Origin of the sequence: Marinobacter sp. SS13-12 (assembly GCF_030227115.1) — a bacterium.
Lineage (GTDB): Bacteria > Pseudomonadota > Gammaproteobacteria > Pseudomonadales > Oleiphilaceae > Marinobacter.
On sequence record NZ_JASSUA010000003.1, the window covers coordinates 113,575 to 171,245 of the forward strand.

Here is a 57,671-nt window from a genome sequence, read left to right on the forward strand (position 1 = left end):
ATGGTCGGTGACATGGAGCTCAGCATGCGTTTGCCGGGCTCGACCTTATTGGCTTCGCCACCGATCAGTCCGTAGGCGTTGGGTTCGCCCGGTTTGGCGCTGAAATCGTCCATCTCATTATTCAGCAGGAATCCTGCACCGCTAACGGTGATGCCGGAGCCGTAGCTGAAGTTGATGGTGTAGGTATTGGAAACGGCATTGCCCCAGCGGTCGACAATGGAAAAGTGAGTGGTTTCCGGGCTTTCATGGGCGCCCGGGTTGCCGGCGCGGATGTCGGATGACGGCCGCGCCTTGTCCGGGTCGATGGTTTTGCGTAAAGCCTCACCATAGTCCTTGCTGGTCAGGCCCTTCAGGGGCACATCCACGAAGTCGGTATCGCCCAGGAACTCGGCACGGTCTGCATAGGCCAGCTTCATGGCTTCGGCCATATGGTGAATGCTGGCGGCGGAATTGTGACCAAAATCAGCGAGGGGATAGCCCTCGAGGATATTGAGAATCTGTACGATGTGGGTGCCGCCGGAGGAGGGCGGTGACATGGAATAGATGTCGTGCCCCCGATAGCTGCCATGAACGGGCTCGCGGATTTTCGGCTGGTAGTTTTTCAGGTCGTCCAGGGTGATCAGGCCGTCGTGGCGTTGCATTTCCTCCACGATCAGTTGCGCGGTCTGGCCTTCGTAGAATCCTTCAATGCCCTGGTCGGCAATCCGCTGGAGTGTGTCGGCCAGTTCCGGTTGCCGGAAGCGTTCGCCGGGTTGCCACGCGGAACCGTCTTCTTTATAGAAGGTTTCCAGGGTTGCAGGCCAGCGCTGTAGCCGGTCCCGGGCCTCCTCCAGGCCTTCGGTAAAGCGGCCTGGTACGATAAAGCCTTCCCGCGCCAGCTTTATCGCCGGCGCCAGTGCCTCTTTCAGGGGCAGGGTGCCGTGCCGCTTCAGCGCCAGGGCAAGACCAGCCACGGTACCGGGTACCCCGGCGGCCTTATGGGTGAACCGGCTGCGGTTCTGTACCACGTTGCCTTCCTCATCCTGGAACATCGTTTCCGTGGCTGCGGCCGGCGCTTTCTCCCGGTAATCGATGGCTTCCACGGCTTCACCGCTGCCGGGCGCATAAAGCATGAAACCACCCCCGCCAATATTGCCCGAGCGGGGCTGGGTGACTGCCAGGGCAAACCCGGCTGTGACCGCTGCATCCATGGCGTTGCCGCCGTTTTCCAGAACCTTCAGCGCCACTTCGGTTGCCAGTGTATGGCTGGTGGCGACCATCCCGTTCATCGCCTTGACCGGGTGGTGGCGTTCGCCCTCGAGAATAGCGTCGGGCATAGCCGGTTGCAGTGGCAGGAGTAATGCGATGGTAATGATCAGTTTTGTGGCCAGTGAGTGGCCCGGCACGGCTTTTTTGTTACGTACCTGTAGGGGGTGTCTATCCATGTCAGTGCGCCTCGTTTCTGATGCTCAGATAGGCTATCATAGTCGGTCATTTTTAAGGGTGTGAACCTGCACACCCGCTTTCCCGGATCAAATTAAGGAAAGGCTTCCATGGAGCATACCTATCGTCTTGTGATTTCCTGCCCCGACCGGGTGGGAATCGTTGCCAAGGTCAGTAACTTTCTGTCGACCTACAATGGCTGGATTACCGAGGCGAGCCACCACTCGGATACCCAGGCAGGCAGGTTCTTCATGCGGCACGAAATCAAGGCCGACTCGATTCCGTTCGGCCTTGAGCAGTTCCGCATTGCCTTTGAGCCCATTGCCCGCGAGTTTGATATGGACTGGCATATTGCTGATTCGGCCCGGCCCAAGAAAGTCATCCTCATGTGCAGCAAGGAATCCCATTGCGTGGCAGACCTGCTTCACCGCTGGCACAGCAAGGAAATCAACGCCGAGATCGTTGCCGTTATCTCCAACCATGAGGACCTCAGGCGCATGGTTGAATGGCACGAAATACCCTACCACTACATCCCGGTGAACAAGAACAACCGCGACGAAGCCTTCGGTGAAGTGGACGGCCTGATCGAAGGGTACGAGGCCGATGTGGTTGTTCTGGCCCGGTATATGCAAATTCTGCCCGGCAGCCTTTGTGAAAAATACTCGGGCAAGGTGATCAACATCCATCACAGCTTCCTGCCGTCCTTTGCCGGCGCGCGGCCTTACCATCAGGCGTATAGCCGGGGTGTAAAGCTTATCGGCGCCACCTGCCACTACGTGACGCAGGATCTGGATGAAGGTCCCATTATCGAGCAGGATGTGATCCGCATCAGCCACAGTGACTCGATCGAGGACATGGTGCGACTGGGTAAGGATGTGGAGAAAAATGCCCTGTCCCGTGGGTTGAGGGCACACATTGAAGACCGTGTGATCACCTACGAAAACAAGACCGTGGTTTTTGACTGACGGGCACTGCCAATTGCCCCGCTAAAGGGTTGAATGTGGTAGTATTGGCCGCTTGTTAAAGAATAACTATGGGGCGCTCTGAAAGGCCCTGAAACGACTTCCAGCAAATGCAAAGGAACCTTTCTCGATGGGTGAGTTAGCCAAAGAGATCCTGCCGGTAAATATTGAAGACGAGCTGAAACAGTCCTACCTCGATTACGCCATGAGCGTTATCGTTGGTCGTGCACTTCCGGACGTGCGGGACGGCCTCAAGCCGGTGCATCGCCGCGTATTGTTCGCCATGTCCGAGCTGAACAACGACTGGAACAAGTCTTACAAGAAATCCGCCCGTGTGGTGGGTGACGTTATCGGTAAATACCATCCCCATGGTGATTCCGCTGTTTACGACACCATTGTCCGTATGGCCCAGCCGTTTTCTCTGCGGTATCCGCTGGTGGATGGCCAGGGTAACTTCGGTTCCATCGATGGCGACAACGCGGCTGCCATGCGTTATACCGAAATCCGCATGGAGAAAATTGCCCACTCCCTGCTGGCGGATCTGGAAAAGGAAACGGTGGACTTCGTCCCCAACTACGACGGCACCGAGCAGATCCCGGAAGTGCTGCCCACCCGGGTACCGAACCTGCTGGTCAACGGCTCATCCGGTATTGCCGTGGGTATGGCAACCAATATTCCGCCCCATAACCTCACGGAAATCGTGAACGGCTGCCTGGCGCTGATCGACAACCCGGACATGACCGTTGATGAGCTCATGGAGCATATTCCGGGGCCGGACTTCCCCACCGAGGGTATTATCAACGGCCGCGCCGGCATTGTTGAAGCCTATCGCACCGGGCGTGGACGCATCTATATTCGTGCCCGCCATGAAATCGAGCACGACAAGAAAACCAACCGCGACGCCATCATTATTACCGAGCTGCCTTACCAGCTGAACAAGGCCCGGCTGATTGAAAAGATTGCGGAACTGGTTAAAGAGAAGCGCCTGGAAGGCATTACCGAGCTGCGGGATGAATCCAACAAGGAAGGCATCCGGGTGGTGATAGAGCTGCGTCGCGGGGAAAACCCGGACGTGATCGTCAACAACCTGTTTACGCATACCCAGCTGCAGACGGTATTCGGCATCAACATGGTTGCCCTGATCAACGGCGAGCCGAAGATCCTCAACCTGAAGCAGATGCTGGATGCATTTGTGCGCCACCGTCGGGAAGTGGTTACCCGCCGAACCATCTTCGAGCTGCGCAAGGCTCGCGAACGTGGCCATATCCTGGAAGGTCTGACGGTTGCGCTGGCAAACATCGATGAGATTATTGCCCTGATCAAGGCATCTCCGGGCTCTGCCGAGGCAAAAGAGAAACTGATGGCACAGGGCTGGGCGCCCGGTGACGTTCTGGCGATGCTCGAGCGGGCAGGTGAAGATGCCTGCCGTCCGGACGACCTGCCGGAGATATTTGGCCTGCGCAATGGTCTGTATCATCTGTCGCCGGAACAGGCCCAGGCTATCCTGGACCTTCGTCTGCATCGCCTGACCGGTCTTGAGACCGAAAAGCTGCAAAACGAGTACAAGGATATTCTGGAGAAAATTGCCGGTCTGCTGGAGATTCTGGCGGATCCGGACCGTTTGATGCAGGTTATCCGCGAAGAGCTGGAAGCCATTGTTACCGAGTTTGGCGACGAGCGTCGTACTGAAATTACCAGCTCCAAGCGTGACCTGACCATTGCCGACCTGATTGACGAGGAAGACCTGGTGGTGACCATCTCCCATGGTGGCTACGCCAAGACCCAGGCGGTCGAAGACTATCAGGCTCAGCGCCGCGGTGGCCGTGGCAAGGCTGCGACGTCCATGAAGGACGAGGATTTTGTCGAGAAGCTGCTGGTTGCCAACTCCCACGACACCATCCTGTGCTTCTCCAACCGTGGCAAGGTGTACTGGTTGCGGGTCTTCGAGATTCCACGTGCCAGCCGCGCCTCCCGCGGCCGTCCAATGGTGAATATCCTGCCACTGGACGAGGGTGAGCGTATCACCACCTTCCTGCCGGTACGTGATTACCCGGAAGACCAGTATGTACTGATGGCAACGTCCGCCGGTGTGGTCAAGAAAACGCCACTACCGAACTTCTCCCGCCCACGCAGCAGTGGCCTGATCGCGCTGTCGCTGGACGAAGGTGACACCCTGATCGGCGCAGCCATCACCAAGGGTGATGCAGAAGTCATGCTGTTCTCCACAGCGGGCAAGGCCGTTCGTTTTAATGAAGAAGCGGTACGCCCGATGAGCCGGACCGCCCGTGGTGTGCGTGGTATCAAGATGCCGGGAGGGCATCATGTGGTGTCGCTGATCATTCCCCAGGAAGGCGCCGTGCTGCTGACAGCCAGTGAAAACGGCTACGGCAAGCGCACCACCTTCGACGAGTTCCCGACATACAGCAGGGGCAGTCAGGGCGTCATCGCCATGCAGTGTTCCGAGCGTAACGGTAACCTGGTCACGGCGTTGCAGCTGTTCGAAGGCGACGAAATGATGCTGATCTCGGACAAGGGCACGCTGGTACGTACCCGCACCGACGAAGTATCGGTTCTGAGCCGTAACACCCAGGGTGTTCGCCTGATCAAGCTGAGCCAGGAAGATGAGCGTCTTGTGGGCGTTGAGCGAATCGCTGAAACCGATGCAGAAGACGAGACCGTTGTCGATGGTGAGGCCAGTGTAGATGGTGAGGACGATGACCAGGGCGTATAACTTTTGTGCAGGCCCGGCAACCCTGCCGGAGCCCGTGCTGCAACAGGCGCGGGAAGAAATGCTGGACTGGCGCGGCACCGGTATGTCGGTGATGGAGATGAGCCATCGCGGTGATGAGTTTGTGGAAATCGCCGAAACAGCGGAGAAAGACCTACGGGAATTGGCCGGTGTTTCAGAGGATTACGCCGTACTCTTCATGCAGGGTGGAGCCTCCAGCCAGTTCGCGACCATTCCGCTGAACCTGCTGGGCGACAAGACCTCTGCGGATTACATCAACACCGGCATCTGGTCGAAGAAGGCCATCGCCGAGGCGAGCCGGTATGCACAGGTCAACGTGGCGGCCAGCAGCGAAGCCGATGGGTTTACCAGCGTTCCCGACCAGGACAACTGGAATACCCGTGCGGACGCGGCCTACCTGCACTACACGCCCAACGAAACCATCGGGGGGCTGGAGTTTGATTTCGTACCCGAGAGCGGTTCCGTGCCACTGGTGGCGGACATGTCGTCCACCCTGCTGTCACGCCCGCTGGATGTATCGAAGTTCGGCCTGATCTACGCCGGTGCCCAGAAGAACATTGGCCCGTCCGGCCTGGTGGTGCTTATGGTCCGCAAGGATCTGCTGGGAAAGGCCCTCAAAGTCACGCCGACGATGATGAACTACCAGGTGATCGCGGATAACGACTCCATGTACAACACGCCGGCGACCTATTCCTGGTACCTGGCCGGCCTGGTGTTCAAGTGGCTGAAAGGGCAGGGCGGCGTTACGGCCATGGGCGAGGTCAACCGTCGCAAGGCCAGTAAGCTCTATGGCTTTATCGACGAGAATGATTTCTACGCCAACCCGATCTCACCGCGCTTTCGCTCCTGGATGAACATACCTTTCACCCTGGCGGATGAGGCGCTAAATGATGCCTTCCTTAAAGGTGCGAACGAGCGTGGCCTGCTGAACCTCAAGGGCCATCGCTCCGTTGGTGGGATGCGGGCCAGCATCTACAACGCGATGCCTGAAGCCGGTGTTGATGCGTTGATTGACTATATGACCGTGTTTGCAAAGGAGCGGGGCTGATCATGAGCAGTGATGAGCAGGCCCGTCTGGGGCAGTTAAGGGACGAGATTGACCGGGTCGACCGGGAAATCATGGACCTGATCAGCAAGCGGGCTGAATGTGCCCAGGAAGTGGCGCGGGTCAAGATGGAAGCCCATCCGGGGGAGGATGTGTTCTTCTACCGCCCGGAGCGGGAAGCCCAGGTGTTGCGGCGTATCAAGGAGAGCAATCCCGGCCCCCTGTCCGGTGAAGAGATGGCGCGGTTGTTCCGGGAAATCATGTCCGCCTGCCTGGCGCTGGAAAAGCCCATGCACATCGCTTTCCTGGGGCCGTTGGGTACCTTTACCCAGGCGGCGGCGCTCAAGCATTTTGGTCACTCCGTGGTCAGCGTTCCACTTCCGGCCATTGATGCGGTTTTCCGTGAAGTGGAATCCGGCGCTGCTCACTACGGCGTGGTACCTGTGGAAAACTCCACCGAGGGTATGATCAATCATACCCTGGACATGTTCATGTCCTCGCCGCTGAAAATCTGTGGTGAGGTTCAGTTGCGGATCCATCATCACCTGATGGTGTCGCCAAAGCACAAGGATGAGGAAATCATCCGCATCTATTCCCACCAGCAGTCGTTTGCCCAGTGTCGGCAATGGCTGGATACCCATCGTTATGGCATTGAGCGGGTCACCGTCAGCAGTAATGCAGAGGCGGCAAGGCGTGCAGCGGAGGAGCCGGGTACGGCCGCCATCGCCGGTGATATGGCGGCGGAGCTCTATGGCCTGGAAGTGCTGGCCACCAGCATTGAAGACCGGCCGGACAACACCACGCGCTTCCTGATCATCGGGCGTGAGGAAGTGCCGGCCAGCGGCAATGACAAATCTTCTATCCTGGTCTCCATGCGCAACAAGCCCGGGGCGCTGTACCAGTTGCTGGAGCCTTTCCACAAGCATGGCCTGAGCCTGACCCGAATCGAGACCCGGCCGTCTCCCAGCGGCACCTGGGCTTACGTGTTCTATATTGATTTTGAAGGCCATGTTGAGGATGAACAGGTCAGCAGGGTGCTCTCCGAGATTGATGAAGAGGCGGTGGAGCTGAAGCGCCTTGGTTCCTACCCCATCGGGGTTCTGTAACGAAATACGAATTGCTGAGGAAGGGTTCAATGTCGATTGATTACCAAAGCCTGGCGGTCAAAGGTGTGCAGGCGTTATCCCCCTACCAGCCGGGCAAGCCCATTGATGAGCTGTCCCGGGAACTGGGTCTCAACCCGGACAGCATCATCAAGCTGGCCAGCAACGAGAACCCGCTTGGGCCCAGTTCCAAAGCGCTGGCGGCGGTCAGGGACGTGCTGGATGAGCTTTGTCGTTACCCGGATGGCAATGGTTTCGATCTCAAGCAGGCGTTGGCTGCACGCTATGGTGTCAAGCCGTCCCAGATTACCCTGGGCAACGGTTCCAATGATGTCCTGGAAGTGATTGCCCGGTGCTTTGCCGACCCGACGTCGGAAGTGGTGTTTTCCCAGTATGCCTTTGCCGTTTATCCGCTGGTCACCCAGGCGATCGGTGCCACTGGCGTGTCGGTTCCTGCCAAGGATTACGGTCATGATCTGGAGGCCATGGCTGGCGCCGTTACCGAGCGTACGAAACTGGTGTTCGTCGCCAACCCGAACAACCCCACGGGTACGGTTCATGGCGCAGAGGCCATCAAGGCATTTCTTGACCGTATCCCGGCACGGGTGCTGGTTGTTCTGGACGAAGCTTACTGCGAGTACCTCCAGGGCGACGGTTATGTGGACGGCCTGTCGCTGCTGGAGCGTTACCCCAATCTGATCGTCACCCGTACCTTCTCCAAGGCCTGGGGGCTGGCATCATTGCGGGCAGGTTACAGCATTAGCTCTCCTGAAATTGCGAATATTCTCAACAGGGTACGGCAGCCTTTTAATGTCGATACTCTGGCGTTGGCCGCTGCTACCGCTGTGTTGAGTGATGAGCAATACCTGCAGCGCTCCCGTGAGGTGAATGCCCAGGGCATGAAGCAGCTTGAGACCGCTTTCAATGAACTGGGGCTGGACTATATCCCTTCTGCCGGTAATTTCATTGCGGTGGATGTAGGCGAGCAGGCAGCCGAAATCAACCAGTTATTGCTTGAGCAGGGCGTGATTGTCAGGCCGATTGCCGGCTACGGCATGCCCGGGCACCTGCGGGTTTCCATCGGCCTGCCCGAGGAGAATGATCGCTTTATTGAATCCCTCGCCCGCGCCCTGGACACTCTGGCAGCCGCCGAACCCGGCAAGGGAGCGTAAGGTGTCTGACGTCCAGCCACTGTTTCAGCGCGTTGCCGTTATTGGTCTGGGCCTGATCGGTGGGTCACTGGCCAGGGCCATCCGTGACAACGGCCTCGCCGTAACGGTTGTTGGTGCCGACAAGCGCGGGGAAGAGTTGGCGCTGGGCAGGGAGCTGGGCATTATTGATGAGGCCGCGGGTTCCATCGCCGAGGCGGTGACCGGTAGCGATCTGGTCGTTCTGGCGGTGCCTGTGAAAGCAACACGAACCGTGTTGGAAGAAATCCGGCCCCATCTGGGTGATGCCACGGTGCTTACCGATGTTGGCAGCACCAAGACCAGTTTCGTGAATGACGTTCGTGAGGTGTTTGGCGAACTGCCCGCCAAGGTCATCCCGGGCCACCCCATTGCCGGATCCGAAAAGAGCGGTATCCGGGCGGCCGACCCTGGATTGTTTGCCAATCACAAGGTAATCCTGACCCCGGCGGACAATGTCAGTACGCCGGACCTGGAGAAGCTTAAGGCCCTCTGGGAAGGTTGCGGCGCCACGGTGCTGACCATGTCCGTGGCCTATCATGACGAAGTGCTGGCAGCCACAAGCCACCTTCCGCACCTGATTGCTTTTTCGCTGGTGGACACCCTGGCGGGCGAAGACGAGAATCTGGATATATTCCGATACGCGGCAGGCGGTTTCAGGGACTTCACCCGAATCGCGGCCAGTGATCCGGTGATGTGGCACGATATTTTTCTCTCCAACCGTGATGCGGTGCTGAGGGTGATTGATCATTTCACCCATGACCTCGACCAGCTCCGGACCGCTATTGCCGATCAGGACAGTGCAACCCTGTTACGGGTTTTCAGTCGTGCCAAAGCGGCGCGGGAACATTTTTCAAAAATGCTTTCAGGAAAGGCTTACGTGACAAATAACAGTCAGAAGCAGGTAACGTTCCGTCTTCAACCCGGTGGCCGGATTTCCGGAGAAATCCGTGTGCCTGGCGACAAATCCGTTTCCCATCGGTCCATCATGCTGGGCGCCCTTGCCGACGGTATCACCGAAGTGAAAGGTTTCCTGGAAGGGGAGGATAGCCTGGCCACCCTTCAGGCCTTCCGCGATATGGGCGTAACCATTGAAGGACCGGAGGACGGTTTTGTCCGCATCCATGGTGTCGGTATCAATGGTCTTCAGGCACCGCGCGGCCCTCTCTATCTGGGCAATTCCGGTACCGCCATGCGTCTGTTTTCGGGTTTGCTGGCGGCGCAGCCGTTTGATTCCGAGCTGACGGGCGACGAGAGCCTTTCCAAGCGCCCCATGGGGCGTGTAGCAGACCCACTGCGGGCCATGGGCGCAGTGATCGATACCGCCGAGGGCGGCCGGCCGCCGCTGAAGATCCGGGGCGGCCACGCTCTGACGGGAATTCATTATGAAATGCCGGTGGCCAGTGCTCAGGTCAAGTCCTGCCTGTTGCTCGCCGGGCTCTATGCCGAAGGGGTTACCTCGGTGACTGAGCCGGCGCCAACCCGGGATCATACCGAGCGCATGCTGGAAGGCTTCGGCTATCACGTCCACCGCGACATGGCCACAGCCAGCGTTACCGGGGGTGGGCGTCTGACTGCCACCGCAATTGACGTGCCGGCGGATATTTCCTCGGCTGCGTTTTTCCTGGTAGCGGCCAGTATTGCACCGGATTCCGACCTGACTATCCGCCACGTTGGAATGAACCCGACCCGGGTCGGCGTGATCAATATCCTGCGCATGATGGGGGCCAATATTGAAGTGCTTGAGGAGCGGGTGATTGGTGGCGAGCCGGTTGCAGACCTGCGTGTTCGTTCTGCCGATCTCAAGGGTATCGACATTCCCGAAGACCAGGTGCCCCTGGCCATCGACGAATTCCCGGTGCTGTTTATCGCCGCCGTATGCGCGGAGGGCAGAACCGTCCTGCGTGGGGCCGAGGAGCTCCGCGTCAAGGAGAGCGACCGCATCCAGGTGATGGCCGATGGCCTGACCGCTCTGGGTGTGGAAACCACGGTCACACCGGATGGCATTATTATCGACGGCGGCCAGACCATGGGTGGCGGGACGATCAACAGTCATGGCGACCACCGTATTGCCATGGCGTTTTCGGTGGCCTCCCTGCGAGCCAGCGGAAACATCGAAGTCACCGATTGCGCCAACGTGGCGACGTCTTTCCCGGACTTTGTCGGGCTGGCGAAGCGCACCGGGATCAATATCTCGGCCGAAGGAGCTGAATAATGGTTGAAGGCAAGGCACCCGTGATCACTGTGGATGGCCCGGGCGGTTCCGGCAAGGGTACTATCACCCAGATGCTGGCCCGCAAACTGGGCTGGCATCTGCTCGATAGCGGCGCGCTTTACCGTCTTACCGCACTGGCCGCCGAGCGCCAGGGTGTTTCGCTGGATGATGAGCCCGCATTGGTGGAGCTTGCCGCTAACCTGGATGTGGCCTTTGAGCCGACACCCCCGGGCGAGCCGGCAAAGGTATTGATGGGCGGCACCGATGTGACCGCAGATATACGTACGGAAACCTGTGGCGACAACGCCTCGAAGGTCGCGGTAATGCAGCCCGTTCGCGATGCACTGCTTCAGCGCCAGCGTGATTTCCGCAAGCCTCCGGGGCTGGTGGCAGACGGTCGCGATATGGGCACGGTGGTGTTTCCGGAGGCGCCGGTGAAGATCTTTTTGACCGCCAGCGCTGAAGAGCGTGCGCAAAGACGTTACAGCCAGTTGAAGGACGCAGGGGTCGATGTTAATATTGACGCCCTTTTAGAGGAGATACGGGTGCGCGATGAGCGGGACATGAACCGCGCCGCCGCCCCGCTCAAGCCTGCGGATGATGCGCAAGTCATTGATTCGACAGGTTTGAGTATAGAAGAGGTGCTAGTCAGGGTTATGGCCGCAGCAGGTCAGGCCTGACTACACCTTTTTGTCGTTGAAATTCCGGGTTCGGCGTTATCGGCCAGCCACTGGCTGAATCCGGATTGAAACTAACAGACCGTGTTGCTGGTAGCACGGAGTAAACTTGCGTTGATCACATAGGACACATAATGAGCGAGAGCTTTGCGGATCTTTTTGAAGAAAGCCTAAAAGAAATTGACATGCAACCGGGGTCCATTGTTCAGGGAACCGTAGTTGATGTTGATAACGACTGGGTCACCGTTAACGCCGGACTGAAGTCCGAAGGCGTTATCCCCGCCTCCCAGTTCCTCAATGAAAAAGGCGAGTTGGAAGTTGCTATTGGCGACGTTGTTGACGTAGCTCTCGACGCTGTTGAAGACGGCTTCGGCGAAACCCGTCTGTCCCGTGAGAAAGCCAAGCGCGCAGAAGCCTGGAAGGTACTCGAGAAGTCCTTCGAAGCCGAGGAAGTGGTTAAGGGTATTATCAATGGCAAGGTCAAAGGCGGTTTTACTGTCGATCTGGCCGGTATCCGTGCCTTCCTGCCGGGTTCTCTGGTAGACGTTCGTCCGGTTCGCGACACCGCGCACCTGGAGAACAAGGAACTCGAATTCAAGGTTATCAAGCTCGACCAGAAGCGTAACAACGTGGTTGTTTCCCGCCGCGCCGTTCTGGAAGCTGAAAACAGCGCCGAGCGTGAAGCTCTGCTCGAAACCCTGACCGAAGGGATGGAAATCAAAGGTATCGTCAAGAACCTGACCGACTACGGCGCGTTCGTGGATCTGGGTGGTGTTGACGGCCTGCTGCACATTACCGATATGGCCTGGAAGCGCATCAAGCATCCAAGCGAAATCGTCAATGTGGGCGATGAGATCAGCGTCAAGGTCCTGAAGTTTGATCGCGAGCGTAACCGCGTATCACTGGGCCTGAAGCAGCTGGGTGAAGATCCCTGGGTTGATATCAAGGGTCGTTATCCGGAAGGCACCAAGGTTACTGCACGTGTAACCAACCTGACTGACTACGGCTGCTTTGCCGAGCTGGAAGAAGGTGTTGAAGGTCTGGTTCACGTTTCCGAAATGGATTGGACCAACAAGAACATCCATCCGTCCAAGGTCGTTCAGGTTGGCGACGAAGTGGGTGTGATGATTCTGGATATCGACGAAGAGCGTCGTCGTATCTCCCTGGGTATCAAGCAGTGTGTTGCCAACCCCTGGGAAGATTTCTCCAGCAGGTTCAACAAGGGCGACCGTATCTCCGGCAAGATCAAGTCAATCACTGACTTCGGTATCTTCATCGGACTGGACGGTGGCATCGATGGTCTGGTTCACCTGTCAGACATCAGCTGGAACGAGACTGGCGAAGAAGCCGTTCGTGAATACAAGAAGGGCGACGAGGTTGAAACCGTTATCCTGTCTGTTGATCCCGAGCGTGAGCGTATCTCCCTGGGTATCAAGCAGCTGGAAAGCGATCCGTTCGCCGAGTTTGTACAGCTGAACGACAAGGGCTCCATTGTTAAGGGCACGGTATCTGCTGTAGACGCCAAAGCAGCGACCATCACCCTGAACGAAGAAGTTGAAGCTGTTCTGAAAGCCTCTGAAATCAGCCGCGACCGTGTTGAAGACGCACGCAACGCGCTGAACGAAGGCGACGAAGTAGAAGCGAAGATCATCAGCATCGACCGTAAGAACCGCGTCATCAACCTGTCTGTGAAGTCGAAGGATGTTGAAGACGACAAGCAGGCTCTGGAAGGTGTGCGTGCGAAGACGGCTGAATCTTCCTCTGGTGCGACCACCATCGGTGATCTCATCAAGGAACAGATGCAGCAGCAAAACGCCAACAAGGAATAACAATTCCGGTTGGTATGAAAAAAAACGGGCCTAAGAGCCCGTTTTTTTTGTGTTTTTTTCTGGTTTGGCTAAACTAGAGGCAAGGAGCTGGTAACCGGCTATCCGATAATAATTTGAAGAGGGATGAGCCCCATGACGAAATCTGAACTGGTAGAGCTGATTGCGTCCAAACAGACGCAGCTTTCAGTGAAGGATGTGGAACTGGCTGTGAAAACCATCATAGAACATATGTCCCAGTCACTGGCCGATGGCCAGCGTATTGAAATCCGTGGTTTCGGCAGTTTTTCACTGCACCATCGGGCGGCCAGAACCGGGCGAAATCCCAAAACCGGCGAAGCTGTACAGTTACCGGCTAAATTTGTTCCGCACTTCAAGCCTGGCAAGGAGTTGCGGGAACAGGTCAATGATAGCCTTAAAAAGGGTTTCTGATTACCCTTACAGGGAAAGTACTTTAACCAGGTCCTGATTCAGACCATCAGGTCCGCTTGGAGCGTTGCGACTATGGCCGGATTACAGAAGGTTCTGCTCATTCTGCTGGTGTTGTTACTGGTTCTGGTGGCGCTTGTATTCTCCCTTAATAATCAGATGGCTGTGTCCCTCAACTTTCTGCTTTTCGAGACCCAGCCTCACGGTGTTGCGGTCTGGATTATTATGTCCTTTGTGATCGGCGCTTTGATCGGAGTTCTGATTACCATGCTTGCTACCGTTCGCACATCGGTTTCCCGCCGTAACCTCGAAAAACGACTTGCTCGCACCGAGCAGGCATTGGAGAAATCCAGGGCCCAGAACGACCGGACGATTTGATGGATATAGTGCTTCAGTGGCTGCTGTTGACGGTTGCGGTGGCTGCAGGTTGGTTTGTCGGGCGCATGGGCAACACCAGGGAGCGCTCCAAAACGCCCATCTCGGACGAAGAATCGGTCAAGGACCGCCTGCAATTCCTGTTCACCAACTATTCCGATCAGGCGGTAGAGAACTTCGTCCAGTCCCTGGCCGTCAACAAGGAAACGGTTGGTCTGCACCTGTCTATTGGTGCCCATTTCCGCCATAAGGGCGAGACTGATCGCGCTATCCTGATTCACCAGAACCTGCTGGCCCGCCCGGAACTTCCGCCACGTTACTCCCAGCAGGTGACCTACGAACTCGCCATCGATTATCTCAATGCAGGTTTGCTGGACCGGGCCGAAGCGCTGCTCCATCAGCTGATGGGAGACAGGGAATATGGCCGCAAGGCGTCACTGCAGCTGATTGAGCTGTACCAGCAGGAGAAAGAGTGGGGCAAGGCCGGCCAGGTCGCCCGAACTCTGACAACGGGCGACCATGATGCTGGTATGTACAAGATGCTGGCCTACATCACCTGCGAGTTGGCGGAAAACGCCCTCAAGCAGGATGATCGCTGGATGGCCCAGAAGCTGGCGAAGGAGGCACTGGAATACGACGGGTCCTGTGTGCGGGCCACCTTTATTATGATGAAGCTCCTTGTGCGCCAGGGTAACTACCGGGATGCGGCCAATCAGAGCCTTAAAGTCTTCGATCAGAATCCCGAGTTCAGCTCTGAGGCTGTTGACCGTCTAATGAAGCTTGAGCGGGAGCATGGTGACGTAGGGCGCCTGGTCAGGAAGCTCGGGAAATTCTATGAATCCTGGCCGAGCACCAGCCTGTTGCTGGCGCTGGTGGAGTCGGTTGAGCGCACCTCGGGCCGAATGGCGGCCATTGAATTACTGCGCCGTGAACTGGAAGTGCGCCCCAGCGTGCGGGGGCTGCTGCGCCTGGTAGAGCTCGCGGGCTACGAAAAAGGCATGACCACGGACGAAGGCCGTCTGGTGAGCCGCATTGGCCACCTGATACTGGCCAATCGCCCCATTTACCGATGCGCCAACTGCGGTTTTTCCGGCCAGCAACTGCACTGGCTATGCCCCAGCTGCAAGCAATGGGAAACCGTTCGCCCGATCCAGGGTGTGGAAGCCGAATAGCCCGAATTTACGACATTCTGCAGGAAAACGACTGTGCAAACCCCCGATAACCCCCGAATCATTGTTGCCCTGGACTTTCCGTCCGACCAGCCTGCATTGGCACTGGCTGACCAACTGGACCCGGCCAAATGCCGCCTGAAGGTCGGGAAGGAGCTCTTCACCCGTTCCGGCCCGGACCTGGTTCGCAAGCTTCAAGGGGGAGGCTTTGAGGTCTTTCTGGATCTCAAGTTTCACGATATTCCCAATACCACGTCGGCAGCGGTAGCGGCCGCCGCTGACCTGGGTGTCTGGATGGTGAATGTGCATGCGTCGGGCGGCGAGAAAATGATGACTGCCTGCCGCGACCGCCTGGAGAGTTTTGGCAAAGACCGGCCATTGCTGATTGCGGTCACCGTGCTCACCAGCATGGGGCCCGAAGATCTCGCCGGTATCGGCATCACCGATTCCCCGGAAGCCCAGGTCTCCCGCCTGGCAACGCTGACCCGCAATTGTGGCCTGGACGGCGTCGTTTGCTCCGCGCAGGAAGCTCCGGCGTTAAAAGCCGAGCAGGGTGCTGATTTCAAACTGGTCACCCCGGGTATCCGCCCGCTATCTGCCGACAAAGGCGACCAACAACGCATCATGACCCCCACAGACGCCCTCAAAGCCGGTTCCGACTACCTGGTCATCGGCCGCCCGATAACCCAGGCTGCTGACCCTCTGGCGGCGCTGGAGGCTATTCATTCTGAGGTGGTTGGGCTCTGACTTTGGTTCTCGGTTGCTGGCATGGCTCGAGCCTGATTGTGTGGAGTCTCGGTGCGGTGGGGGCTCCCTCCCAAAAACCGCTTCTAGTACATCCATGTACGCTTGAGCTCCGCCATCCATGGCTCCGCACATTTTTGGGAGGGAGCCCCCACCGCACCGGTTTTTTTGACATCTCAGATATCGCCGTAAAAGAAACGTAGGTCGGATTAGCGAAGCGTAATCCGACAAATGGCGGACCACTCACAAATCGAACGTCCCTATGGTTTGTCGGATTACGGCTTCGCCTAATCCGACCTACATGTTGAAGACTTCCGACGCGATAACTCCAGAGGTCCAAACAGGCGAGGTAGGGCTTTCTTTCCAAAAATGTGCGGAGCCATGGATGGCGGAGTCCAAGCGCACACGGACGTGCTTGTAGCGTTTTTTGGAAAGGAAGCCCTACCTTGCCGTGGCACCAAACTAGCAGGCTAGCGCGCACCAAACCATCAGGCTAGGGCCCAAAGCCTAACCAAAACACAAAAACGAAAAAAGCCGCTAATCCAGAGGACTAGCGGCTTTTCGGAATAGTGGCTCCCCGAGCTGGGCTCGAACCAGCGACAAACGGATTAACAGTCCGTTGCTCTACCAACTGAGCTATCGGGGAACGTCGTCATGTGACGAGGCGCGTATATTAAGGTTACCCCAACGCCTCGTCAACCCCTTGCCAACATTTTTAGCCGAGTGCTTTCTTCAGGCGCTCAATGGCCTGCTTCAGGGTATCCAGGCTGGTGGCAAAGCTCAGGCGCATATGGCCCGGTGCGCCAAAGGCGGAGCCCGGGACCAGGGCGACGCCCGCTTCTTTCAACAGTTTCTCGGCAAATTCCACATCATTGCTGACACCGGAATCCGCATCAATCGCAGCCTGGAAGCTCGGGAACACATAAAAGGTACCGTCGCCGTGCAGGCACTCAACGCCGGGCAGGGCGTTCAGGGCTTCTACCAGGTAGTCGTGGCGTTCCTTGAACGCGGTAACCATCTCCTGCACGCAATCCTGCGGGCCATCCAGGGCTGCAACTGCGGCCGCCTGGGAAATCGACGCCGGGTTGGAGGTGCTCTGGGACTGGATTTTCTTCATGGCACCGATGATCTTCGCCGGGCCCGCGGCATAGCCGATGCGCCAGCCAGTCATGGAGTAGGCCTTGGATACACCGTTCAGTACGAAGGTACGGTCATACAGCTCCGGCGTGGCGTTCAGGATGTTGCAGAACGGCTGGCCGGTCCACAGGATCGGTTCGTACATGTCGTCGGTGGCGATCATGATTTGCGGATGCTTTTTCAGCACTTCGCCAATCGCTTTCAGCTCGTCCAGGCTGTAGGCCATACCGCTGGGGTTGGACGGGCTGTTGATCACGAACAGGCGGGTACGCTCGGTGATGGCGTTCTCCAGCTGTTCCGGGGTGATCTTGAAGCGGGTGTCGGCGGCGGTTTCAATAATCACCGGCTTGCCTTCTGCGACCAGTACCATGTCCGGGTACGAAACCCAGTAGGGCGCCGGGATGATGGCTTCATCACCCTTGTTCAGAGTGGCCAGGGCGAGGTTGAAAAAGCTCTGTTTGCCACCACTGCTTACCAGGATCTGGTTGGCTTCGTATTCCAGGCCGTTGTCCCGTTTGAACTTCGCAATGATCGCCTTCTTGAGGGCGGGCGTACCATCCACGGCGGTGTACTTGGTCTGGCCGTTGTTGATGGCTTCGATGGCCGCCTGTTTGATGTGATCGGGCGTGTCGAAGTCCGGCTCGCCGGCACCAAGGCCAATAATGTCCTGGCCGGCAGCGCGCAGTTCTGCGGCTTTGTTGGTGACCGCGAGGGTGGGGGAAGGCTTGATTGCCTGTACTCGGCTGGAAAGTTGAAGATCCAAACTAGCGCTCCTTAAAGCTGCGTCTGATAGGGCTCCGGCGGCTGAGAGGTAGTGGATTACACCATGTTCAGGCCGCCTTGGATGGCACAGATGGTATCATGAAGCCCGCGTGACGATAAGTTTCTCTAACTCGATTGAACGAAGGACGTCTCCCGACTATGGCCACTTCAGAAACCGGCGCGCTGATGAAAGACGGTGCGTTCAAGGTGGATTCACCGTTCCAGCCTGCTGGAGATCAGCCCAAAGCGATCGAGGGCCTGGTGGACGGTATCCACTCAGGCCTCGCCCACCAGACCCTGCTGGGTGTGACCGGTTCGGGCAAGACGTTCACGATAGCCAACGTTATCCAGCAGGTGCAGCGGCCAACCATCATCATGGCCCATAACAAGACTCTGGCCGCCCAGCTCTACGGGGAGTTCCGGGAATTCTTTCCGGACAACGCGGTGGAGTACTTCGTTTCCTACTACGACTACTATCAGCCGGAAGCCTATGTGCCGTCTTCGGACACGTTTATCGAGAAAGACGCGTCCATCAACGAACACATAGAGCAGATGCGCCTGTCCGCCACCAAGGCCCTGCTGGAGCGGCCGGACGCGATCATTGTGGCAACGGTGTCGTCGATCTATGGTCTGGGTGACCCTCAGTCCTACCTGAAGATGATGCTGCACCTGGACCGGGGCGACCAGATCGACCAGCGCTATATCCTCCGTCGCCTGGCCGAGTTGCAATACACCCGCAACGATGTTGAATTCCACCGTGCAAACTACCGGGTGCGTGGTGATGTGATCGACGTATTCCCCGCGGAATCCGAAAAAGAAGCCATCCGCATCGAGCTGTTCGATGACGAAGTGGAAAACCTCAGTTATTTCGATCCGTTGACTGGCGAGGTTCTGCGCCGTGTGCCAAGAGTGACGATATACCCCAAGTCCCACTATGTAACGCCAAGGCAGACGGTGCTGGACGCGGTAGAGCACATCAAGGTGGAACTGGACGGCCGCCTGCAGCAGCTGCGTGACAACAACCGCCTGGTGGAAGCCCAGCGTCTGGAAGAGCGCACCCGCTACGACATAGAGATGATGCTGGAGCTGGGCTACTGCAACGGTATCGAGAACTACTCCCGCTACCTTTCCGGGCGCCGGCCCGGCGAGGCGCCGCCCACGCTGTTTGATTACCTGCCACCCAATGCGCTGCTGGTGGTGGACGAATCCCACGCCACCATTCCCCAGATTGGCGCCATGTACAAGGGCGACCGCTCCCGTAAGGAGACCCTGGTGGAATACGGTTTCCGGCTACCTTCGGCGCTGGACAACCGCCCTATGCGATTCGACGAGTGGGAGCGGATTGCGCCGCAGATGCTGTTCGTCTCCGCCACCCCCGGTAACTACGAGGCCGAACACTCAGGGCAGGTGGTTGAACAGGTGGTCCGCCCAACAGGCCTGCTGGACCCGGAAATCGAAGTTCGCCCGGCCTCCACCCAGGTGGACGACCTGCTTTCGGAAATCCGCCTGCGCACCAACGTCAACGAACGGGTGCTGGTGACCACGCTCACCAAGCGCATGGCTGAAGACCTTACTGACTTTATGATGGAGCACGACATCCGGGTACGTTATCTGCACTCGGATATCGACACGGTGGAGCGGGTTGAAATTATCCGCGACCTGCGCCGGGGCGAGTTCGATGTGCTGGTGGGCATCAACCTGTTGCGTGAAGGCCTGGACATGCCGGAAGTGTCACTGGTCGCCATTCTTGACGCCGACAAGGAAGGCTTCCTGCGCTCGGAACGTTCGCTGATCCAGACAATCGGCCGCGCCGCCCGTAACCTCCACGGCAAGGCCATCCTCTACGGTGACCGGATTACGGGCTCCATGCAGCGGGCGATCGACGAAACCGAACGCCGCCGGGCCAAGCAGACGGCCCACAACGAGGAACATGGCATTACGCCCCAGGGTCTGAACAAGAAAATTGCCGATATCATGGAAGGCGCCAGTAGCGGCGGTGGTCGCGGTCGCCGCAAAGCGGAGCGTCCCGGGGAGAAGGCTGCTGAAGAAGCTGAAAGATACCGTGCCAAGACGGGGAATCGCTCTCCCGAGGAGATCCTCAAGGAGATCACCCGTCTGGAAGACGATATGTACAAGGCCGCCGCCGATCTGGATTTCGAGACGGCCGCGCGGTTGCGGGATGATATATCTGAGCTTAAAGAGGCGGCTTTGCGGACTGGGTAGTGGCTGGTTCATGTAGGTCGGATTAGGCGAAGCCGTAATCCGACAAACCGTAGGCAAGCTCAAGTCTTGAATGGGTCTCCAATTGTCGGATTACGCTTTGCTAATCCGACCTACGAAGCTAACCAACCCGCTTCGGCCCCACAATAACCGCAGCCTGCAACGGCTGGTTCTTGCCATAGCGTGACATACGGTCGAACACCCGGCGATCTACCGGCAGGTACTGCTTGTCAGCGACGGTTTCACCGATGTCCGTGTCAATCTCGGGGTCGTGCAGGTATACAAACTGGTCATCGATGGCGCATACCGTTACCCAGTGGGGAACGCGGCTGCGGTTAAGCTGCCAGGTGCTGATCAGGATTATCGGAACCCGGCCTTCGTGGAGGGCCGCCTGCATACCGTCCAGGGTAAGGGGATCGTGGTGGAGCTCGATGCCGGTCTGGCCGATGTCGTAGAGGAAGCCCTCGTGCACCAGCTCAAGAACCCGTTTCTTGTCCTCATTGCGCACGGTGTCCTTGAATAACGCGCCCTCCTTGCTGATATAGGCGCTGGCGTGAAAACCCCGGTGCCATGCGGCCAGTGCCAGTCCGTGGGGGCCGCAGCCGCCGTGGCCGGCGAGCATGAAGATGGTGGTGGCCTCGCGCCAGAGTTTGAGCTCCTCCAGGGTGGTCATCATCTGCTGTTCGTCGAGCGTTGCCATGGCCATGATCAGTGCCGCCGGGCCGCAGGAGAATTCGGTGGTCTGGGGGTAATAGGGCACTTCGGGAAATTCCCGGGACGGTTCATAGAACAGGATGCGGCGTTCGAAGCGCAGGGCAGTGCCGTGGTCTTCGTAATAATCCCGCAGGGTGCCAAACTGGCGGTAGCCCAGGCGCTGGTACAACCGAATCGCCGGGGCGTTGTCCTCCCGTACTTCCAGTCTCATCACGATGCGGTCGGCGTCCACTGCCGCGGCTTCGGCTTCGCGAACCAGTTGCTCGCCGATGTTGCGTCCGCGTTCAGATGGCGACACCGCAATGGAATAGATGCGCGCCAGCCTGGTGGCCAGGCTCATCAGCACCAGGCAATAGCCCACCAGTTCTTCTCCGGCCACGGCGACAATCAAACGGTCCCTGGGCATGTCCAGAAAACGGCGAAAGCTGCGACGTGATATCCGGTCCTCGGTGAAGCAACGGCTTTCCAGCTCTACCAGTGCGTCCAGATCATCGCCGGTGGCGTGACGAAATTCTAGTGATGTCATAGTGTCAGGACTCTGGGTAACGCAAAAAGTGACGGCTTGGCCGGATTCAGCTACGGCGGCTATTATGAGTGAGAGCCGACATTGCCGGTAGCGTGTAATTATGCGTAAAAGCACGCATTTCCTGCCAATTGTAGGCTAACGCGTTACGGCGTATTGTTGCGCCATTGTACAGGTCCGGCCTAAACGCGGTTGTCCTGTTTATCGTTCGCTATCCGGCACTGCCTTCATGGAGGAATGCCACTGATGTCACGTTTGTTGATTGTTGTTGACCGGGCCAGGGATTGGGCACCGTATTACCCCAGCGAAGACGTGCTGACCTTCGACCAGTACCTGCAGTTTTCCGCACCCACCTCCAGCCGGGTTCGGGTTATTAACCTTTGCCAGAGCGCCCGTTATCTCAGCCGTGGCTACTACTGTTCCTTGCTGGCTGAGGCCCGGGGCCACCACGTCGTGCCATCGGTCATGACCTTGAACGATCTTAGCCGCAAAGGGCTGTTTTCGCTGCAGCTGGATGAGCTGGACGCCAGTGTCATTAACTGGCTGGAGGCGTCCGGTTCCGAAATCGAGCCGGGGGGCGACAACAGCCATGCCACCCATGAAGTGCGCATTCGCACCTATTTTGGCCAGGCGGAACACGCGGACCTGAAACCGGTTGCACGGGCGTTGTTTGATCGCTTTCCGTGCCCGGTGCTGGAGGTGGTTTTCCGCCGCGGGAAAACCTGGCAGATTGCGTCCATGAAGCCGGGCTGCCCGGCTGATCTCAAGGGCAAAGAGCAGGACGCGTTTGCAGCGGCGTTCGACCGTTTCAGCAGCATGGTCTGGCGCAAACCCCGTACCCGCCGTCGCTATCGTTTTGACCTGGCGATGTTGGTTAATGCGGAAGAAGAAATGCCGCCCAGCGACAGGGAAGCGCTGGAGAAGTTCGAGAAAGCCGGCAAGAAGCTGGGCATCAACGTAGAACAGATTGGACGCCGTGACTATATGCGGCTGCCGGAATACGACGGTCTGTTTATTCGCGAGACAACGGCCATCGATCATCATACCTACCGTTTTGCCCGCAAGGCAGAAGCTGAGGGGATGGTGGTGATTGACGACCCTGTTTCGATTCTTCGTTGTACCAACAAGGTCTACCTGGCCGATCTGTTGAAGAACAACAAGATCCCGACACCGAAGACCCTGATTCTGTCCAAGGACCAGAAGGACAGCGCAGAGCAGGTGATGCGTGAACTGGGCTTTCCTGCGGTTATCAAAATTCCGGACGGTGCCTTCTCCCGGGGTGTCACCAAACCGGAGGATGAAAAGTCCCTACGGGCTGGTCTCAAGGAGCTGTTCAAACAGTCCGCCCTGGTACTGGCACAGGAATACCTGTACACCGACTACGACTGGCGCATCGGTGTTCTGGGCGGCAGGGCTATCTATGCCTGCAAGTACTTTATGGTGAAGGGGCACTGGCAGATCTATCAACACGGCGGTTCAGAAGTGGACAGCGGCGGTTTCGAAACCATGCCCACCTACGAAGTGCCGAGGAACGTGATCCAGGCGGCGCTGAACGCCACCCGGCTCATTGGCAATGGCCTTTACGGCGTGGACATCAAGCAGTCGGGCAACCGGGTGGCGGTGATTGAGGTAAACGACAACCCCAGCATCGACGGGGGGGTGGAAGACCGTTTCCTCGGTGGCGAGCTGTACACACTGATCATGCAGGAATTCCTGTCCCGCATGGAGGACAACCGCCGCCGTTAGACAACGGGCTGATTATCCGTGTGGGCGTGCCAGATTCTCAGGCTGCCGAACCAGGGGTGACTTCCCAGCTCGCGGCTGATCCGGTGCGCATCAGGAAGTGCTTCTGATTCGGGGATCTCCATGAACAGCTCCATGTGAACCTTGTTGCGCAGAAAGTGGAGCCTGAGCCGGCTGTCAGGCGGCAGCTTTTTGATGTGTCGGCTTAACGCCTCCCGGATCTCCCCACGGCTGGGCAGTTGCTCCGAGGTCTGGGGATGGTCTTCGTCGTTTTCGGCATCAATATGGAAATTGATATCGAGGATATTATCCAGTTGCTCACGCATGGCGGAAACTACCTGCATTCCTATCTGATGCCCTTCGGAGACGCTGATTTCCGGTCGCACTACCAGGTGAACATCCAGCATTATGTCGTGCCCCATGCGACGGCTGCGGAGCTCGTGAACGTTCCGCACCCCGTCGATGTTGGTAGCGACTTCCTTGAGCATTTTGGTGTCTTCCGGAGAGAGGCCGGTGTCCACCAGCTCTTTGACGCTGTCCCAGGTAAATTTCCAGCCAATACGAATAATAATAATGGAGATAACAACAGCTGCCAGGATATCCAGCCAGACGTAGCCAAGCATGGCGCCGACAGTGGAAAACAGCACAATGATGGATGAAAATGCGTCGGTGCGGCTGTGCCAGGCGTTGGCAATGATCAGATCCGAGCGAATTCTTATGCCTACGCGACGGGTGTAGCGGTAAATCCATTCCTTGCTGCCAACTGATATGGCAGCGGCAACCAGGACAGGCCATTGTGGCAGATTCGCAGCGCTTTCTCCCATCAGCCGAAGCGTGTTGTCCCACGCCAGGGCTGCGCCAACCGCAATCAGAAAACTGCCCAATACCAAGGTGCCCATGGTTTCAATGCGCTGATGTCCGTAGGGGTGGTCGGCATCGGGCCCCTGACGGGACACGCGCATGACCCCCAGAACCACAATATCCGAGGCGACATCACTGAATGAGTGAATGCCATCCACTATCAAGGCCTGGGAATGGAACAGTACACCACCGATGACCTTTATAACGCCCAGAACGGCATCCAGAAGCATGCCGATCACGGTCACTCTGGAAGCCGCTCTGCGCTCAGCTGACAGGTTATCCGCCTGCTGTGTGGCTGGGCTCTGGTGGTCTTTCATCTTTTTTGCTCCTGCGGCTGAGAAAGCCAGTATAACGATATTTCCGGCAAGCTCTGTAAAGGCTTTCCGACGCAAAAACTGAATGATTTATACACATCGTCGGGAAATGACTTCAAGGCAACATTTGGTGTCTTCTGTGCGTTCTTCAGGATAAAAACAAGTTTAACCTATTGATATATTTAGTAAAATAAACTGATCAAAAAATGATCAATTTGTAGACTGGCGCGGATATCAAGGGTTCGACGGCGTTGCCCCGCGATTTTCAACAGGGTTATCCACAGATTCCGTGGAAAAGGTCACAACACCTTAACGCTACAGACATTTTACTGTCATCTGGATTGTGTAAGGCGATGCTGTGGAAAAGTTCCGGTATACTCCGCGTCATTCTCGATCAGGGAGATTCTGTATGTATGGCATTATGCGCGAATTGCTGTTCCGGCTGCCACCGGAAACCGCCCATAATCTGACGTTATCCGGGCTGGACATGGCTGGGAAACTGGGGCTGCTGAAGGCACTCGTTACCGAGCCGGAGCCGCTCCCTGTGCGGGTGATGGGCCTGGATTTTCCCAACCCGGTCGGCCTGGCTGCCGGCCTGGACAAGAATGCCGATCACCTCGATGCCCTGGGCGCGCTGGGATTCGGGTTTATCGAGGTGGGCACTGTTACGCCCCTCGCGCAGCCGGGAAACCCCAAGCCGCGCATGTTCCGGCTCCCTGAGCACCAGGCCATTATCAACCGCATGGGTTTCAACAACGAGGGCCTGGAGCACTTGCTGGAACGGGTGGACAAGCGTCGTTATTCCGGTGTGCTGGGTATCAATGTCGGCAAGAACAAGCTGACACCCAACGAGGAATCCGAATCGGACTATCGAAAGGGCATCGCCGCGGTATACTCCCGTGCCGACTATATCACCGTGAATGTGTCATCCCCCAATACGCCGGGACTGCGGGACCTCCAGTTTGGTGACTCGTTAAAAGGCCTGATGCACGCCATCAAGGATGAACAGGCCCGGTGTGAAAAAGAGCTTGGCCGCTATGTGCCGCTGGCGGTGAAAATTGCCCCGGACATGGACGACGACGGTATCCGTTTTGTCGCGGCGGCATTGAAAGAGTCGGGGCTCGACGGGGTCATTGCAACCAATACCACCATCGACCGTGACGCCGTTGCCGGGCACCGGTACGCGGAAGAGGCGGGTGGTCTGAGTGGAGTGCCAGTGCGGGCGCCTTCAACACGGGTGATCCAGGCACTTTATGCAGAACTGGGTGATTCCCTGCCCATTATCGGGGTAGGCGGCATAACCGATGGCGCCAGCGCGGCCGAAAAAGTCCGGGCCGGAGCAAAGCTGGTGCAGGTGTACACAGGATTCATCTATCGCGGGCCGGCGCTGATACGGGAGTCTGTCGAGGCGATTCGTCAGTTGGGATGACGGGGTTCTGAAAATGGTGGGGCCAGAAATAAAGTGGGCCCGCTTAGCGGGCCCGTGCGGGGAACGTACCCCGTGGCGCTTCATCGCATGGTACGGGTCGGGAGGACCCGTTTGGGTTGCTCTGAGTACTGCGTCAAATTGTGTTATTGAAAGATCAGATTAAAGATTCGGGGCTCAGGCAAACAGCGTCATGCCGTTACGTTCGCCAGTTTGTGGATACCGGATACGCCGGTCATGCCCTCCCATTGATCTGTGCGGCCTTCTCGCCACCCGTTGAGCCATTCCTGGCGAACTTCCGGTTGTTCCAACGGGCAGCTGTCTTTTGCTTTACCGGACACGCCGGCCAGATAACCCCGTTTGAATGCACGAGCGTACATATCTCTTTTCTGTCTTTTCATGCCGTTCCTCACTAATGGATTAACAGAACAAGCGTGTACACATCTGCCGTAGCCGAGACTCGGGGCAACCCTTCCGGGGTAACCCACTATTGTCAGGTATGGCCAGAGCAGTCAGGATCCTGTTAACAGAGAGCCCTTTTTTTGGCTCCCCGGAACGACGCGTCCTCTACAAGGTAGGACTAAACCAACGCCCTTGTACACTATTTATTTAATCTATATGAAGCTTTTCTTATAGTTGTGTGACATAACAACCCCCGGAAAAGCCGGGGGAATGCGCTATTCCCACGACCTTGACTTAGCTACACTAGAAACGACTCAGGAGTCGAACGTGTCAGACCTTAACTTTTTCGTAACCTGCCCCAAAGGCCTGGAGTATCTGCTGGAGGACGAACTGCGTACCTTTGGTATGGATCCGGTCCGTAATGCACCGGCAGGTGTCTGGGCCAACGGTACCCTTGAGAGCGGCTATCGCGCCTGCCTGTGGTCGAGGCTGGCTAACCGGGTCATCCTTCACCTTGCCGATGTAGACGCCACCTCCGGCGACCAGATGCTTGGCGGCGTGACGGATCTGGAGTGGCAGCAGCATATTCCCGTGAATGGCAGTTTTCGTGTCAACTTTGTGGGCCAGAACGAGGAGATTCGCAACACCCAGTTCGGCGCCCAGCGAGTAAAGGACGGCATTGTCGACCGTCTGCGCAGTGCCAGTGGCCAGCGGCCCTCGGTCGATGCAAAGAATCCGGACGTTACCGTGTCTGCCCGCCTTAATCGCGGGAAATTGTCAGTGGGCATTGAGCTCAGTGGTGACAGTCTGCACAAGCGGGGCTACCGCACGGAAAAGGGCGCGGCGCCTTTGAAGGAAAACCTCGCGGCGGCATTGCTGACCCGATGCGGCTGGCCCGAGATCGCCAAAGCCGGAGGCGACTTCATTGACCCCATGTGTGGCTCCGGCACATTGGTGATTGAAGCCGCCATGATGGCACTGGACCTTGCGCCCGGCCGTAAGCGCGAGCGCTTCGGGTTTGAGCGTTGGCTTGGGCACCAGCCGGATCTTTGGCTGGCGCTCCGCCAGGAGGCCGAGAAGCGTGCCTACGAAGGCAAGCAGGGTATCGATGGCCGTATGCCGTTGTTCCTTGGTTTTGATCAGGACCGGGGCGTGATCCAGACCGCCCGAAATAACCTGCAGCGCGCGGGCCTTGAAAACATAGTAACGGTCGAACAGCGGGCCATCGACGAATTTGCCCGGGACGAGAGCTGGGCCGAGACTGGCCTGGTGCTGGTGAACCCTCCCTACGGCGAACGCCTGAGTGAGCGCAAGGAGCTTGGCAACCTGTATCGCAGCCTGGGTGAAGCCGTGAAAGCTGCGTTACCGGGCTGGCGGCTGGGTGTGTTCACCGGTGCCCCTGAATACGGAAAATCCGTGGGCCTGCGCAGCTACAAACAGTATCGTCTTTACAATGGCAAGCTGCCGGCACAGCTGTTGCTGTTCACCGTGGACGATATGAGTTCAATGACCCCCAGGGAACCAGATGTGCCTGGCGAGGTAACGCCCCGTATTGCCAACGAAGAGCGAGCGGCCATGCTCCGCAACCGTCTGAAGAAAAATCTGAAGACGGTCGGCCAGTGGGCCCGTAAACAGGGCATTGGCTGCTACCGCCTGTACGACGCCGATATGCCGGAGTTTGCCCTGGCCATTGATATCTATGAGGGTCGGGTGCACGTCCAGGAATACGCAGCGCCCAAGTCAGTGGATGAGCGTTCCGCACGGGAACGGCTTGCTGAGGCACTGGCGGTAATTCCGGAAGCCATCGGTGTTGAGCGGGAAGCTATGGTCTGCAAGCAGCGCCAGCGACAGGCTGGTACCAGCCAGTATGAAAAGCAGGCGGCCAGTGGTGAGTTCTTCAATGTTCACGAGCATGGGTGCGTGCTGAAGGTGAATCTCAAGGATTACCTGGATACCGGTCTGTTCCTGGACCATCGTCCGGTGCGGCACTGGATTCAGCAGCATGCACCAGGCAAGCGGTTTCTGAACCTGTTCTGTTATACCGGTGCAGCCACGGTTCATGCAGCCGTAGGCGGCGCGACCCGTTCACTGAGTCTCGATATGTCGAAGACCTATGTGAACTGGGCGGAGGAGAATCTGGCGCTCAATCGTGCCGATGCCTCCCATCATCGGGTGGAGCAGGCGGATTGTCTGGCCTGGCTGGCGGCCAAACCCTCCGGTGACCAGCGGTTTGACCTTATCTTCATGGATCCGCCCACCTTCTCGAATTCAGCGCGGATGGCCGGAGTGCTGGATATCCAGAAAGATCACGGGCGGCTGATCCGGCAGGCGATGCAGCGGCTAACGTCTGAGGGGTTGTTGGTCTTTTCGACCAATTTCAGGCGCTTCAAGCTGGATGAGAGTCTGGAAGAAGAGTTCGCCATTGAAGAGGTGACCCGCGACACGCTTGACCGGGATTTTCAGCGCAATGCGCGGATTCACCGGTGCTTTCATATCAGAACTCATATTTGAAACCGGTTGAGAACTGGAAGGTGTTGGCGCCGGTTTCGGTATCTTCAAACAGCCGGCCGCCTTCCAGAACGATGAAACCGTTCTCCACCACCTCGAAATCCAGACCCAACAGCCAGCTGACGCTGAACGAGCTGTCCGGGTATTCGTTTGCGAGGGAGGCGTATGGGGAGCGGTCATCCGGATCCGCCTCACGGGCCTTGCCGAGAGGGGTGAGAGTGGCGACCCCCTCAATGTGTGAAAACCCGAACTGGGCGTATGCGTTGGCGTAGTCGGTAACCGGGTAGTGGCCGCCGATGTACCAGCTGGCGAAGTATTCGATGTCCAGTTCCAGCTCGTTGTCGATTTCGCCGGTGGTAGTGCCCGCGCCTGCGCGGATTTCCACGTGGAAATGATCGGAGATGTGTGTGCCGAGCACCATGGAACCAGTGGAAGACATGGTTGTTTCCAGGGTGTTCTGACCGACAGAGCGGTGATTGAGGGCCGTTGCCAGGAGCCCGACGTAGGTCATGCCTTCGCGGGATTTTTTATCCTGGGCAATGGCGGTTGTGGTGGTCAGCAGGGCTGCCATGAGCAGGGCAGCCGTGGGGATATCTCGCAACAGCATGTTCATTGTTATCGGGCTTCCTGGCGTTGTCGGATTCCGACAGATTCTGCCTTCTGTAACTGTTTGTTACGTCGACACAAGTCACAGTTCGCCCTGCTCGCAGTGCTGTCTGAGGTGGAGCTACTCGATGAGGCCTTCTTCGCGGGCAATCAACAGCAGTGCGTAAACGCCGTTTTCCGGCAACTGGGGCTCAAGGCCCTCGTCTGACAGCAACTGGCGGCGGCGGTCGTCCAGGTCTTCCCTTGGCATGGAGGTGACCAGCTCTTCAATCCCCGCGATCTCGAAGGGGGCGTCCATGCTGACGGCCGTGAAGATAAGGTCCACGAGAATTTCGTCGGGGTCCATGCCATCGACGTAAACGGTCTGGTCGGGCAGGTCCTGGTGGAGTTCCTGGGCCAGTTCGATCAGCGGTACGCCCTGTTCCTCCAGGTAGAGCAGGTCAATGTCGCCCAGGTCGGCGTCTTCCGGTATCCACTCGTCGGCGGGAGCGATGACGACGGTTTTCATCTGCCCGTCTTCCAGCGACCAGGCCATGGCCACAGGAAACAGAACGTCGTCGGTCTGGCAGTATTCGATATCGAGAAAACGTGGTGTGGGCAAGGTACACTCTCCGGGTAGCCGGGCTGCACACTCTGGCAGCCGTTTTGTACGGATATGACGTCGGGCGCCATCATGCCATACTGGCGCCGCAATTATCAGTTTATCAGGGACATCATGGAACACGCTGAATTTAACAACGATCTGCTCGAATTTCTGAACGCTTCACCCACGCCCTGGCACGCCGTTGCCACCATGAAGCAGCGGCTCGACGAGGCCGGTTTCAAGGCACTGGACGAGAAAGAAGACTGGAACCTGGAGGCAGGTCAGGGCTACTACGCCATTCGCAATGGCTCGTCCATTGTGGCGTTCCGCACCGGTCGCCGCGACGTTGCCGAGGCCGGCATTCGCATGGTGGGCGCGCACACCGACAGCCCGTGCCTGAAGGTAAAACCGAACCCGGAACTGCGCCGTAAGGGCTTTTTCCAGTTGGGCGTGGAAGTCTATGGCGGCGTATTGCTGAATCCCTGGTTTGACCGCGACCTGTCCCTCGCCGGCCGGGTGACCTACGTGGATGAATCCGGCCAGGTAAAAGACACCCTGGTGGACTTCCGCAAAGCCGTTGCCTACATCCCCAGCCTGGCCATTCACCTGGACCGGGAAGCCAACAGCAACCGCACGGTGAACCCGCAGACGGATCTGCCGCCCGTGCTGATGCAGGTGCCGGAAGAGGACACCACCCTCTTCGCTGATCTGCTGACCGAACAGCTTGTCCAGGAGCAACCGGGCATCCGTGTCCGCAAGATTCTGGGTTATGAGCTGGGCTTCTACGATGCCCAGCCGGCATCGATCGTCGGGCTGCGCGGCGATTTCATTGCCTCGGCAAGGCTGGACAACCTGTTGAGCTGTTTCATCGGGCTGCAGGCGCTGATCGGGTCGTCAGGGGAGGAACCGGCGTTGCTGGTCTGCAACGACCACGAGGAGGTCGGCAGCATGTCCGCGGAAGGCGCACAGGGTCCCTTCCTCTCTGCAGTTCTGGACCGCTGGTGCGGCAAGGGCAGGGCACGTGCAATTGCCCGTTCCATGATGATCTCTGCGGACAATGCCCACGGCGTTCATCCTAACTATCTGGACAGGCATGATGAGAATCACGGGCCAATCCTGAACCAGGGGCCGGTGATCAAGGTCAACCACAACCAGCGTTACGCGACCAACAGCCGCTCGGCGGCACTGTATCGCCACATCAGTGATGAACTGGAGCTGCCATGCCAGACCTTTGTGGTGCGCAGTGATATGGGCTGTGGCAGTACGATTGGCCCGCTGACCGCCGGCAACCTGGGAGTGACAACACTGGATATAGGTGTGCCGCAGTTTGGCATGCATTCTATTCGGGAAATGGCCGGAACCAGGGATGGTGTAACGCTGTTCAGGGTGCTGCGGGAATTCATGCAGCGAAGGGAAGTGCTGTAAGTGGCTCCCCGAGCTGGGCTCGAACCAGCGACAAACGGATTAACAGTCCGTTGCTCTACCAACTGAGCTATCGGGGAACAGAGTCGGAATGGCGCGCATGATAGGCACTTTCCAGGGTGCAGTCAACCCCCTGAATTGAAAGGTTAAATTTTGTACTACCACTTTCTGGACTACAAACCACCGCTGTGGTTGCGCAACGGCCATATCCAGTCGATCTGGCCGACGCTGTTCCGCACGGTAACGGTTGCGGAGCCGGAGCGGGAAGTATTGCCCACCGACGACAACGACGAACTGCACCTGGACTGGTATCGCCAGGGCAGTGACCGGCTGGCGGTGTTGTCCCATGGTCTGGAAGGACATAGCCGGCGCCCGTATATGCAGGGACTGGCACGCGCACTGTTGAATGACGGCTGGGATGTGCTGGCCTGGAATTTCCGCTCCTGCGGCGGCGTGATGAACCATCAGCCCCGCTTCTATCACAGCGGTGCGACGGGCGATCTCGACCGCGTGGTGAAGCACGGGCTCGGCAAAGGGTACAAAACGGCGTTTCTCTCCGGTTTCAGCATGGGCGGCAATCTCACCCTGCTGTACCTGGGGCAGCAGTCAGAGCAGGTGGACAGCCGCATCTGCGGAGCCATTACCTATTCCGTGCCCTGTGACCTGGCCGGCAGTGCCGATACCCTGGCTTTGCCCAGTCGGCGCATCTACATGCAGCGCTTTCTGCGGGATCTGCAGGTGAAGATGGAAGAAAAATCGAAGCGGTTTCCCGACCTCATTGATGTCGAGGGCTTCGACACTATTCGAAGTTTCCACGGATTTGATGACCGCTACACCGCGCCGTTACACGGTTTCCGGGACGCGCAGGATTATTGGGCGAGCTGTTCGGCTCTCTGGAAGCTGAAAGACATTCGCGTGCCGTCGCTCATCGTCAATGCTGCTGATGATCCGTTTCTGTCGCGGCGGTGTTTCCCCGAATCCCGGGAACACCTTGGCGCCCACGTTCGGCTAGAATCGCCCCGGTGGGGCGGGCATGTCGGCTTTGTCGAGCACGCCCGGGACGGATATTACTGGTCAGAACGCCTTGCCGTGGCGCATGCCCGGGAGCTGCTGGCATGAAACAGGGCGATCAGTGGCGCAGCATGGGTTCCAGCACCGGCCAGATGTTCTCCAGTAACTGGCTCTGGGCCTCGGCTGTCGGGTGGATGTCATCATCCTGCATCATGCCTTCCTGGTCATAGATGCCATCCAGGAAGAAGGGCACCAGTTCGGTGTCCTGTTCGTCCGCCAGTTCCGGATAAATCTCTGCGAAGGCGCTCGTGTAGCGCTGGCCATAATTGGGAGGAATCTGCATGCCCACGAGCAGTGCCCTGGCGCCGGTTTCATTCACCTGCTCAATCATGCTGGACAGGTTGCGGCGGATGACCTGAGGCGGGAAACCCCGCAGGCCGTCGTTGCCCCCAAGTTCGATAATGACAATGTCCGGCTCGTTTTCATCCAGCAGTTTTGGCAGGCGACGCAAGCCGCCGTCGGTGGTTTCTCCGCTTATGCTGGCGTTTACCACCTGCCACTGGTCAAAGCCTTCTTCGTCGAGACGCTCCTTCAACAGGGCGACCCAGGCTTCCTCGGTCTGCACGCCATAGGCTGCACTGAGACTGTCACCAAAAATCATCAGTGTGTTCTGGCTGGCCTGTGCTTGCACACCAACACAAATTAAAGCTATGAAAACTATTGATCTCAGGCGTAAAAATACCGTATGCATAGAGTAGTTGTTTCCAAAAAAACCGTTTCCAATAAACCCGATGTGGAGAACCCGTGAGCGACCTGAGTGAGCACAAATCGGATAGTCAACGCCCCATCCTCAAAGTCAGCGACCTGACCCACAAGGTTAGCCTGGAGACTGATACGTTGACGATCTTGCAGGGGGTCAGTCTGGAAATCAACCGCGGTGAATCCGTGGCGATTGTCGGGCGCTCCGGTTCCGGCAAGACGACCCTGCTGGGTCTGTTGGCGGGGCTGGATACACCCTCGGAGGGCACGGTGGAACTGGATGGTTCGGTGATCAGCCAGCTCAGTGAGGATGAACGTGCAAAACTCCGGTCCCGTCGGGTTGGTTTTGTGTTCCAGTCGTTCCAGCTATTGCCGGCGTTGACGGCACTGGAGAATGTCATGCTGCCGCTGGAACTCGGCGGATTTGACAGTCCGGAAGCAAAGGCGAAGGAATTGCTGGAGCGGGTAGGGCTTGGTGAACGGCTCTCCCATACGCCCCGACAGCTTTCCGGCGGGGAGCAACAGCGTGTTGCTATCGCCCGGGCTTTTGCGTCTGAACCCGCCATCCTGTTCGCGGATGAGCCCACGGGCAACCTGGACAACCGCACTGGCGCGGATGTGTCAGACCTGTTGATGACACTGAACCGGGAACAGGGCACAACACTGGTCATGGTTACCCACGATGAACGGCTCGCCGCTCGCTGCGTCCGTCAGTTCAATATTGAAGCCGGTATCCTGACGGAGCCGACCACCTCAGAGCAGCCGGAAGCGGTGAACTGATGGCGGCATCGAAGAAGTTAATGTCAGTCAAGCGCGACTGGCGTGAAAGGGACGTCAGGGTTGTTCTGTCCGCGCTGATCATTGCCGTTGCCACGGTAGCGACCATCGCCCTGTTTGCCAGCCAGTTGCAGCGCACACTGGTGACGTCCGCCAGTTCTTTCCTGGCGGCTGACCGCCAGCTGGAAGCGGAGAACGGCCGGCCAGTTCCCGAAGCCTGGATGCAGGAAGCCGAACAGCGGGGCCTAGAAACCGCCCGCATGATCGAGTTTTCCACCATGGTTTACGGGGCCGACAATTTCCAGCTGGTGTCGATCAAGGCGGTGAATAACGAATATCCGCTGCGCGGCCAGGTCGAGTACCAGCAAGGTGCGGATGCGCCCAGGCAGACCGTTGGCCATGGGCCGGGGCCCGGAGAGGTGTGGATAAACCCGCGCCTGTTGCGGTTACTGGAACTTGAGCTCGGCGACAGCCTGGAGGTGGGTAATCATTCGCTGACCATCGCCGGTTTGCTCGTTCGTGAGCCGGACGGTGGCTTCCGTATGTCAGCGCTGGCACCACGGGTCATGATGCACGTGGATGACGTGGCGGCCACCGAGGTGATCCAGGAAGGTAGCCGGGTGGAATACGTGTACCTGTTTGCCGGCGAGGAAGCTGCCCTCGATAGCTACTACAGCTGGCTGCAACCGCAGCTGGAGCCGAGTCATGAGTGGGAAGGTGTGCGTGACGGTGAGACCTTCTCCGAGTCCCTTGACCGGGCCGAGCGCTTCCTGTTGCTGGGTGGCAGCCTGGCGGTGATGCTGGCGGCGGTTGCAGTGGCGGTAGCCAGTCGCCAGTACGCGCTATCCCAGAGGGATACCGTTGCCCTGCTGAAAACGTTGGGTGTGAGCAGTAAAGGGATCGGGCGGCTGTATATTCGCCGTCTGGCCCTCTGGGGCATCGTTGGTGCCATCGGTGGGCTTCTGGTGGCCCTGCCTCTGTACTGGCTCCTGTCCAGCGTGCTGGCGGACGTGCTGGGGCGGCAGATTGACTATCAGCTGGATCCCGACGCATTGATACCGGCACTTCTGACGGCCCTGGTGTCGCTGTTTGCTTTTGCCTATCCGCCGATTCGAAGGCTGCGCCATGTGCCAGCCATGAGGGTATTGCGAAGCCAGCCTGGCGAATCTGGCCGTGAGGCCATTCCGGATCTGATCATTGCCGTGGTGGCGATATTCGGTCTGGTATGGATGTACGCCCGGGAGGTGTCCCTGGTGTTGTCGCTGCTGGGTGGCCTTGTGTTGCTGCTGGGCACGCTTGGGCTGCTGGGATGGCTGCTGGTGAGCACGCTGCGCAGAATCAGTGGCGGCGGCAACGCGTGGCGGCTGGCGCTGGTGGGGCTGTACCGCCATCGCCGGGCCAGTCTGTCCCAGATGGCAGTGTTTGCCATGACGCTGATGCTGGCGGCCACATTGATCCTGGTCAGAACCTCATTGCTGACTGACTGGCAGGCGCAGTTACCGGAAGACACCCCCAACCACTTCCTGATCAACATCGCCCCCCAGGCGGTCGATGAGGTGGATGAATTCTGGGCAGAGCGTGGGCATCCCCTGGAAAAACTGTATCCCATGGTCCGTGGCCGGCTGACGGAACTGAACGGCCAGCCCGTTAAAGAGGCGGTGACCAAGGAAGAGAATGTAGGGGCGCTGAATCGTGAGCTCAATCTGACCTGGATGGACGAATTACCAGATGATAATGAAATCGTGGCAGGAGAGTGGTTTACGCAGGGGCAGACCGATGGCGTATCCATTGAGGCAGAGCTGGCCGGCAAACTCGGGGTCCAAGTGGGCGATGAGCTCGGCTTCACCATTGGTTCGGACAAGGTGACAGAGACCGTCACCAGTATTCGCACGGTCCAGTGGGACAGCATGAAACCCAACTTTTACATGGCGTTTCCGCCCGGGGGCGGGCTTGAGGATATGCCGGCGACCTGGATCACGGCATTTTTTCTGCCTGCGGATATGAAGGGAGAACTTAACGACTTCTCGCGTCAATTCCCGACGGTGTCGGTGCTGGAAATCGACCATGTGATCGAACGCATACAGGAAATCGTGCGCCAGGTAACGCAGGCCATTGAAGCGATACTGGCGTTGATTCTGGCGGCAGCGCTGGTGGTCATGGCTGCGGTGGTCAGCGCCACCATGCAGGACCGGCAAAGGGAAGGTGCCTTGCTACGAACCCTGGGCGGCAGGCAGTCACTGCTGGTGAGAAGCACCATGCTGGAGTTTGCTTTGCTGGGGTTCTTTGCCGGCATCCTCGGGGTTGCGGCCGCGGAAGGTGCTGTCTGGGCACTGCAGTTCAGGATGTTTGAAGGGGAATTCCGCTGGCACTGGCAGGCCATTCTGCCGATTCCACTGCTCAGCGCCCTGGTATTGGCACTGTTTGGCCGCTGGCAGTTGAAACCTGTGCTGAGTGTGTCACCGATGCTGCTGCTCAGGCGTCTGGAGTAGCGCAGCGAGGAGTTAACGGTAGTTGGCGAGGATGTCTTCCAGCTCGCCGTTAGCCCTCATGGCTTCGAGCTCACGGTTAAAGGCTTCGGCGAAGCTCGCCCAGTCTTTTCTGAGCATCAACCGGAAGCCGAACACACTGAGTTGGGTTGATGTGGTGCGGAACTCGCTCTGCAAGTTTTCGTTACGCAGGATCCATTTGCCAAGCAGCCGGTCTGCCACTGCCGCATCCATGTCTTCCCCGTGGAGCACATAGCTGAACATATCCTTGTCACGGGAGACGTCAAAACGCTTGATCCTGCCTGATTCGAAATGGGGCTCCAGCGCCGGGTAGTGGTATCCGAGATGGGTCACCAGTGTGCGTGAAAACAGGTCTTCAGGCACCTCAAATTTCAGGTCGGAGTCCTTGGGCACAAACAGCACTTCTTCAATATCCACTACGGGGTCGGTAAAGGCGTATTTTTCGGGGTTGTCCGTCCATTCCTTTGCACGAGTCGTAGCGTCGATATAGCCCTCGGAGAGCATCTGGTCCACGCGCTTGCGGGGGATTTCCTCGGGAATGACCTGGTAGTCCAGCCGGTCCGCAATCACGGTGACCACGTCCCACATGATGCCGGACTGTTTTCCATCCACGTTAATCAGATAGGGCGGGTAGCCATTGGGGGAGACATTAAACCGGAGAACCCGCTGAGTACCCGCTGAGGTTGCATCCTCGGTAGCGAATGCAGTGGTTACTGACAGGGATGAAAAGGCCAATGTCAGTGAGGCGATCACGACCGGCAGGCGACGGCTGGATGATGCGTTGCGCATAGATGCGAGGCTCTGAATTCATCGAAAGAATTAACCCGGCTACATCCTTGCCAGCGAGTGAGAATTGTCACTTTTTCCTGTGCTGATTTCAATGATTTGACTGGAATGTTTTCAGGGCAAAGCGTTGCTTTAACCAGAGTTGACATAACCCGGACACCCCGGCTACCAGGGTGCCCGGTGCTGTCAGTTCAGGCCCAGGCTCGTTTCAGAACTGCCCGGGCGTCTTCCAGCGTTACTTCTTTCGGGTTGAACATCATGGAACCGTCATCCATGGCCAGCTCGGCGATGGTGTCCAGCTGATGCTCTTCCACACTGCCCGCTTCCTTGAGGGTGCGCGGTAGCTTGCAACGCTTGAACAGCTCATCCCGCAGCTTGCGAAGGGCGGAAATGCTGGCCTCAGCGCGGCGGCTGGCTGGTGTGGCGGCATAGACTTCCGGTCCTTCAAGGTAGAGCAGGAGTTCGCCCAGCGGCGCCCGAATCGTCTCCAGGTTGTATTCCAGCACGTACGGCAGGTACAGGCTCATGCAAAGCCCGTGGGGCAGGTGACAGATGGCACCGGTGGCATGCCCGAGGGCATGAACCAGGCCCACCATGGAGTTGGAGAAGGCAATGCCGGCCATGGTGGAGGCCTGTGCCAGCTCCAGCCGGTTGTCGCTGTCCTTCGGGTTGTCCATGACCTTCAGCAGAGAGGTGCTGATTTTCTTGATAGCGGCCGTTGCATAGGCATCACTGAGCGGGTTTTTCGCCATACAGGTGAACGCTTCCGTGGCATGGGTCATGGCGTCCATGGCGGTGGCGGCAGTGATATGCGGCGGCAATGTCAGGGTCATTCTCGGGTCGATAACCGCAGCGTTGGGCAGCAGGAACGACGACGTGAATGGCAGCTTTACGGACTTGGCCGTGTCAGTAATCACCGCAACGGAGGTGACTTCAGAGCCGGTGCCGGCCGTGGTTGGCACCACCAGGAACGGCTTCAGCGGGTGCTTGATGATGCCCGCGCCACTGTACTCGGCAATGTTATCGCCACCTTCCGACACCAGGATGTTCACCGCCTTGGTGGTATCAATGGCAGAACCACCGCCCACCGCAATGAGGGAATCGCACTTTTCGCGGCGGTAGATGCCGGCAATGTCTTTCACCACGCCGGTGGAGGAGTCCGGCGGAACATCATCGTAAATACTGATGATTTCCAGGCCGCTTTCTTCGCAGGCCGCAATCACGGGGTCAAGAAGTCCGGCGGCGCGAACGCCCTTGTCGGTAATAATCATCGGCCGCTTGGCGCCCAGGCCGGTCAACTCATAGGGGATATGCTCCAGCGCGGCTTTACCGGCGATTACCTTAACCGGGCAGAAAAATTCATAGTATTGGTTGGTCATTATGCTCTCACCGTGTCGACAAAATTGGAGGCTACCTTGAGGTAAATACGAGCCGCACTGAGTAGTTTCTCGGGCAAGTGCAGATTCGAGGGGTATTCCTTTACCGCCCGTTCTGCCACCAGCTTGGGCAGAATGAAGGTCTCAAGCCGGTTCAGAATCCGGGTCATGCGGATGGCATAGCTGATATCGCCGTCCACCAGCATGCGGTCGTTGGCAAAGGCAACGGAAGTTTTTTCCTGGAATGACAGCACCAGGAAGGCATGGGCAATGTGCTTGAACTGGATGGACAGGTCTATTGGCCGGGGCGCCGAGTCGCCATGGTAGTGGAAACGGCCGTCACCGAGGTGTTCCACAATAAGGCGGGAGCCGTTCGGCATCACCATCATCTCAAACAGGAAGCCCTCGGGCAGGGCCCGGGCTTCCTTCTGTACGGCAGCATCAATTTCGCTGACGGCCTGAAGCGCACGCCCCATGACCTGGAACATGAGCTCTACATAAAGCCGGCGGGCCTGAAAGACCATCGGCTGGATACGTTTCGCGAGCATGGCAATCGTCCGATTGTTGAGTGATTACCTCAATTTTTAGAGTTATTGCTCTAAAAGTCAATGCGGACGATGACATCAGTTCTGCGTCAGTTGGGCCAGCTTCTGTTTCGCCTCCTGGGCAACCTGTCCCTCAGCCTTGGCCGCGGTGCTGTAATACTGGATAGCATCGTCCCGACGATTCTGTTGGACAGCAATATCACCCAGGCGCAGAAAGGCAATGGAGGTAGGCACGGTTTCATTGGCCTTGTTCAGCCGCTCTTTCGCCTTGTCCAGTTTGTTTAGCTCAAGGGCGTTGAGGCCACTGTGAAGCTGGTAGGTGAACATCTCAGGGTAGAGGGAAGTGGCCTTGTCGAAGTCGGCCTCGGCTTTTTTCTCATTATCCTGGGCCTTGTAGATGCGTCCGCGCAGAGAATAAAAGGCCGCTTCCTCAGGCTCGATTCTGATGGCTTCGTTTACCTTGGCGAGTGCCTGATCAAGCTTGTCGTCGCTGGCCAGCTTCAGGGCTTCATCGTGTGCGTCGTAGGCAGGTTGGAGGTCACGCAGAAACGACAGTTTTTTCTGGTATTCGTCCTTTCCCCGGTACCCACCAGCGCCGATCTTGTTGACCAGTTCCTGGTTCTCATTCACGCGCTTTTGTGACGGTGGGTGGGTGGCAAACATGCCCTCAATAAAGCCGGGATTGCGTCCCTCGGAAAGCCGGACAAAGATTTCCTGCAGCTCCACGGCGGCCTGGGGGTCGTAGCCGGCTTCTTTCATGTAGCGAATACCATAGTGGTCCGACTCAAGCTCATCGCCCTGGCTGTACTGGGCCAACGCGAGCTGGGCACCCATGGCCGCGCCACCCATGATCAGCCCGGCCCATTCGTTATCCGAAACCGCGAAGCCCAGTCCCGCAACGCCTAAACTGATAAGCGTGCTTTGTTGCATGCGCTGGACACTGTGGCGTGCTGCGGCATGGACAATCTCATGGCCCAGAATGGAGGCAAGTTGAGCCTCGTCCTCCAGTTCTGTCAGCAGCCCCCGGTTGATGGCAATCTTGCCACCGGGAAGCGCCCAGGCGTTGGGAACACTGCTGTTCAGTACCACAAATTCGTAGGGGAGATCGGGCCGATCACTGACTTTTGCCAGCTTTTGGCCAACTTCACTGACGTACTGGTTCAGGTCCGGGTCCAGGTAGAACTGGCCGCCCTGGGTCTGCTGGGTTGGTTTGTATTGCTCGCTGCCAATGGAAAGCTCCTGGCTTTCAGGGATCAGCGAAAGCTGCTTCTCTCCTGTGACGGGATTGACGGTACACCCGGAAAGAAAGGCGAGCACAATAATAACGGTGAGGTATCGTAATCCAGTGTGGATATTCACGGGCAGAACTCCTTGGTCAATGTCCCTGGGCGACTCTGCCGGTTGGCCGGGCCGCCTTTTTGTGCAGATTTGTTATGTTTATACCATAACCCTGATGTGTGGAGGCTTTCATGACTTTACGTTAGTATTGCCGGTCATTTTTATCGAGCATTTCATGCGCACTATCCCCGAGCCTATCTGACGAGCCAGACTTTATGAACGATGCCATGAGGATGGACCGGGTTCGCCGTTTTATAGGAACCCTGAACCAGGCCCGCGAACTGGGCCTGACCGTAACATCGGCAAAAAAAGGGCAGTTGACCCTGTGCCTGCCATACAGCGACCTGATTATCGGTAACCCGGATACCGGCGTCATTCACGGCGGCGCCATCACCACGTTGATGGATACGGCCTCGGGCTCAGCGACCATGTGCGCCCTGGATGACTTCGAGCTTTGTCCTACACTGGATCTGCGAGTTGATTACATGCGCCCCGCCGTACCCCATAAGCCTGTTTTCGCGCGCGCAGAGACCTACAAAGTGACCCGCAATATCATCTTTACCCGCTGCGAGGCTTTCCATGAAACGGGCGAGACCATCGCCAACTGCGTCGGCACCTTCATGCGGATCGGCAAGGAAGCAATGCCAAAGTCTTTTCGTGACCTGATCGACGGAGAAAAGGAATAATGAACCCTGAAATTCTTCGTTACACCCAGGAAACCGGTGATTTTTCCCGCATGCTGGAAAGCATCCCCTACGCCCGGTTCATTGGCCTGGAATGCGACCGCTTCGGCGACGACCTGATTTTTCGGTTGCCGAAAAAAGAAGAGAACCTGGGCAACCCCATTTTGCCGGCCATTCACGGCGGGGTGATCGGTGGCTTCATGGAGCTGTCCGCCGTCATCTACCTGATGATGTCCCAGGAAACCCTGCGCATGCCGCGAATCGTGGACTTTTCCCTGGATTACCTGCGCGCGGGCCTGAACCGGGAAACCTTTGCCGAATGCCAGCTGACCCGCCAGGGCAATCGCGTGGCCAACGTGATGATCACCGCCTGGCAGAAATCCCGCTCCCAGCCCATCGCCACAGCCCGGGCGCACTTCCTGTTGGAAGACTGAATTCATCTGATCGGGGTTGAAATACCCCGGATGAACCCCATTTCCGAACTCAGCATACTTAAGCATTGGTGCAGGCGAGCAGTTGAGGGTGGGTTTACGAAACACGCCTCAAGACGTCCCTGTGCGGCTCGGGCTCCGCCATCCATGGCTCCGCACGGTTTCGTAAACCCACCCTCAACTGCTCGCACCGCTCCTCCGAACCTAAACAGCAGGAGACAAAACAAGCCATGACGGTTGAATCGCAAAAAGAGACACTGGGTTTTCAGACCGAAGTTAAGCAACTGCTTAACCTGATGATCCATTCCTTGTACTCAAACAAGGAAATCTTCCTTCGTGAGCTGATTTCAAACGCGTCGGATGCAGAAGACAAGCTGCGTTTTGCTGCGTTGAAAGACGACAGCCTTTTCGAGAACGATCCCGAGCTGAAAATCCGCCTGGACTATGACGCTGAAAAGAACACCGTCACCCTGTCCGATAACGGCATCGGCATGACCCGCGATGACGTGGTGCAGAATCTGGGTACCATTGCCCGGTCCGGTACCGCGGAATTCCTGCAGCAGCTTTCCGGTGACGAGAAGAAAGACAGCAAGCTGATTGGTCAGTTCGGTGTGGGTTTCTATTCGTCCTTTATTGTAGCGGATGCGGTGGAAGTCTTTACCCGTCGCGCCGGCGCGCCTGTGGAAGAAGGTGTGCACTGGGAATCCAAAGGCGATGGTGAGTTCACTATCGAGAATGTGGATCTGAATGAGCGTGGCACCAAAATCGTTCTGCACCTGAAAGACGATGCCAAGGAATTTGCCGATGGCTTCCGCCTGCGTAACCTGGTGAAGAAGTACTCTGACCATATCTCGTTTCCGGTGGTCATGAAGTCCGAATCCGAAGAAGAAGGCGAGAAGGGCAAGTACGAGACCGTTAACGACGCCACGGCTCTGTGGACCCTGTCTCGCAGCGAGATCAAGGATGAAGAGTACAAGGAATTCTACAAGCACATTTCCCACGACTTTGAAGACCCGCTGACCTGGTCCCACAACAAGGTGGAAGGCAAGCTGGACTACACCAGCCTGCTGTACATACCCGGCCGTGCACCGTTCGATCTCTACAACCGTGAAGCGCCCCGTGGTCTGAAACTGTATGTGCAGCGTGTGTTCATCATGGACGACGCCGAGCAGTTCCTGCCGCTGTACCTGCGCTTCACCAAGGGCGTGATTGATTCCAACGATCTGTCGCTGAACGTCTCCCGTGAGATCCTGCAGAACGACAGCACTGTGGACAGCATCCGTACCGCGGTGACCAAGCGGGTTCTCGACATGCTCTCCAAGCTGGCGAAGAAGGAGCCGGAGCAATATCAGCAATTCTGGAATGAGTTCGGCACCGTACTGAAAGAAGGCCCAGCCGAAGATTTCAGCAACCGCGAGAAAATCGGTGCTCTGCTGCGGTTTGCCTCTACCCATACCGGCGAAGACACCCAGAATGTGTCGCTGGATGAGTACATCGCCCGTATGAAGGAAGGCCAGAGCAAGATCTACTACATCACCGCTGACAACTTCATGGCCGCCAAGAGCAGCCCGCACCTGGAAGTATTCCGCAAGAAAGGCGTTGAGGTGCTGATCCTCTCTGACCGGATTGACGAGTGGATGATGGGCTACCTCAACGAATACGACGGCAAACAGTTCCAGGACGTGGCCCGCGGCGAACTGGATCTCGGCGACGTGGAAACCGAGGAAGACAAGAAGCACCAGGAAGAGGCCACCAAGGAACACAAGGACCTGCTGGAGCGCATCAAGACGGCTCTGACCGACCGTGTCCAGGACGTGCGTGTCACCAATCGCCTGACCGATTCACCGGCCTGCCTGGTGGTTGGCGACTTTGACATGGGCGCCCAGATGAAGAAAATCATGGAAGCCGCCGGCCAGAAGGTGCCCGACAGCAAGCCGATTTTCGAAATCAACGTGGAGCACCCGCTGGTGCAACGCCTTGAGCGCGAGCAGGGCGAAGACCGCTTCCAGGAGCTGTCTGCCGTACTGCTCGACCAGGCGACACTGGCCAGCGGTGAGCAATTGCAGGACCCGGGGGCGTATGTGAGTCGCCTGAACCGGCTGTTGCTCGAACTGGCCAACTAAGGCTATATCACGTAGGTCGGATTACGTAGGTCGGATTAGCGAAGCGTAATCCGACAACCGAAACCCGAGTTGTACGCCAAATTTGTCGGATTACGACTTCGTCTAATCCGACCTACGATCAAGGTGTCATGCAGCAGATAATCGTGGACGTCGAAATCAGCCCCGACGAGTGGATTAAACTCTACCAGGGCACAGCCACCGACGTCCGCACCACGGCCCGGGACGGGCGCTCTGTCCGTTTCCCGGCCCGTATCCTTTCCCGTTTTTACCTCAAAGATGGCATTCGCGGCAGCTTCAGGATTCTTTTTGACGATGCCGGGAAGTTCACCTCCGTCGAAAGACTCTGATCTTTCACTTCGCCTCATCCATTAATAAAAACTTTTACGATTGTACTATTAATTAATTGTATTAAACGCCAGGTGCTGCGTTAGCGTGTTGTTGATACGTCGGATAAACCAATAGGAATTCGCTATCCGCGACATAACAAATACGCAAAGCAAAGCGTTTTTTATGTCCTATAGTTAGTGGAGCTTACTTAAAAGTAGTGTCGTTTTGCCAAACCGAATCAGGAGAGAAAAATGACAGAAAACAATAGCTCAGGCGGCAAGTGCCCGGTAATGCACGGGTCCAACACGCAGGAGAAATCCGATGTGGTTGCCTGGTGGCCGGAATCCCTGAACCTGGACATCCTGCATCAGCACGACCACAAGACAAATCCGATGGGTGAGGATTTCGACTATCGGGAAGAGGTCAAAAAGCTCGACTTTGAAGCGCTTGAAAAAGACATGCACGAGCTGATGACCAACAGCCAGGAATGGTGGCCTGCGGACTGGGGTCATTACGGCGGCCTGATGATCCGTCTGGCGTGGCACGCTGCTGGTACTTACCGGCTGGCCGATGGCCGTGGCGGCGCGGGTACTGGTAACCAGAGATTTGCACCACTGAACTCCTGGCCTGATAACGTAAACCTGGATAAAGCCCGGCGTTTGCTGTGGCCGCTCAAGAAAAAGTACGGCAACAAAGTAAGCTGGGCCGACTTGATCGTTCTGGCCGGCAACGTTGCTTATGAATCCTTTGGCCTGAAAACCTTTGGCTTTTCCTATGGCCGTGAGGACATCTGGCATCCGGAAACGGACATTTACTGGGGCGCTGAAAAAGAGTGGCTGGCGCCGTCTGATAGCCGGTATGAGGATGTCGAAAAGCCTGACACCATGGAAAACCCCCTCGCCGCTGTGCAAATGGGTCTGATTTATGTAAACCCTGAGGGTGTTAACGGTAAGTCGGATCCGCAGAAGACAGCAGAGCAGGTCCGTGTAACCTTTGCGCGTATGGCGATGAATGACGAAGAGACCGCTGCACTGACTGCAGGCGGCCACACGGTTGGTAAGACCCACGGCAACGGCGACGCTGAAACGCTTGGGGCCGAGCCGGAAGGTGCTGATCTACACGAACAGGGTCTTGGCTGGAGTAATGCGAACCTGAAGGGAAAGGCGACCAATGCCATTTCGTCAGGTCTCGAGGGTGCCTGGACCACCAACCCGACCAAATTCGATATGGGTTATTTCGACCTGCTGTTCGGCTATGAATGGGAGCTGAAAAAGAGCCCGGCTGGCGCGAACCAGTGGGAGCCGATCAACATCAAGGAAGAAGACAAGCCGGTTGATTCCACTGATCCGTCTGTTCGCCGCAATCCGATGATGACCGATGCGGATATGGCCATGAAGGTGGACCCGAAGTACCGTGCAATCTGTGAGAAATTCATGGCAGATCCGGACTACTTCAGGGACTGCTTCGCCCGTGCCTGGTTCAAGCTGACTCACCGGGATATGGGGCCCAAGTCCCGTTACATCGGCCCTGACGTACCCGCAGAAGACCTGATCTGGCAGGATCCGGTTCCTCAGGGTGAGACCAACTACATCGAGGAAATCGTTAAAGAGAAGATTGCCGAAGCCGGCCTGAGCCTTAACGAGCTGGTGACCACTGCCTGGGACAGTGCCCGTACCTTCCGCGGCTCTGACATGCGCGGCGGTGCCAACGGTGCGCGCATTCGTCTGGCCCCGCAGAAAGACTGGGAAGGCAACGAGCCGGATCGCCTGGCCAAAGTGCTGAGCGCCTACGAGAAAATCTCTGCCGACACCGGTGCTAGCGTGGCGGACGTTATTGTTCTGGGTGGCAACCTGGGCATTGAGATGGCTGCGAAAGCGGCGGGACATGACGTCCATGTGCCGTTCCTCAAGGGCCGTGGTGATGCAACGGATGAGATGACCGATGCCGAATCTTTCGATCCGATGGAACCGTTGGCTGATGGCTTCCGCAACTGGCAGAAGAAGGATTACGTGGTCAAGCCGGAAGAAATGCTTCTGGACCGCGCCCAGTTGATGGGCCTGACTGCGCCGGAAATGACCGTTCTGCTCGGTGGTATGCGGGTGCTGGGCACCAACCATGGTGGTACCCAGCATGGCGTGTTCACAGATCGTGTTGGCCAGTTGACCAATGATTTCTTCGTGAATCTGACAGACACGGCAAATAGTTGGGAACCGACTGGCAAGAACTCGTACAACATCGTGGATCGCAAGAACGGCAACACCAAGTTCACTGCGACCCGTGTTGATCTGGTGTTCGGTTCCAATTCGATCCTCCGTGCCTATGCGGAACTGTATGCACAGGACGACAGCGAAGAGAAGTTCGTGAAGGACTTCGTTGATGCCTGGACCAAGGTCATGAACGCCGATCGTTTCGACGTCAAATAAGACCTGCCAGCGAATGGGCACCCCGCTACGGGGTGCCCATCTATCAACTTCCCGCCAAATTCCTTACAATCCTCCCCGCCTGATTTTTGATCAGTCCTGATTTGAACAGACCTCTTTCCCCACTGGAGCACCCATGCGAATCATCCTCGCCCCGATGGAAGGGCTGGTCGACGCACCTATCCGTGAGACCCTGACGAAAGTCGGTGGCATTGACCGGTGCGTCACGGAATTCATTCGCGTGACCCACGGCATGCTGCCACCGAGGGTGTTCTACAAGTACGCTCCGGAACTTCACAACCAGTCGCTTACGGGTGTTGGTACGCCGGTGGCGGTTCAGCTACTGGGTTCAGATCCGCAACAGATGGCCCGCCATGGCGAAAAAGCCGCCGAGCTGGGCGCAACCCAGGTGGATATCAATTTCGGCTGCCCGGCAAAAACCGTGAACAAACACAAAGGCGGTTGCGTACTGATGCGCGAGCCGGAGTTGATGCACGAAATAGTGGCTGCTGTGCGCCAGGCGGTGCCCGCGAGTGTGCCGGTTACCGCAAAAATGCGCCTGGGGTACGACGACCGTTCCATGGGTGTCGCCTGTGCCCAGGCACTGGAAGCTGCCGGCGCCAGGGAGATCGTTATCCATGCCCGCAGCAAGGTCGATGGCTATAAACCGCCTGCTTATTGGGAAGACATTGCCAGAGCCCGGGAAGCGGTCAACACCCATATCATTGCCAATGGTGAGATCTGGACCGTGGCGGACTATTGGCGATGCCGGGAGGTATCAGGCTGTGACGATGTCATGATCGGCCGCGGCCTGATTGCACGGCCGGACCTGGCCCGTCAGATCAAGGCAAGCCAGCAGGGCGAGGCGGTAGCGGACATGACCTGGCCGGAAGCCGTGGTCCTGGTTGGTGAATACGCCACCGTTCTGCAGGGCTGGCTGGAAGACCGCTATGTAACCGGCCGTATCAAGCAATGGCTCAATTTCCTGCGCCAGGGCTTTGCCGAGGCTGAAGCTCTGTGGCCACAGGCCCGCCAGATCCGTCAGGTGGCGCCGATGATGGCCTGCCTCAGGCAGCCGGTACCGATTGCTGATTCCCGCGCCGCCTGAACGCCAATTCCCAACGTAAATCTTTCCCGCTGACTACACTGGTACCAACGGCGTTATCGTTCGTATCAGTGTGGTATCAACAATAAAAAGGTGGGGAGGACGAGTCACATGTCACAAGGAATTTTTCGCAACACACTGGCCGTCGCCGGGGCGTCTGCCTGTCTTTTGCTGGGCGCGGCCATGTCGGTCCACGCGGATGGGCAGGTGGTCAAAGTCACACCGCTTGGCAGCCACGATGGAGAGTTCTGCAGCCGTGACAGGGCGCTGGTGTTAGAAGACCCGAACGGCACCCGGATTCTCTACGATGCCGGTAGAACAGTTGCCGGGCCGGACGATCCCCGGTTGGGCAGGATCGATGTCATTCTGGTCTCCCATATGCACGGCGACCACGTGGGTGATCAGCGCATCAGTGAAACCAATCAGGGTAGCTGTGCCTCTCCGAACACCGGAGTGTCCACATTGCCGCAGTCCAATACCGTTGATATCGCGGTCAAAACGAACGCGAAAATTGTCACGGGCAGCGAAATGCCGGCGTTTTTTGCCGCAAAATTGAAGGCTGCCGGTGGTGACCCTGAAAACTCCATGCTGGTGCGCTTTGGTGGTGAGCGGGAAGTTGGTGGTGTGGCCGTAACCACCGTACCGGCGGTTCACAGTAACGGCGTTGCCCCCTCGTTTCTGACCGGCCCGCTGGCCGAACATCTGAAAGCGGCGGGCGTGGGCGCCAGCGTGGGACCGCCCACCGGCTATGTGCTGACGTTCTCCAACGGACTGGTGGTGTATCTGTCGGGTGACACCGGCATCACCGCCGAGCAGAAACTGGTGGTCAACGAACACTATGGCGCCGATCTGGTGGTGATGAATATCGGTGACACGTTCACCACCGGACCGAAAGAGGCTGCCTACGTGGTCAATGACCTTGTTCGTCCGAAGGCGGTCATCGCTTCACACGCCAACGAGGCAGCCACCGAAAACGGGGCAGTGCAGGAAGGCACACGTACCGAGCAGTTTATCGGCCTCGCTTCAATGCCCGTGCACATTCCCCTCAGTGGTAAAACCATGAGCTTTGACAGTAAAGCCCGTTGTACCGAAGGTTGCTGAGACAGAGGGCTGGCCCATGCGGTCAGTCCTCCAGATCCGCTGAATAGCGCCCAAGGGTCGCCAGGCTGTTGAGCCTGGCCCTTTTCACCAGGGCAGCCTGGGCAGCCTCCCGGTTCGAGGAAATGCCGGCCCAGGCCTTTTGTGCCGGCTCCTGTAACGCGCGGCCGTAGGAGAAACTGAGGTTCCAGGGCTGAGCGGAGCCACTGTTCATGGCATTGAGATTCAGGGTCGCTTCTTCCGGGGTCTGGCCACCAGACAGAAAGTTGATGCCTGGAACCGCTGCCGGAACGACTCGCCGGAAAACTCTCAGCGTATGCTCCGCCACTTCCTCCGGGCTTGCCTTTTTACCGGTGGCATTGCCTGGAGTGACCATGCTGGGTTTGAGGATCATGGTTTCCAGTTCAACCCGATGGCGTCGCAGGGCGTGGAAAACCTCGCTGATGACGGCTTCGTTCACATCGGCACTGCGCTCGATGGTGTGGCTGCCATCAATCAGCACTTCCGGTTCCACGATCGGCACTATTCCACAGGACTGGCAGATTGCTGCGTAGCGGGCCAGCACCTCGGCATTGGCCTCGATGGCGGTCCGGCTCGGGTTGATGTCGGTGATGTGATACACGTTACGCCACTTGGCGAACCGCGCACCCAGTTCCTTGTAGTGCTGCAGCCGCCCGGCCAATCCATCAAGCCCTTCGGTAATCTCGTCTCCGGGTGCATTCACCATCGGACCCTTGCCCTTGTCAACCTTGATGCCGGGAACCACACCCTGGCTGGCGGCTACCGAGGCCAGGGCAGTGCCATCATCCGCATGCTGTTCCAGGGTTTCCTCAAACAGGATGACGCCACTGACAAATTCGCCCAGACCCTCTGCGCCAAGAATCAGGCTGCGGTACTGTCGCCGGTTCTCTTCCGTGGACTCAACTCCGACAGCCTTGAAACGCTTGGCAATGGTGGGGTTGCTTTCGTCTGCCGCCAGAATGCCTCTGCCCGGCTGAACCAGGGCCTTGATTGTCGCATTGAGTTCGTCCTGAATGGTCATGGTGATCTCCTTTAAGTGCCTGATGAGTCAAAAATGGCTTTCAGCTGATTTTTAATTGTAGACGCAGAATCTCAGATCGAAATTTGATCTGGGATATAACAGTAACAGATGCAGTCATCTATTCTGGAGACTATAACAACCGTTAATTCTGGAAGGGATAATCATGAAAACCGTGGTGAGTGTCAGCCAGAGATCATCCGAGTTTGACTATGATTTTGAGACTGAATTTCTTGGGCAGTCTTTCCGCATCATCCGTGTCGGAACGGACGGCGACCTGTCACGGGCCGAGGCCGTTCTGGATTCCGTGAAAACAGAGGCGGACGCCATTGGCCTGAGCACGATCCATGACCAGTATCACGCCGGCCGCGAGACACTGGAGCATCCGGACATCACCCGTCTGAAGGCCAGCGTTCCGGACAAGCCGGTCACAACCGGCGCGAAATTGCGGGGTATTCTGCAGGAGTGGGCGGTTCGACACACCCAGTCCGAGCTTGGCCATTTCTTCGACAATGCCCGGGTGCTGTTCATGAACGGCCAGGCCGGCTATCGCGTTGCCAGGGCTCTGTCGGAGTACACAGACAACCTGTTGTTCGCAGACCCCTACACGGATTTCGGGGTGCCCAGGTTGCTGACGTCATTGGGCCAGCTTGAAACCTACACCGGACTAAGTGCCCCGATGATGTTCAAGCCGGCGACAGCAAGGGCGGCAGAGTTTATCCGGCATTTACCACTGTTCCGCCTCGGTGAAAAGCTGGTTGCCGGGTCGCTGCGTGAGGCGGTGAAAAGCGCCCACGTTATCGTTGCTGCGGTGGATGAACTGGGAGATTTCAGCCACGAGCAGCTGGATGGCAAAACGGTCATCACTTCCAGGGTGAATGACCAGACCCTGGACTGGATGCGCTCCCGGCGTGTGGCCATGGTGGTGGACTACAGCCCCTGGCTGAATGGCCGGCCGGTGGGCGTGAACGTCCTGGAAGCGATGATCAGCGCGGCACTGGCCCGCACTCCGGAACAAATGGGGCCGGATGATCTTCTGGAGGTTATTGAAACCCTGGGACTCAAACCGCGGATTCTCTACCCCGATGGGTACCGCCGGATTAACCGCTTCGCCTTCGTTATTCACCCCCTGTCGCAGCAGTACCTGACCAAAACACCGCCCCTGGACTGGATTGCCAGCGTTTCGCCGCCGGTTGTCATGAACATGGTGGAGAAGGCAGTGGCTTATACCCCGCCATTCATTTACTGCAAAGTCACCGGCGTGCAATCACCAACCGGGGACGAAGCCGAAGGCTGGCTGATTACCGTCGGTGGCACGCCACGGGAAATCATGGCTCATGGCCCGGAATTCACTTACAGCCGCCTGCTGGCCGCTGCCGGGCTGGCAAAAAAACTCGGTGCACAGATCATGGGCCTTGGCGCCTTTACCAAAGTGGTGGGAGACGCAGGCATTACTGTTGCCAAGCGTGCACCATTGCCGATTACAACGGGCAATAGCTACTCCGCGTCCGGGGCCCTGTGGGCGGCCCACGAGGCGGTGAAGAAAATAGGGCTGGTAGGCATAGGTCCCAGCGGCAAGATGGCGGGCAAAGCCATGGTAGTAGGCGCAACCGGCGCCATTGGTTCCGTCTGCGCACGTCTGCTGGCCAAGGCCGTGGATGAAATCTACCTGGCGGCGCCCGAACCGGCAAAACTCCTCGCCCTGAAAGAAACCATAGAGCGGGAGACGGAGGGCGCCATTGTTCATGTGGCGGGCGCTGCCGACCGCGACCTGGAAAGCATGGACATGATCGTGACAGCTACCTCCGGCGCCGGAAAGCGGGTGCTGGACATCATGCGGGTAAAACCTGGCTGCGTGATCACGGATGTTGCGCGGCCGCTGGACATCCCCCCGGAAGACGTTGCCAAACGGCCGGACGTCATGGTGATCGAGTCAGGCGAAATCGAGCTTCCCGGCCATGTGGCCATGAAAGACATCGGCTTGCCCAAAGGAATTGCCTACGCCTGCCTGGCCGAGACCATTGTGCTGACACTGGAAGGTCGGTTCGAGAACTTTACCCTGGGCCGCAACATCGAGTGGGAAAAAGTCAGGGAAATCTACCGGCTCGGTCTCAAGCACGGCATGAAGCTGGCGGCCATTTCTGGGGTAAATGGCGTATTCAGCGAAGAGGACTTTGAACGGGTCAGGGTGTTGGCAGAGCGGGAGAGATCCCGTGCACCCGCCTGATTTATTGTGTAGGTTGGCATAAAGGCAATAATGCCAAGGAGGCCTTCTGATGACCTATACACTGTTGGCTGTGGCGCTGGTGCTGCTGGCAGTCACTGTGCTCGGCAAAGTACGGCTTCATGACTGGTGGGTACGTGCCTGTGAGTTTCCGCGAGTACAGATAGTCACGTTGGCCGTGATCACTGCTGTTGCGGCTCTGCTGCTCGGGCAGGGCGAAAAGCAGATATGGGTTCTCTCACTGTGCGCCGTGGTATTGGTGCTGCAGTCATACCGGATATTGCCGTGGACAAGGTTCTGGCCCCTTCAGGTTCAGAATGCTGAGCCCGGAAACGAAGAACGCTGCGTTACCTTGATGGTGGCCAATGTGCTCACCACCAATCGCAACAGCGAAGGGCTGATCCGCCAGGTGCGGGATCAGCAGCCGGATGTGCTGCTGACTCTGGAATCAGACCAATGGTGGGGTGATCAGCTCGATGCTGCCTTTGGCGACTGGCATACGATTATTCGTATACCCATGGACAACCTTTACGGTATGCACCTCTATTCTCGTCTGGCTCTTGAAGAAGCAGAAGTGAAGTACCTGATTCAGGACGATATCCCCTCCATACATGGCTGGCTGAAGTTGCCCAGCGGCGATCGTATCCGTTTACATGCCCTCCACCCGCGCCCGCCCGCGCCCAGCGAAAGCGAGGAATCCCTGTGGCGTGATGCAGAACTTCTGCTGGTGGGGCAAGAGGTCGAAAAAGGAGGCTATCCTGCAATAGTCGCCGGTGATCTGAATGATGTTGCCTGGTCGAGAACCACGCGTTTGTTCTGTCACATCAGCGGTATGCTGGATCCGCGTCGCGGCCGGGGCACATTCAGTACCTTTCATGCGGAACGGTGGTACCTCCGTTGGCCGCTGGACCATGTCTTCATCACCGAGCACTTCACCCTCAAGGATATCCGCCGGCTCAAAGCATTCGGCTCTGATCACTTTCCCATACTGGTAACGCTGTGTTATCGCCCCTCGCGTAAGGACGAGCACGAGGTGCCCGAGGCCGACAGCGAAGAGGTACAGGAAGCCAGCGAAAATATCCGCGAAGGGAAGGAGCGGGAGCAGGGCGATCGCTGAATCGCCCTTTTCAAGCCTCGGCTCCTCAGGCGGAAGGGTCCATCAGCCCGGCATAGCGAACGCCGCTCAAAAGCGCCATTTCCCGATGCCAGGTTGCCAGGTCTTCCTTGTTGAACTTGCTGAGGCTGTCGTGGCCACAGGCTCGGGCCATTACCTTCATAAGAGAGACTGAGGCCTCAAGGAAGTTTTTAAGCTGATCAGACGACTTATCTACGTTGAGTCGTTGCCGCAAGTCCTTCCTTTGAGTTGCGATACCGGCAGGGCAGTTGTTGGTATTGCAGATTCGTGCCGCTACGCATCCGATTGACTGCATGGCACTGTTGGCTATGGCAACGCCGTCGGCTCCCAGTGCCATGGCCTTGACGAAATCAACAGGTACCCGCAAACCACCTGTCACAATCAGGGTAACCCGGCCACTGGCGCCGTGATCATCCAGGTAGCGCCGCGCGCGGGCCAGGGCGGGAATGGTGGGAACACTGATATGGTCCCGGAACATCTCGGGGGCAGCACCGGTTCCTCCGCCACGGCCATCCAGGATGATGTAATCGGCGCCGGCATCCAGGGCAAACTGTACATCCCGTTCAATGTGATTGGCGCTGAGCTTGAAACCCACCGGGATACCGCCGGTAATCTCCCGTACCCGGCTGGCGAATTGCCGGAAATCCTCCACCGACTGCAAGTCCTCAAAGGTGGGTGGGGAGACTGCATTTTCTCCCTCCCTGATACCTCGCACCTTCGAAATTCTGCCGGTGTTCTTGTTACCGGGCAGGTGTCCCCCGGTGCCTGTTTTTGCGCCCTGTCCGCCTTTGAAGTGAAATGCCTGAACCTGGTTCAGCAGCTTTTCGTCATAGCCGAATTTGGCGCTGGCCAGCTCGTAGAAGTAACGGGAATTCTCCTGCTGCTCTTCTGGCAGCATGCCACCCTCACCAGAGCAAATGCCCGTGCCGGCCATTTCGGCGCCACGTGCCAACGCTATTTTTGCCTCTTCAGACAGCGCGCCAAAGCTCATGTCAGAGACGAACAGAGGCATGCTCAGGGTTAACGGCTTTCTCGCTTCCGGGCCGATGACCAGCTCAGTGGCTACGTCTGCGTCTTCCATCAATGGCTTGCTGGCCAGCTGCGCCACCATGAGCTGGAGGTCATCCCAGTGGGGAAGGCTGTGGCGGGGCACCCCCATCGCTGTTGTGGGCCCGTGCGGCCCCATGTTGCTCAGGCCTTCGCGGGCAAGTTGGTGGATAAACGCGACGGTTGGTTCGTCCCGTGTTGCTTTCGCCTCTGGAGCGCTATCGGGTTCCTCTTCCTCACCATCCTCATCAGGGCCTTCCTTGCCCACCTGGTCCTTGTCGAACTGATTGTGGGTACCATCGCAGAAAGGGGCATCGCCGGTGTATTTGCATTGGCAAAGAACCGCGTCCTCATCCTTGTCCGCCACGAAACTTTTGGGTGTGAAGTCCGTATCGGCGTGGGAACCATCGCAGAAAGGTTGGTCACCGGAGCGCCCACACGTGCAGAACAGGTACTCCTCGCCTTTCTTCAGGGAGACCTTTTTGGGTTTATTGTCTGCGATTACGGGGTTGCTCATAGGGCCGACTCCTTGATTATTTAAAAGAGTTACGGTGGCGCCTGTGATGCGGATTGGCCCGCCGTGCTACTTGCCGGCTTCGATTCATTCAAAGCCCCTGGGCACCCCGGCGCAGCCAGTCATGGACAAAGGAAAGCTTGTGGCGTGCGAAATCCGAGAGCACGAAGGGATAAAGGTCCTCCAGGCCCATAGATCGGTTCACGTGATTCACACCCACCGCGATGGAAGCTGCGATGTGAATCAGCCGTTGGGCATCCGGTTCCGTATACGGATCCCAGTTGGTGCCCGGAACCTGTGGTGAGGTCAGGCCTCCGGCCACGAAGCTGTCGGTAAGGTCGGTCAGGTGAAGCAAGTGGGCAGTGGTCTCGGCCCAGTCCTCATGGGGGTGGGCAGAGGCATAGCTGGTCAGGTAGTAATGCTTCCAGTCCTGCGGCGGTCCATTCTCATAGTGATGCTGAAGCGCCCCGGGGTAGCTGATGCGCTCATCACCGAACATCGCCCGGAACGCATCCAGGAAGTCCTCTCGCAGGCTCAGGCGCCACCAAAGCATGTGGGCGATCTCATGGCGCATGTGGCCAATCATGGTGCGGTAGGGCTCTTCAAGGGCTTCCCGGCGGGTTGTTCGAAGCACCGGATCTGCCTCGGCCACACTGATCGTCACCACGCCCTGGGCATGGCCCATGGGTACAGGCGTGGGGCCTTCCGCGAGCATATGGAAAACGGGCCGTGCGCCAGGGTCTTCCGGACGGAACCAGTGCCAGCGGCCCAGGTTGTCGAGCGCCCAGCGTTTGGCTGCCTCGGTTTGCGCCCAGTTCGGCATGGCATTATGAATGGACGGATCCGGTGCCAGCGCCGTCATGGCACAGGAGCGGCAGAAGGCGCCTTGCTCGGGCGCAATCCAGTTACAGCCAATCACATCCCGATTGGCGCAAAAGGGCGGCATCGGCAGGAAGGCCCGCGCCTGCGGATCATAGGCGACGGGGGTTCCGTCCGCGGTGGTGAGATTATCAAACCAGAGGGAGCCGGAGCCGACGGGATTGGCGAAAACGCGCATAAATAAAGTCTTCCAGCTGAATGAACTTCGAGTATAGGAACCATCGGCCGCCAGTGTCCAATTCTCAGCTGGTCGATTTCCGCGCACGCCAGAAGCGGGATATCGCGGGCTTGACGCTCACGCCATGAACCACGATCGACAAGGCTACTACCACCAGGGTCAGGTGAATCAATTCCAGTGCGATCTCTTCTGGCAGTCCATGCTGGATGGCATACATCAGGTAGTAGAGTGAGCCAATGCCGCGTACCCCGAACCAGCCTGCAAGGTTACGCATACGCATGGGGGCATTGGTCCCGAGCAAGCCGATATGGACACTGATAGGCCGCGCGATAAAGAACAGGAAAGCGGCGAATCCTACGGCTCGCCAGCTCCAGGAGTCCCAGAAAAGCGAGCCACCAATCAATAACACCAACACGATCTCGGCCAATCTTTCGAGGTGTTCGTTGAATACCAGTGAGCTCTGATGCACATGGGCTATCGCCTGGGGTTCCTCGCCGGGCTGTGTTTCTCCGGAGGTCGGGTCGGCGTACCGTTGCATCAGGCCGGTCAGTTTCAACTCCGTATGCCGTAATGCCACTGCGGCACTGAAAACCGCCAGAAAGCCCCAGGCATTCACCAACAGGCTGGCGCCATAGGCGAATGCAATCAGCCCCAGGCCCAGAAAACTCTCAAGGAACTCGGACTGGGTAAACGTGGTTCGCAGTCTCTGCACCAGCCAGCCAACGGCGTAGCCAGCCAGGACGCCAATGCCAATCCCGGCACCGGTAGCCCAGGCCACATCAACCACCAGCCAGCGCAAACCGTCATCGCCGAGATCGTGGAGGCCCAGCAGGCCAAGCCCCAGCATGATAAAGGGAAAGGCGCTGCCGTCGTTGATACCGGCCTCGCAGGTCAGGGCAAACCGCAGCCGGTCCGGATCATCGGCGTGGCGAACCTGCACCTCCGTGGCAAGCACGGGGTCGGTCGGGGCCACCACAGCACCGAGCAGGACGGCGGCACCGAGGGGCAGCGCGAGCCAGTAATAACCAAAGAGCGCCACCAGGCCAACGGTCAGCGTCATTGAAACAACCGCCAGTTGCAGGGGATTGCGCCAGCGCTTGAAGGTGACCGGTGCGGGCATCTTCACTCCCGCACAGTACAGCGAAATCAGCACGGCGATTTCAGTCAGCAACTCAAGCAGCGCTGATTCTTCCAGCGGATTGAAATGGAACAGGCCAAAGCCCATGGGGCCGACCACAAAGCCGATGAAGAGATACACAATGGCTGAGGTGGCCGGTACGGTTTTGATGTAGGAAGCGGTGAAGCCCACTACCAATAGCAGCGAGCCAAGTAAGATAAACCAGGTAGCGGTGGTCATGGATAGCTCATCGCAGAACGTCGGTGCACCCCAAAACATGGGGATCAGGAGCCGCTCACGATGCGCTCTTCAATGGCTCATTACCAGACTGTGCGAATTAAATCGCAGTAAAGGCGCGATCGTTTCCCGACGACTCCGTACCCTCTGCACCGTTCGAGCCTGTTTCCAGGATCACTCTACGGTGATAGTGATCTTTTCCGACATAACCGGAGGCTCGTGCGGCACGTGCATGTGGTCCCCCAAGAGCAGTTGCAGGGTATGTTCACCGGGCTCCAGTTCCAGATCGGTACTGGTCTGGCCACCACCGAAGTGAACTACCTGTTCCGTAGAAGGCAGTGGCGCATCCATGGGCGGCAGCTCATCCAGATCGACCAGCAGGTGGTGGTGGCCGCTATTCTCATCGTCGGTACCCGCCTTGGCAACGTTCATACCTTCCAGCGCGAACTCTACAGTCACCGGACTGGTCACGGTAGCACCATCCTCCGGGCTCACTATGGTCACTTCGGCGTCTGCCGGCGCACTCGTGCGCTCACTGGACGTGGTTTCAGTGGCGCCTTCTGTTTCATTGGTGGTTTCATCCGTTGTCGCCTCGTTCTGCGACATGGGCTGCTCTTCCTCACTGCTATCGGAACATCCCTGCAGCAAAATACCGGTGGTCAATAAAACGCCGATCAGCGAGATCTTTAATGGTGCGTGCATGGCAAAATCCTCCTTGTGCCATTGATGGGGCGGGAAGAGCCGACCGAGCCATTGGCTGCGGCTGTCCCTGGTGCAGTTACACACTTTAAATTAACAAAAAGCAGACTATGAAAAACTGCACAGTATGGCGGCACGTTTGCGATGGACCGGGAGGGGCATCGGAGTAACTGTTGGGAGTAACTGTTGCCG

At 57.8% G+C, this 57,671-nt stretch carries 46 protein-coding genes and 2 tRNA genes (1 of these 48 running past the window's edge); 29 read left to right on the forward strand and 19 right to left on the reverse strand.

The window, feature by feature from the left end; genetic code table 11:
• Window positions 1–1,316, reverse strand: the 5' portion of a protein-coding gene (ggt, locus tag QPL94_RS16455; RefSeq protein WP_285359332.1) for a gamma-glutamyltransferase. 340 nt of this gene lie to the left of the window's left edge; 1,316 of the gene's 1,656 nt are visible here — the first part of the coding sequence; the start codon lies at window positions 1,314–1,316; the stop codon falls past the left edge of the window.
• Between the two features lie 216 nt (window positions 1,317–1,532).
• Here ggt and purU point away from each other — a divergent pair, with 216 nt between their 5' ends.
• The 12 genes from purU to pyrF all read left to right on the forward strand — a co-directional run bounded on the left by purU (window position 1,533) and on the right by pyrF (window position 15,906).
• Window positions 1,533–2,387, forward strand: a complete 855-nt coding sequence (gene purU / locus QPL94_RS16460; RefSeq protein ID WP_285358883.1) for a formyltetrahydrofolate deformylase — start codon at window positions 1,533–1,535, stop codon at window positions 2,385–2,387.
• Between the two features lie 127 nt (window positions 2,388–2,514).
• Window positions 2,515–5,115 carry a DNA gyrase subunit A gene (gene gyrA / locus QPL94_RS16465; RefSeq protein WP_285358884.1) on the forward strand — a complete coding sequence of 867 codons (2,601 nt, stop codon included), beginning with the start codon at window positions 2,515–2,517 and terminating at the stop codon, window positions 5,113–5,115.
• Entirely contained in the window at window positions 5,099–6,181 is a 1,083-nt protein-coding gene (gene serC, locus QPL94_RS16470) for a 3-phosphoserine/phosphohydroxythreonine transaminase (protein WP_285358885.1), read from the forward strand. Before gyrA ends, serC begins: the two co-directional genes overlap by 17 nt.
• Window positions 6,182–6,183: 2 nt before the next feature.
• A complete protein-coding gene (gene pheA / locus QPL94_RS16475) occupies window positions 6,184–7,284 on the forward strand; it encodes a prephenate dehydratase (protein ID WP_285358886.1) in 1,101 nt (366 codons plus the stop codon).
• A gap of 29 nt (window positions 7,285–7,313) precedes the next feature.
• A complete protein-coding gene (hisC, locus tag QPL94_RS16480) occupies window positions 7,314–8,453 on the forward strand; it encodes a histidinol-phosphate transaminase (RefSeq protein ID WP_285358887.1) in 1,140 nt (379 codons plus the stop codon).
• Between the two features lies 1 nt (window position 8,454).
• Window positions 8,455–10,683 carry a bifunctional prephenate dehydrogenase/3-phosphoshikimate 1-carboxyvinyltransferase gene (locus QPL94_RS16485; RefSeq protein ID WP_285358888.1) on the forward strand — a complete coding sequence of 743 codons (2,229 nt, stop codon included), beginning with the start codon at window positions 8,455–8,457 and terminating at the stop codon, window positions 10,681–10,683.
• Complete coding sequence (gene cmk, locus QPL94_RS16490) at window positions 10,683–11,363, forward strand: (d)CMP kinase (RefSeq protein WP_285358889.1); 681 nt, start codon at window positions 10,683–10,685, stop codon at window positions 11,361–11,363. The genes QPL94_RS16485 and cmk overlap by 1 nt, the downstream gene beginning before the upstream one ends.
• A 131-nt stretch (window positions 11,364–11,494) precedes the next feature.
• Window positions 11,495–13,189: a 30S ribosomal protein S1 gene (gene rpsA / locus QPL94_RS16495; protein ID WP_137434118.1), complete on the forward strand. Its 1,695-nt coding sequence runs from the start codon at window positions 11,495–11,497 to the stop codon at window positions 13,187–13,189.
• Window positions 13,190–13,321: 132 nt separating this feature from the next.
• Complete coding sequence (locus tag QPL94_RS16500; protein ID WP_007154691.1) at window positions 13,322–13,618, forward strand: integration host factor subunit beta; 297 nt, start codon at window positions 13,322–13,324, stop codon at window positions 13,616–13,618.
• Between the two features lie 72 nt (window positions 13,619–13,690).
• Window positions 13,691–13,993 (forward strand): LapA family protein, encoded by a 303-nt coding sequence (locus tag QPL94_RS16505; RefSeq protein ID WP_285358893.1) that lies wholly within the window; start codon window positions 13,691–13,693, stop codon window positions 13,991–13,993.
• The gene (lapB, locus tag QPL94_RS16510) at window positions 13,993–15,162 is read left to right on the forward strand and encodes a lipopolysaccharide assembly protein LapB (RefSeq protein WP_285358894.1); all 1,170 of its coding nucleotides are present in this window, start codon (window positions 13,993–13,995) and stop codon (window positions 15,160–15,162) included. Before QPL94_RS16505 ends, lapB begins: the two co-directional genes overlap by 1 nt.
• 33 nt (window positions 15,163–15,195) lie before the next feature.
• On the forward strand, window positions 15,196–15,906 hold the full coding sequence (pyrF, locus tag QPL94_RS16515) for an orotidine-5'-phosphate decarboxylase (RefSeq protein WP_285358896.1): 711 nt from the start codon (window positions 15,196–15,198) through the stop codon (window positions 15,904–15,906).
• A 567-nt stretch (window positions 15,907–16,473) separates the two neighbouring features.
• On the opposite strand, the gene QPL94_RS16520 is transcribed toward pyrF, so the two are convergent.
• Window positions 16,474–16,549: transfer RNA gene (locus tag QPL94_RS16520), tRNA-Asn, on the reverse strand.
• A gap of 69 nt (window positions 16,550–16,618) precedes the next feature.
• Window positions 16,619–17,803 (reverse strand): pyridoxal phosphate-dependent aminotransferase, encoded by a 1,185-nt coding sequence (locus tag QPL94_RS16525; RefSeq protein ID WP_285358897.1) that lies wholly within the window; start codon window positions 17,801–17,803, stop codon window positions 16,619–16,621.
• Window positions 17,804–17,988: 185 nt separating this feature from the next.
• On the opposite strand from QPL94_RS16525, the gene uvrB reads away from it, so the two are divergent.
• Entirely contained in the window at window positions 17,989–20,025 is a 2,037-nt protein-coding gene (gene uvrB / locus QPL94_RS16530; RefSeq protein WP_228263331.1) for an excinuclease ABC subunit UvrB, read from the forward strand.
• A 118-nt stretch (window positions 20,026–20,143) separates the two neighbouring features.
• Here uvrB and rimI read toward each other — a convergent pair whose 3' ends face one another.
• Entirely contained in the window at window positions 20,144–21,262 is a 1,119-nt protein-coding gene (rimI, locus tag QPL94_RS16535) for a ribosomal protein S18-alanine N-acetyltransferase (RefSeq protein ID WP_285358898.1), read from the reverse strand.
• A gap of 243 nt (window positions 21,263–21,505) precedes the next feature.
• Here rimI and QPL94_RS16540 point away from each other — a divergent pair, with 243 nt between their 5' ends.
• On the forward strand, window positions 21,506–23,005 hold the full coding sequence (locus QPL94_RS16540) for a RimK family ATP-grasp domain-containing protein (RefSeq protein ID WP_285358899.1): 1,500 nt from the start codon (window positions 21,506–21,508) through the stop codon (window positions 23,003–23,005).
• Here the strand turns inward: QPL94_RS16540 and QPL94_RS16545 are convergent.
• Complete coding sequence (locus QPL94_RS16545) at window positions 23,002–24,180, reverse strand: cation diffusion facilitator family transporter (protein WP_285358900.1); 1,179 nt, start codon at window positions 24,178–24,180, stop codon at window positions 23,002–23,004. The genes QPL94_RS16540 and QPL94_RS16545 overlap by 4 nt on opposite strands.
• Before the next feature lie 406 nt (window positions 24,181–24,586).
• Between QPL94_RS16545 and QPL94_RS16550 the strand changes: the two genes are divergently transcribed.
• Window positions 24,587–25,606 carry a quinone-dependent dihydroorotate dehydrogenase gene (locus tag QPL94_RS16550; RefSeq protein ID WP_285358901.1) on the forward strand — a complete coding sequence of 340 codons (1,020 nt, stop codon included), beginning with the start codon at window positions 24,587–24,589 and terminating at the stop codon, window positions 25,604–25,606.
• Between the two features lie 188 nt (window positions 25,607–25,794).
• On the opposite strand, the gene rmf is transcribed toward QPL94_RS16550, so the two are convergent.
• Window positions 25,795–26,004, reverse strand: coding sequence for a ribosome modulation factor (rmf, locus tag QPL94_RS16555; protein WP_027831734.1), 210 nt, complete (start codon window positions 26,002–26,004; stop codon window positions 25,795–25,797).
• Between the two features lie 328 nt (window positions 26,005–26,332).
• Between rmf and rlmKL the strand changes: the two genes are divergently transcribed.
• On the forward strand, window positions 26,333–28,516 hold the full coding sequence (rlmKL, locus tag QPL94_RS16560; protein ID WP_285358902.1) for a bifunctional 23S rRNA (guanine(2069)-N(7))-methyltransferase RlmK/23S rRNA (guanine(2445)-N(2))-methyltransferase RlmL: 2,184 nt from the start codon (window positions 26,333–26,335) through the stop codon (window positions 28,514–28,516).
• Here the strand turns inward: rlmKL and QPL94_RS16565 are convergent.
• Window positions 28,500–29,126: an outer membrane beta-barrel protein gene (locus QPL94_RS16565; protein WP_285358903.1), complete on the reverse strand. Its 627-nt coding sequence runs from the start codon at window positions 29,124–29,126 to the stop codon at window positions 28,500–28,502. The two genes, rlmKL and QPL94_RS16565, sit on opposite strands and share 17 nt — an antisense overlap.
• Before the next feature lie 114 nt (window positions 29,127–29,240).
• Complete coding sequence (locus tag QPL94_RS16570; protein WP_285358904.1) at window positions 29,241–29,720, reverse strand: hypothetical protein; 480 nt, start codon at window positions 29,718–29,720, stop codon at window positions 29,241–29,243.
• A 114-nt stretch (window positions 29,721–29,834) separates the two neighbouring features.
• On the opposite strand from QPL94_RS16570, the gene QPL94_RS16575 reads away from it, so the two are divergent.
• Entirely contained in the window at window positions 29,835–31,127 is a 1,293-nt protein-coding gene (locus QPL94_RS16575) for a M18 family aminopeptidase (protein WP_285359333.1), read from the forward strand.
• Window position 31,128: 1 nt separating this feature from the next.
• On the opposite strand, the gene QPL94_RS16580 is transcribed toward QPL94_RS16575, so the two are convergent.
• Window positions 31,129–31,204, reverse strand: a tRNA-Asn gene (locus tag QPL94_RS16580).
• 73 nt (window positions 31,205–31,277) lie between these two features.
• Here QPL94_RS16580 and QPL94_RS16585 point away from each other — a divergent pair.
• Window positions 31,278–32,243, forward strand: a complete 966-nt coding sequence (locus tag QPL94_RS16585; RefSeq protein ID WP_285358905.1) for a YheT family hydrolase — start codon at window positions 31,278–31,280, stop codon at window positions 32,241–32,243.
• Window positions 32,244–32,253: 10 nt separating this feature from the next.
• Here QPL94_RS16585 and QPL94_RS16590 read toward each other — a convergent pair whose 3' ends face one another.
• Window positions 32,254–32,886: an arylesterase gene (locus QPL94_RS16590; RefSeq protein WP_285358906.1), complete on the reverse strand. Its 633-nt coding sequence runs from the start codon at window positions 32,884–32,886 to the stop codon at window positions 32,254–32,256.
• Window positions 32,887–32,939: 53 nt separating this feature from the next.
• Here QPL94_RS16590 and QPL94_RS16595 point away from each other — a divergent pair, with 53 nt between their 5' ends.
• Together QPL94_RS16595 and QPL94_RS16600 are read left to right on the forward strand one after the other, a co-directional pair.
• A complete protein-coding gene (locus tag QPL94_RS16595; protein ID WP_285358907.1) occupies window positions 32,940–33,674 on the forward strand; it encodes an ABC transporter ATP-binding protein in 735 nt (244 codons plus the stop codon).
• Window positions 33,674–36,160 (forward strand): ABC transporter permease, encoded by a 2,487-nt coding sequence (locus tag QPL94_RS16600; protein ID WP_285358909.1) that lies wholly within the window; start codon window positions 33,674–33,676, stop codon window positions 36,158–36,160. The genes QPL94_RS16595 and QPL94_RS16600 overlap by 1 nt, the downstream gene beginning before the upstream one ends.
• Window positions 36,161–36,172: 12 nt before the next feature.
• On the opposite strand, the gene QPL94_RS16605 is transcribed toward QPL94_RS16600, so the two are convergent.
• From QPL94_RS16605 to QPL94_RS16620, 4 genes are all read right to left on the reverse strand, one after another.
• Entirely contained in the window at window positions 36,173–36,967 is a 795-nt protein-coding gene (locus QPL94_RS16605) for a substrate-binding periplasmic protein (protein ID WP_285358911.1), read from the reverse strand.
• 188 nt (window positions 36,968–37,155) lie between these two features.
• Window positions 37,156–38,343 (reverse strand): iron-containing alcohol dehydrogenase, encoded by a 1,188-nt coding sequence (locus QPL94_RS16610; protein ID WP_285358913.1) that lies wholly within the window; start codon window positions 38,341–38,343, stop codon window positions 37,156–37,158.
• Window positions 38,343–38,888 (reverse strand): hypothetical protein, encoded by a 546-nt coding sequence (locus QPL94_RS16615; RefSeq protein ID WP_285358914.1) that lies wholly within the window; start codon window positions 38,886–38,888, stop codon window positions 38,343–38,345. Before QPL94_RS16615 ends, QPL94_RS16610 begins: the two co-directional genes overlap by 1 nt.
• A gap of 75 nt (window positions 38,889–38,963) precedes the next feature.
• Window positions 38,964–40,244, reverse strand: coding sequence for a M48 family metalloprotease (locus QPL94_RS16620; protein ID WP_285358915.1), 1,281 nt, complete (start codon window positions 40,242–40,244; stop codon window positions 38,964–38,966).
• A 194-nt stretch (window positions 40,245–40,438) separates the two neighbouring features.
• Here QPL94_RS16620 and QPL94_RS16625 point away from each other — a divergent pair, with 194 nt between their 5' ends.
• From QPL94_RS16625 to QPL94_RS16655, 7 genes are all read left to right on the forward strand, one after another.
• On the forward strand, window positions 40,439–40,909 hold the full coding sequence (locus QPL94_RS16625; RefSeq protein ID WP_285358916.1) for a PaaI family thioesterase: 471 nt from the start codon (window positions 40,439–40,441) through the stop codon (window positions 40,907–40,909).
• Window positions 40,906–41,340: a PaaI family thioesterase gene (locus tag QPL94_RS16630; protein WP_285359334.1), complete on the forward strand. Its 435-nt coding sequence runs from the start codon at window positions 40,906–40,908 to the stop codon at window positions 41,338–41,340. Before QPL94_RS16625 ends, QPL94_RS16630 begins: the two co-directional genes overlap by 4 nt.
• A gap of 227 nt (window positions 41,341–41,567) precedes the next feature.
• Window positions 41,568–43,460, forward strand: a complete 1,893-nt coding sequence (gene htpG, locus QPL94_RS16635) for a molecular chaperone HtpG (RefSeq protein WP_285358917.1) — start codon at window positions 41,568–41,570, stop codon at window positions 43,458–43,460.
• A gap of 128 nt (window positions 43,461–43,588) precedes the next feature.
• Window positions 43,589–43,807 (forward strand): DUF2835 domain-containing protein, encoded by a 219-nt coding sequence (locus tag QPL94_RS16640; protein ID WP_285358918.1) that lies wholly within the window; start codon window positions 43,589–43,591, stop codon window positions 43,805–43,807.
• A gap of 231 nt (window positions 43,808–44,038) precedes the next feature.
• Window positions 44,039–46,210, forward strand: a complete 2,172-nt coding sequence (katG, locus tag QPL94_RS16645) for a catalase/peroxidase HPI (protein WP_285358919.1) — start codon at window positions 44,039–44,041, stop codon at window positions 46,208–46,210.
• A 133-nt stretch (window positions 46,211–46,343) separates the two neighbouring features.
• A complete protein-coding gene (locus QPL94_RS16650) occupies window positions 46,344–47,315 on the forward strand; it encodes a tRNA dihydrouridine synthase (RefSeq protein ID WP_285358920.1) in 972 nt (323 codons plus the stop codon).
• Window positions 47,316–47,423: 108 nt separating this feature from the next.
• Entirely contained in the window at window positions 47,424–48,413 is a 990-nt protein-coding gene (locus QPL94_RS16655) for an MBL fold metallo-hydrolase (RefSeq protein ID WP_285358921.1), read from the forward strand.
• Between the two features lie 22 nt (window positions 48,414–48,435).
• On the opposite strand, the gene QPL94_RS16660 is transcribed toward QPL94_RS16655, so the two are convergent.
• A complete protein-coding gene (locus QPL94_RS16660; protein WP_285358922.1) occupies window positions 48,436–49,452 on the reverse strand; it encodes a class I fructose-bisphosphate aldolase in 1,017 nt (338 codons plus the stop codon).
• Between the two features lie 163 nt (window positions 49,453–49,615).
• Here QPL94_RS16660 and QPL94_RS16665 point away from each other — a divergent pair, with 163 nt between their 5' ends.
• A complete protein-coding gene (locus tag QPL94_RS16665) occupies window positions 49,616–51,676 on the forward strand; it encodes a DUF8754 domain-containing protein (protein ID WP_285358923.1) in 2,061 nt (686 codons plus the stop codon).
• A gap of 49 nt (window positions 51,677–51,725) precedes the next feature.
• Complete coding sequence (locus tag QPL94_RS16670; protein WP_285358924.1) at window positions 51,726–52,790, forward strand: endonuclease/exonuclease/phosphatase family protein; 1,065 nt, start codon at window positions 51,726–51,728, stop codon at window positions 52,788–52,790.
• A gap of 25 nt (window positions 52,791–52,815) precedes the next feature.
• Here the strand turns inward: QPL94_RS16670 and QPL94_RS16675 are convergent, their stop codons facing one another.
• From QPL94_RS16675 to QPL94_RS16690, 4 genes are all read right to left on the reverse strand, one after another.
• A complete protein-coding gene (locus tag QPL94_RS16675; protein WP_350310652.1) occupies window positions 52,816–54,426 on the reverse strand; it encodes a glutamate synthase-related protein in 1,611 nt (536 codons plus the stop codon).
• Between the two features lie 34 nt (window positions 54,427–54,460).
• A complete protein-coding gene (locus tag QPL94_RS16680; RefSeq protein ID WP_137434151.1) occupies window positions 54,461–55,426 on the reverse strand; it encodes a zinc-binding metallopeptidase family protein in 966 nt (321 codons plus the stop codon).
• Window positions 55,427–55,490: 64 nt separating this feature from the next.
• A complete protein-coding gene (locus QPL94_RS16685) occupies window positions 55,491–56,783 on the reverse strand; it encodes a cation:proton antiporter (RefSeq protein WP_285358925.1) in 1,293 nt (430 codons plus the stop codon).
• Between the two features lie 171 nt (window positions 56,784–56,954).
• Complete coding sequence (locus QPL94_RS16690) at window positions 56,955–57,482, reverse strand: DUF4399 domain-containing protein (protein ID WP_285358926.1); 528 nt, start codon at window positions 57,480–57,482, stop codon at window positions 56,955–56,957.
• Window positions 57,483–57,671 lie beyond the last annotated feature (189 nt).

Coding starts and splice junctions, on each gene's coding strand:
- purU (WP_285358883.1), top strand. CDS start 1,533: ATGGAGCATACCTATCGTCTTGTGATTTCCTGCCCCGACCGGGTGGGA.
- gyrA (WP_285358884.1), top strand. CDS start 2,515: ATGGGTGAGTTAGCCAAAGAGATCCTGCCGGTAAATATTGAAGACGAG.
- serC (WP_285358885.1), top strand. CDS start 5,099: ATGACCAGGGCGTATAACTTTTGTGCAGGCCCGGCAACCCTGCCGGAG.
- pheA (WP_285358886.1), top strand. CDS start 6,184: ATGAGCAGTGATGAGCAGGCCCGTCTGGGGCAGTTAAGGGACGAGATT.
- hisC (WP_285358887.1), top strand. CDS start 7,314: ATGTCGATTGATTACCAAAGCCTGGCGGTCAAAGGTGTGCAGGCGTTA.
- cmk (WP_285358889.1), top strand. CDS start 10,683: ATGGTTGAAGGCAAGGCACCCGTGATCACTGTGGATGGCCCGGGCGGT.
- rpsA (WP_137434118.1), top strand. CDS start 11,495: ATGAGCGAGAGCTTTGCGGATCTTTTTGAAGAAAGCCTAAAAGAAATT.
- QPL94_RS16500 (WP_007154691.1), top strand. CDS start 13,322: ATGACGAAATCTGAACTGGTAGAGCTGATTGCGTCCAAACAGACGCAG.
- QPL94_RS16505 (WP_285358893.1), top strand. CDS start 13,691: ATGGCCGGATTACAGAAGGTTCTGCTCATTCTGCTGGTGTTGTTACTG.
- lapB (WP_285358894.1), top strand. CDS start 13,993: ATGGATATAGTGCTTCAGTGGCTGCTGTTGACGGTTGCGGTGGCTGCA.
- uvrB (WP_228263331.1), top strand. CDS start 17,989: ATGAAAGACGGTGCGTTCAAGGTGGATTCACCGTTCCAGCCTGCTGGA.
- rimI (WP_285358898.1), bottom strand. CDS start 21,262: ATGACATCACTAGAATTTCGTCACGCCACCGGCGATGATCTGGACGCA.
- QPL94_RS16540 (WP_285358899.1), top strand. CDS start 21,506: ATGTCACGTTTGTTGATTGTTGTTGACCGGGCCAGGGATTGGGCACCG.
- QPL94_RS16545 (WP_285358900.1), bottom strand. CDS start 24,180: ATGAAAGACCACCAGAGCCCAGCCACACAGCAGGCGGATAACCTGTCA.
- QPL94_RS16550 (WP_285358901.1), top strand. CDS start 24,587: ATGTATGGCATTATGCGCGAATTGCTGTTCCGGCTGCCACCGGAAACC.
- rmf (WP_027831734.1), bottom strand. CDS start 26,004: ATGAAAAGACAGAAAAGAGATATGTACGCTCGTGCATTCAAACGGGGT.
- QPL94_RS16565 (WP_285358903.1), bottom strand. CDS start 29,126: ATGAACATGCTGTTGCGAGATATCCCCACGGCTGCCCTGCTCATGGCA.
- QPL94_RS16575 (WP_285359333.1), top strand. CDS start 29,835: ATGGAACACGCTGAATTTAACAACGATCTGCTCGAATTTCTGAACGCT.
- QPL94_RS16590 (WP_285358906.1), bottom strand. CDS start 32,886: ATGCATACGGTATTTTTACGCCTGAGATCAATAGTTTTCATAGCTTTA.
- QPL94_RS16600 (WP_285358909.1), top strand. CDS start 33,674: ATGGCGGCATCGAAGAAGTTAATGTCAGTCAAGCGCGACTGGCGTGAA.
- QPL94_RS16605 (WP_285358911.1), bottom strand. CDS start 36,967: ATGCGCAACGCATCATCCAGCCGTCGCCTGCCGGTCGTGATCGCCTCA.
- QPL94_RS16610 (WP_285358913.1), bottom strand. CDS start 38,343: ATGACCAACCAATACTATGAATTTTTCTGCCCGGTTAAGGTAATCGCC.
- QPL94_RS16615 (WP_285358914.1), bottom strand. CDS start 38,888: ATGCTCGCGAAACGTATCCAGCCGATGGTCTTTCAGGCCCGCCGGCTT.
- QPL94_RS16625 (WP_285358916.1), top strand. CDS start 40,439: ATGAACGATGCCATGAGGATGGACCGGGTTCGCCGTTTTATAGGAACC.
- htpG (WP_285358917.1), top strand. CDS start 41,568: ATGACGGTTGAATCGCAAAAAGAGACACTGGGTTTTCAGACCGAAGTT.
- QPL94_RS16640 (WP_285358918.1), top strand. CDS start 43,589: ATGCAGCAGATAATCGTGGACGTCGAAATCAGCCCCGACGAGTGGATT.
- katG (WP_285358919.1), top strand. CDS start 44,039: ATGACAGAAAACAATAGCTCAGGCGGCAAGTGCCCGGTAATGCACGGG.
- QPL94_RS16650 (WP_285358920.1), top strand. CDS start 46,344: ATGCGAATCATCCTCGCCCCGATGGAAGGGCTGGTCGACGCACCTATC.
- QPL94_RS16655 (WP_285358921.1), top strand. CDS start 47,424: ATGTCACAAGGAATTTTTCGCAACACACTGGCCGTCGCCGGGGCGTCT.
- QPL94_RS16660 (WP_285358922.1), bottom strand. CDS start 49,452: ATGACCATTCAGGACGAACTCAATGCGACAATCAAGGCCCTGGTTCAG.
- QPL94_RS16665 (WP_285358923.1), top strand. CDS start 49,616: ATGAAAACCGTGGTGAGTGTCAGCCAGAGATCATCCGAGTTTGACTAT.
- QPL94_RS16670 (WP_285358924.1), top strand. CDS start 51,726: ATGACCTATACACTGTTGGCTGTGGCGCTGGTGCTGCTGGCAGTCACT.
- QPL94_RS16680 (WP_137434151.1), bottom strand. CDS start 55,426: ATGCGCGTTTTCGCCAATCCCGTCGGCTCCGGCTCCCTCTGGTTTGAT.
- QPL94_RS16685 (WP_285358925.1), bottom strand. CDS start 56,783: ATGACCACCGCTACCTGGTTTATCTTACTTGGCTCGCTGCTATTGGTA.
- QPL94_RS16690 (WP_285358926.1), bottom strand. CDS start 57,482: ATGCACGCACCATTAAAGATCTCGCTGATCGGCGTTTTATTGACCACC.